Here is a 54,761-nt window from a genome sequence, read left to right as displayed (position 1 = left end):
TCAGGCCCGTCACGTCATAGTTGAAGGTGCCGCTATAGCTGCCCGCCGCAAGCCGGACATTGTCGTCCGCAACGGCTTCGTCCAGCGCCGCCTGGAGACCGGCAAAGGCGGTGGCCCCCACCAGCAGGTTGCGCTGGCCAGTGCCGTCGATGACGATCTCGGTGCGCTGGAGGAAATCGTTGCCCTCCGTGGACGTGATCACCCAGCCGAGGACCGTATCGGTGAACATGAGGTCCGGGTCGAGGTAGACGGCAGTATCGATGCCGGCCTCGCCGTCGATCAGGTCGTTGCCGGCATCGCCGCTGAGCAGGTCGTCGCCGCCGCCGGCCAGGATCGTGTCATTGCCGCCGAAGCCGCTGATGATATCAGCCGCACCCGTTCCCAACAGCGTCTCAGCGAAATCGCGGTAGTCGAAGCTGGCCACGCCCGGATCGTGATCCGACAGGCGCGGGCTGGCGTCAGGGCCCGTCCCCTGGGCATTATAGCCGGTATTGATGTGAACGACGTCATAGGTGGCGACGTTGCTCAGGAGGCCGTTGGCGATGACGTGATCGATCGCCTGGCTCCGGCCGTCGAACGTATAGGTGTAGCGTTCGGCCTCCGGCAGGGTCAGGGTGAGATTGTCGAAGCGGGTGCCGCCGACGCGTGCCGCGCCGTCCGCCAGCGTGTAACCGGTGACCGTCGTGAGAGGCCGGTAGAAGTAGAAATCATTGAAGTCGCCGCCGGCGACGATGCCGGCGCCGGTGCCGCTGCTCTCGATCAGGTTGAGCACGGCATAAATGTCCTGCGCGACCTGATTACGCTGCGCCCAGCCGCTATTGTCAGGGTCGCCGGTTTCAAGATTCTGGTTGACCTGCCAGAACTCGCCCGAGCCGCCCTTGGCCGGCAGGTGGTTGGCGGTGACGTAGACGGTGTTGCCGTTGAAGGTGAACTCGCCGAGCAGCGAGCGGCGGGTGCCCGCCCAGTCGCTCGGATTGATCTCGCCGCCGCCGACCATGTTATCGGAGAAGGCGATCAGATCGCCCGCGTCGCGGACGCCGTCACCGATCCGGTCGGTATAGGCGCGGCGCTCGGCCAGGGTCGCATTGGCGTCGAGGTCGCCGAGCTGGACCCGGTCGGTATTGTAGAGGAAGCCGACGCGGATGTTGCCGCCCGGCTCGCCGCCCTCGCTGCCATTCGGCTCCTCATCCACCCACTGATAATGCTTGCCGGTGGCGGCGTTCACCGCGTCGACCAGCATCTGCCAGGTCAGGGAAGCGTCCCTGCTGCCGGCCCCCGGGCCGTTATTGTCCTGAATTTCCTCGATACAGATGATGTCCGGGGACTTGAGGTTGTTGGCGATTGCGTCGGCGAGGCCCGTGAACTTGGCGGGATTGTCGAGGGCATCGAGATTCTCGACGTTGAAGGTGGCGACGGTCAGGCTGCGCGGATCGGCGCCGAGCGCCGTCGTCTCACGCTCCGGAATGCCGCCATTGACGAAGCCGCCCGGCTCCATGCCCGTGACGAACAGCTTGCGGTCGGTGAAGTCGAAATCGATGATCCCGGTGACGTCGCCGAGCAGGTCGCCCATCGTCGCATTCTGCAACAGGTCCGCCGGAGGCGCGGTCGCGAAATCGGTGAAATCGAGCTCGATGACGTCCGGATTGACGTCGCCGTCATGGAGGTGGCGACCGCCATGATTGGTATCGTCGCCCGTCTCCGGCGTGTCGGGCGGCCCGATCGGCGGATCGCCGGCGATCGTATAACCGCCGCGGCTGTTGATCTGGTCGGGGTTCGCGCTGTCCAGCGAATAGGCCTGCAGGATCGGACGGCCGCCCGAGGTAGAGACGAAGCCGTCGGCGACGACCATGTCGGGGATGGTGACGAGCATGCCCTCGACGGCCTCGAAATATGAGAGCGCGTAGACCGAGGCGTCGAACGTATCCCCGGCGCCGTCAGAGGAATCGAAATAATCGGGGGTGACGCCGGTCAAGACCTCATTCGGCATGTTGGTGAGCGTCAGCGTCAGCTGGGTCAGCGAATTGCCCTGGCTGATGACCGACAGCCCGGTCGGGTTGACGAGCACGGTGCGCGGCATCGAGCTGAACGCCTGATATTCCATGACATTGGCGCTGACCTGGACAAGGTCGCCGACCGTCACGCCCGAGACGACGTTGCCGACGCCTGCATCGTTGCGGGTCATCACGAAGATGCCTTCGGACGTGTAGGTGTTGCCGTCCCAGTCGGTGAATTCCTCGGTCAGGTAATAGCCCTGGCGCTGGCCGACATTGTCGACCGCGGTGACGACCGCGCGGACGATGACGGTCGCGCTCGAGGCCACGTTGAAGCTGTGAATGCCTTCCGCAGCGAGGATGGGGCTGAAATAGGACGTGCCCTGGATGTCATGGATGAAGATCGGATCGTCGCTGGCGATGGTGCCGATGCCGATGCCGTCGGTGATCAGCGCGTTGTTCGTGGCGTTGCTGAGCAGGACCTGGAGAGTCTCGCTGAGCTCGGACTCGGTGTCGCCGTTGACCGTGACCGAGACCGTGACGGTATCGCTCATCTGCCCCGCGGCAAAATTCACCGTCCCGCTGGCTGCAATATAATCGCTGCCCGCGGTCGCCGAGCCGTCAGCCGTCTGCCAGTCGACGGAGAAGGCATCCGTGCCTCCGGTCCGCGTGACGGTGAAGGTCATCAGAACCGTGCCTGCATCGCCCTCGACGACGGTGACGTCGTTGATCGTCACCAGCGGCGGCGGGCCGTCATCGTTGACGATGGTGCCGGTGGCGGTGCCGTCGGCGATGGTCCCGCCGCTGACGTTCGACAAGGTGACCGTGAAATTGTCGTCGCCCTCGGGGTTGAGGTCGCCCTGGACGTTCAGAGTGATGGTCTGACTGGTCTCGCCGTCGGCAAAGCTGACCTGGCCGGTGAACAGCTGGCCCGCGACGAAATCAGCGGCATTCGCATCGAACGGCCCGCTGCCGAAATTGACCGTATAATTGGCGGTGACCGGGCCGGCCGAGGAGCCGTTGCGGGTCACGGTGAAGGTGATCGGGGTGGTGCCGGCATCGCCCTCGAACACCGCGGCGTTGGCGATCGAGAGGCTCGGCTGGCTGACCTGGCTGCTGACGATAATGTCGTCGATGCCGACCCATTCGTCGTTGCCGGCCGCATTGACGGTCATGATTCGGATTTCGAGCGTCGACGCATTGTTGGCGCCGGGCGGCAGGATGACGTCGAGCGCGGTGACCTGGGTGGCGCTGCCGCCCGTCGTCACATCCGAGAAATTGCCGCCAGGGACGTTGGTCCAGCTGCCGTTCGGATCGGTCCGATACTGGACGTTGACCTGCTGAGCGGCATTGTCGGACGTGGTGTCGATGTCGCGCAAACTGGCCTGAAGGCGAATATCCGCCCGGCCGGTGGCGTCCATGTAGAGGACGATGCTGGGGGCATCGGCGGTGCCGGAGCCCTGAAGGCCGATCGTCGGATCGGCGAGCTCAAATTCGCCGACACCGCCGGATGTGCTGGTCGTGGCGCTCAGGTTGGCGATGACGTCGACGGCCCCCAAGGCCGGGCCCGTCAGCGTCCGCGGATCGACATTCGTCGGGCTGGCGGCGTCGATGTCGCCGAGATAGCCGATGATATAGGGAACGTCGCTCCAATTGTCGTTGAAGGCGATCCGGCTGGTGTCGGTCCAATGTTCCTCGAAAGTCCCGGAGGCGAGCGAGAAATATTGCGGGCCGTCGTCATTGGTGATCGTGCCGGTGGCGCTGCCGTCGCCGATCGCGGTGCCGACCGGATTGGATAGGGTGACGGTCAGCGTCTCGTTCGCTTCGGAGATGTCGTCGCCGATCACTGGGACGAGGATCGTCTTGCTGGTCTCGCCGGCGGCGAAGCTCAGCTGGCCGCTGAGCGCGAGATAGTCCTGGCCGGCGACCGCGCTGCCGTCGGCGGTGGCGAAATCCACGGTGGTCGTTCCCGCGGCAGGCAAGGTCAGGCTGACGGTGAAGGAAAGATAGGTGACGCCGTTGTCGCCCTCGACGATCGCCGCATCCGCGATCGAGACGGCCTGGGTGACGTCATTGTCGATGATCGTGCCTGTGGCCGTGCCGGTGCCGATCACGCCGCCGACGGGATTGGACAGGACGATGCTGAAGAATTCGTCCGGCTCGTCGTCGAGGTCGCCGCGCACGGGCACGCGGATTTCCTTCATGGTCTCGCCGACGCCGAAGACGACCTGGCCCGTGGTCGTGACATAGTCGTTGTCGAAGCCGGTGGTGGTCGCCAGGGCGGTGCCGTTCACCGTCGTGAAATTGACCGTCACGAAGCCGCTGGTCGGCGCCTGCGAGAGCGTGACGATGAACACCATGTCCTTGGTGTTGGGCGGATCGACCTCGGTGTCCTGGGCATTGGCGATCGAAATCACCGGGGTGTCGTCGTTGGTGATCGTGCCGGTGGCGTCGTCATTGGCGCCGATGTTGGTGGTGACGGTGCCGTCGGTGTTGCTCGCGGTGGTGAGGGTGAGGGTAAAGCTCTCATCGGCCTCGATGGTGACGTCGCCCTGGACGTTGACCGTCACCGTCGCGCTGGCCTGCCCGGCGGGGATGGAGCCGCTGAACACGGTCGGCACGGTACCGCCGACGAAATCGGTCCCGTCCGTGCTCCCTGCCGCGATCGTTCCGGAAAAATCGAGCTGGCCGGTGGTCCCGCCGGTGCGGGTGACGGTGAAGGTATAGGCGGTGGTGCCGCTATTGCCCTCGTTCTGGGTCACCGAGACCGGATTGAACTGGACCGTCTGGGTCTCGCCGGCCGGCGGGGCCGCGCTCGGTGTCAGGAAGAAATCGTCCACGGCAAGCCCGTCGTCGGCGCCGGTCGCGTCGACATCGACCCAGCGGATCCAGAAGGTCGCGCCGTTGGCGATGGTCAGGCTGGTGATGTTGAACGACAAAGCGGTTCGGTTCGCCGCGTCGTTGCCGACCAGCGAACGGGCAAGGCCGGTCGTGATTGGGGCGTTGAAATCGAGCTGGTCGACATTGATCCAGGTGCCGGTGGTGAGGCTGGTGGCATCGAAGCTGATCTGGAAGTCGAGCTTGTCGGCGACCGTGCTGTGGACGCCGCCGAACCGCCATTGCTCGCCGACATAGCTGATCAGCAATTCGGTGACGGTGGCCCCGGTATTGTTGGTGAAGGCCGCGCCGAAATTGGGGAAGAGCGTGCCGCTACGCAGCTCGCCCAGGGCCCGGTCGGTCTCGCCGACAACGCCGTAGCTAAAGGTGTCGCCGGTGGTGGAGCCGCCGGCGTCTACGGCATATTGATCATTGTCGCGGGCGCCGCCGCCGGCTTCATCCATGAACCATCCCGGCAAAGGCTGGGGATCGTTGTTCAGATTGTTGGTCGTGCTGCCGACCGTATTCGACAGCGCATCAAAATTCTGGCCGTATGTAGACCCCGAAATGGTCAGCGAAACCGGCGCGTTCTGCGGAAGCGGCCCGACGTCTTGCTGCGAGAGGGGGCGGGACGACGAGACAAGGTTGGCGAAGCCGTGCGCGGCGCCCGCGATCAGGCGGTCCGAGCGGAGTGAGTCGAGAAAGCCCGTCTCGTTCTGGTCGACAGGCCGCAAGGCCAGCAGCTTCGATTTCATTAGGGCATCCCCCTGTTCGATGACGGCGCGCCGGGAAGGCGCAACGCGACGGAGGAGCGAATCCCCCCTTTGATGGCAGGAGGATGCCGCCGCCTTGTGACGGCTACAAGACTCTAAATACGGGATTTACCGTAATGATCGCCCGCCTCGCGGAGTCAGCTCAGCGGCAGCTCGCGCTGCTCCGGATCGAACCGCCGCCAGCCGCCGGGGCCGAGCCGCTCCAGCGGGCGGAAGCGGGACTTGTAGGCCATGCGCTTGGCCTCCTCGACCCAATAGCCGAGATAGACATAGGGCAGGCCAGCGCGGCCGGCGCGGACGATATGATCAAGGATGATGTAGGTGCCGAGCCCGGCCCGGCCCGCATCGTCGGGCTCGAAGAAGCTGTAGATCATCGACAGGCCGTCGGCCTGCTGGTCGGTCAGGCAGGCACCGACCAGGCGGCCCGGCACGCCGTCGACCGAGGGCTCGCGATATTCGACGATATAGGTCTTGACCGGGCTCTGCTCGACCATGTCGCTGAAATCGTGCTCGTCCATCTCGACCATGCCGCCGTCGGGATGACGGGCGCGGAGGTAGCGGCGGAGCAATTCATATTGCTCCTCGGTCGCCCAGGGCTTGCAGGCGGTGACCTCGAGATCGCCGTTGCGCTTGATCAGCTTGCGCTGGGTGGCGTTGGGCTGGAAGTCGCTGGCGACGACGCGGACCGAGATGCAGGCCGAGCAATCGAGGCAGGAAGGGCGGTAGGCGACGTTCTGGCTGCGCCGGAAGCCGATCCGCCCGAGCGCGTCGTTCAGCTCCCCCGCATGCGGGCCGCTGAGCTCGGTGAACACCTTCCGCTCGGTCTTGCCCTTGATGTAGGGGCAAGGCGAGGGCGTGGTCACGAAGAACCGCGGAAAGCGGAAAGGTGCGCTCAATTCGACTCCACCGGACGGCCTGATTGCCGCTTTGCGGTTATGATCCGCGTGTGCGCGGTTGGGAAGCGCCATCGCCCCCGGCAAGGGCCCGATGCGACGGTCCGTGTCAGCTTGGGACGACCCGCTTCCGCACCTATGAATAGGAAAAGTTACCGCGGACCGGAAGGGGGCCGGACGACGAGCGGACCATCTGGCGCGGCGGCCAAACAGGCCTTATCGCCTGACGTCATGATCCGACTGATGCTTTTCCTCGCCGCGCTGCTCCTCGGCGCCGCCCCCGCCGCCGCCGACATCCTCGTCGACAATGTCAACGGCTACACCCTGCGCGAGGACGGCCGGCTGGTCCGCTTCCAGGCGATGTGGATCGGCGACGACGGCAAGGTCCGGCAATTGTTCGAGGCGGGCGACCGGCGGCCGTCGCGCACCGCCTTCCGGATCGACGGGCGCGGCCGGACCCTGATCCCCGGCCTGATCGACGCGCACGGCCACATCATGGGCCTCGGCATGGGCGCCCTGCTCATCGACCTCAGCGACACGAACAGCCTGCAGGAGGCGCAGGCGCGGATCCGCGCCTATGCCGCCGCCAATCCGACGCCGCGCTGGATCGTCGGCCGGGGCTGGAACCAGGAGCGCTGGCGGCTCGGCCGCTTCCCGACCGCCGCCGATCTCGACGCCGCGGTCGCCGACCGGCCGGTCTGGCTGGAGCGGGTGGACGGCCATGCCGGCTGGGCGAACACGCTGGCGATGCGCGAGGCGAACATCAGTGCGACGACGCAGGCCCCTTCGGGCGGCCGGATCGAGCGGACCGGGCGCAACCCGAGCGGCATCTTCGTCGACATGGCGATGAGCCTGATCGAGCGGGCCGTGCCGCCGCCCTTGCCGCTGCAGCGCGACCGGGCACTGGAGCGGGCGCAGGACATCCTGCTCTCCTTCGGCATCACCAGCGCCGCCGACATGGGGACGAGCGCGGCGGACTGGGCGGTGATGCGCCGCGCCGGCGATGCCGGCCAGCTGCGCATGCGGATCTTCGCCTACGCCTCGGGGATCGACAATCTGCTCGCCGTCGCGGGCACGCGGCCGACGCCCTGGCTCTATGACGGGCGCCTCAGGATGGTCGGCGTGAAGCTCTATCTGGACGGTGCGCTCGGCTCGCGCGGGGCCTGGCTGAAGGCCGATTATCGCGACGCGGCCGGCCAGCGCGGCCTGCCTCTGCTCAACGACACCGAGCTCAAGAACCAGATGAGCCGGGCGGCGATGGACAATTTCCAGGTCGCGGTGCACGCGATCGGCGACCAGGCCAATGCGACCCTGCTCGCCGCGATCGAGGAGCTTTCGGACACCTATAAAGGCGACCGGCGCTGGCGGATCGAGCATGCCCAGATCGTCGATCCCGCGGACCTGCCGCGCTTCGCCCGCAACTCGATCATCGCCTCGATGCAGCCCACCCACCAGACCTCCGACCGGCTGATGGCCGAAGCGCGGATGGGGGCGGAGCGGCTGGCCGGCGCCTATGCCTGGCGCTCGATGCTGGAGAATAGGGTGCCGCTGGCCTTCGGCTCGGACTTCCCGGTCGAGAGCCCGAACCCCTTTCCGGGCCTCGCCGCCGCGGTGAGCCGCGAGGATGCGGAGGGGCAGCCGCCCGGCGGCTGGTTCCCGCAGCAGCGCCTGTCGATGGAGCAGGCCTTTGCCGGCTTCACCCGCGGCGCCGCCTTCGCCAGCTTCGCCGAGGACCGGCTGGGCACGCTCGAGCCGGGCCGCTTCGCCGACTTCATCTTCATCGACCGCGACATCTTCGCCAATCTCGACCAGCGCGCGGTCCGCGAGACCCGGGTGCTGGAGACCTATGTCGGGGGACGGCGGGTGTGGGCGCGGGAGAGTGCTACAGCAAGGTGAGCTGAGCGGGAGGTGGTGTGATGGGTGTGACCGGTATCTTCCTTCCGCTCGCGGCCCTGGCGCTTGGGCAACCCGCAGCAGCGCAGGCCGACCCACCGCCGACTCAGGACGATGAAGGAGAGCAGAATGTGGAAATCCGGATCGGGTGGGATCCGCGCCCGCTTCCGTTCGGCCTGAACCTCGATTCACGCGCCCGCCCGCCCCGGTCGCTGACCGAGATGGTCGACCGGATTTATCGAGCTCTTCCGCAGGACCGTATCGATATGTTCGCGGCCTATCATGGCGATAGGGATTTCGAGCGGGTAAGGGCGCGCTTCGACAGCACGGTCGATTTTTTCCGGGACCTCTACACCCACGAAATCCTAATCGAAGCCTTCCGGATTTGGCGCTTTTCCGATCGTCATTTCTGGTTCGATCGCGCCAGACGATGTGTCGGCGACAACTTCGTTGCCCAGGTTGCGATCCAGTTCGGTATGAGGCGCTATCGGGAAGTGGGCGATGGCCCAGAGCCGTCGCCCGTTCGGGCACGGATCGGCGGCTATCTCATGGCCGATCTTGCTTCCCGGCGGCTATTTGCGCTCTGCGACCGACTTTACAGCCCCGGCCGCGTGAACTTTGAAATGGGGCGGCCTACAGCGCGGTGAGCTGGCCGGTGGTCAGGATTTGTGGCAGCACCTGCGGCTGCGGCGCGCCGGGGGCGTAATAGAGGTAGAGCGGCACGCCGGAGCGGCCCTGCGCCTCCAGGAAGCGGCCGATCGCGGCGTCGCCGAGCGTCCAGTCGCCGACCAGCACCTTGATGCCGCGGGCGCGGAAATGCGCGGCGACCTCGGCCGAGGCCATGGCGCCGCGCTCGTTGACCTTGCAGGTGAGGCACCAGTCGGCGGTGAAATAGAGGAAGACCGGCGTGTTCGCGGCGCGCAATTGGGCGAGGCGCGCCTCGCTGAACGGCTCGGCGGGGAGCGGGCCCTCGGCGGCGCGCGCCTCGGGCGGGAGCGGGCGGAGCAGCCAGGCCGGGCCCGCGACGGCGGCGAGGATCAGGGCCCAGGCGAGCAGGCGGCCGCCGCGGCCCAGCCACCACAGGGCGATGCCGAGGGTCAAGGCGGCGGCAAGGCCGAGGGTCATGCCGTCGACGCCGGTCTGCCGGCCGAGAATCCAGGCGAGACCGAGCGCGGTCAGGAACATCGGCACGGAGAGGATGCGCTGCAGCTTCATCATCCAGAGGGCGGGCTTCGGCAGCCGCCTCCTGAGCGCCGGCACGAAACCGAGCAGGAAGAAGGGCAGAGCAAGCCCGAGGCCGAGGCCGGCGAACAGGGCCAGCGCCTGCCAGGCGGGCAGGATCAGGGCCGCGCCGAGCGCCGCGCCCATGAACGGGCCGGTGCAGGGCGTGGCGATGAAGGCGGCGAGGGCGCCGGTGAAGAAGGCGCCGACCGCGCCTTCCTTGCCGGCCAGCCTGCCGCCGCCGGTGATCATCGGCAGGTTGAACAGGCCGGCGAGATTGAGCGCGATGGCGGTGACCAGGAGGAGCAGCAGCAGGATCACCTTCGGATCCTGCAGCTGGAAGGCCCAGCCGACCATCTCGCCGCTGGCCCTGAGGATCAGCAGCAGGCTCCCGAGCGCGAGACAGGTCGCGATCACGCCGGCGCTGTAGGCCAAGGCCTCGCGCCGCGCCGCCGCCTCCGTCTCGCCGGCGCGGGCGAGATTCAGCGCCTTCAGGCTGAGGATCGGGAAGACGCAGGGCATGATGTTGAGGATCAGGCCGCCGAGCAGGGCGCCGAGCAGGGCGGCGAGGAAGCCGGTGCCCTCGACGCCGCTAGCGCCGGGCGCCGCCATGCCGCGCTGGGCGACCGGGGTGCCGGCCGCGGGCACGTCGCCCGGGCGGGCGGTGAAGGCGAGGCCGTTGCCGGCGGCGAGCTGAAGCACGCCCTCGATGCTCTGCTGCTGGGCCGCGCGCAGGCCCGCGCTCGCCTCGACGATCAGCAGGTCGCCGCTGCGCGAGATCGCCTCCGGCGCGCCGTGCCGCATCGTGTCGGTGTTGGCGACATAGACATAGGGATCGGGCAGCGGCGTCCCCGCGCTGAGCGGGATAGCGAGGCGGAGCCGGCCACCCGCGACCGCGAAGCGGGCCGGCTCGGCGATCGGCCGGGGCAAGGCGGCGCGGTACCGGTCGAAGGCCGGGTTGCGCGCGCCCGGCCGGCCGGTGGTCACCTGCACGGTGACATTCGCGGTCTCGGGCACGCAGATTTCGGTCGTGCAGATCAGGTAATCGAGCCGTGCGTCGATCGGGAAGACGACGCCCGGCTCGGCCTCGGGCGGGACCTCGATGGCGACGAGCAGGGCATGGTCGCTCTCGTAGACATAGTTCATCAGGCCGAGCGCGATCAGCCGGTGCGGCACGGGATATTGCAGCGGCCCGGCGCGCCAGCCCTCGGGCAGCCGCCAGCGGACGCGCGGCTCCGCGCCGGCATCGCCGGGGTTGCGCCAATAGCCATGCCAGCCCTGCTGCGGCCGCATCACGAAGGCGAGGGTGAGCCTCGTCCCGGGCTGCACCGCCGCGGTCTCCGCGGCGAGGCTCACCTGCATGTGCGGCCCGCGGCCCTGCGGCTGCGCCTGGGCCGGAACGGCGAGCAGCAGCAGAAGGGGCAGGAGGAGCAGGGCCCAGAGGCGATTCATGCGGCGGCTATATTGGAGGAGTCATCCCGGCGGAAGCCGGGACCCATGCGCAAGGGGCTTTGCAGGGAGGCGACATCATTGCCGCCTCTCCCGTCCTGCCTGGTGTCCATGGGTCCCGGCCTTCGCCGCGATGACCCAGTGGAAGCTAACGCCGCTCGAGGCGGGTGATCTGGGGGTCGAGGCGGTTGTTCTCGATGGTCAGCGGCTGGCCGCTTTCGTCGGCGACGAAGGAGGTGCGGCGCTGCAGGCCCGGGACCAGCCCGGCCTCGTTCTGGGTGATGGCGAGGCCTTCCGAGCTGTGCTGCCGGCCCTCGGCCGCGACCATGATCAGGGCGCTGTAATTCTCCTTGTTCTCGCCCTGCACGAAGGTGTTGCGGGCGATCGTGCCGGTGGCCCCGTTGGAGAGGTCGATCATGTAGTTGGTGGCGCGGCCCTGGCTGTCGTCGAAGCTCGAATCGGTCACCTCGATCCGGGTGCCGCGGCTCTTCACATAGTGGCCGCCGGTGCCGCGCTCGAAGCGGCTGCGGGTAACGATCAAAGTACCGGTGCCGCTATTGTAGATGGAGTGGGAGCAGCCGAGATCTTCCGGGCAGCCGCCGAGCTCGGAGAAGGTCGACTGATCGACGCGGATCGTGCCGCTCGCGTCATTGGCGACGAGGATGCCGTTCTCGCCATCGCGGAACAGGCTTTCGCGGACCAGCAGATCGCCCGATTCGAGGCGGATGCCGGCTCCGTTCCGGTCTTCGACGCGGATGTTCTGGAAGGTGATGCCCTCGACCCGCGCGGCCTCGCCGTTGAGGACGAGCGCGCCCTTGCTCTCGCAGGCGACGCCGTCGAAGACCACGGTGCCGGGCGTGCGGGCAACATAGGCGACGCGGCCCGCATTCTGCACCGCGCACATCCGGTAGGTGCCCGGCGCGATCATGATCGTGCCGTTGCCGCCGCCGACCGCGGCGACCGCATCGGCGAGATTGTCGAAGGTCTCGCCGCTCTCCTGGATGGTGAAGGGCGCGCCGGCCGGTTGGGCGGGCAGCGGCGTCGCCGCGACGGCGATGCAGGCAAGCGCGAGCAAGGCGAGGTAAAGCCGGTTCATGCGTAGCGAAGTGACCCGCCGCGGCGTTCGTGTCGAGGCCGGAACGGGGTTAACAAAATGGTGACCCGGATCGGGACGAGCCGGCGCCCGGAATTACCGCCGTCATTCCAGCGGAAGCCGGAATCTCGTTGCCTTCATGTTGCCTTCAGGAAAGAAGTGGGATTCCAGTGGCCGCTGGAATGACGAGGTGGGCGTGATGAAGCGATCGGCCTTCTACCTGCTTGCCATGGCACCCCTCCTGGGGGGCGCCCAGGCCGCCACGCCGGCCGCACCGGAAACCAGCTGGTACGCGATCGCCGCCGAGAATGGCGAGCGGATCGGCTACGCCTCGCGCGAGATCGTCGACACGCCCGAGGGACGGCAGGTGATCGACTATAGCCAGGTGCGGGTGCGCGACCCGGGCGATCCGACGCGCCGGATCAGCGAGCGCAGCGTGACCAGACTGGACCGGTCGGGTCGGGTGGTCTCGATCAGCGACTCCTCGCGCATGGGCCTGATCGAATCGACGATCGAGGTCCGCATCGCCGGCGACGTCGCCGAGATCGTCCGCGTCGCGCACCGGGACCGGCGGACGCTCCGCGTGCCGCTGCCGCCGGGCATCCGCTTCGACGGCGGCGAGGGGCTGCTGCCCGGCTGGGACATGCGCGCCATACCGCGGCTCGAATTCTTCAACTTCAACATCGTCTCCATGGCGCCCGAGCGCGTGGTGATCGTGCCGCTGAACGGCGGCGCACCCGACGCGGAGGGGCACGTCCCGGTGCTCAGGACGCGCTATGACGGGACGGAGCTGAGGGCGGTAGCGCGGCTGCTGCTCGATCGCCAGGGGCGGATCGTGACGATCGCCCAGCCGATGTTCGGCAATTATGTCAGCACCCGGCTCACCGACCGCGCGACCGCCTTGCGGCCGCATCAGCCCTATCAGGTGATGACCAACGCGATGGTGCGCGCGCCCTATCGCGTGCCCGACGAGTCGATCTTCGGGCATTTGCGGTTCCGCTTCTCCTTCCGCGACAATCTGCAATTCCCGTTGCCCGAGACGGGCGAGCAACGGGTGCGGACCGAGGGCGACCAGGTGGTGGTCGACATCTGCCAGACCTGCGGCCCCGGGCTGGCGACCGATGCCGCGAGCCTCGCCGACGCCCGGCGGCCGACCGCCTGGCTGCAGAGCGACCATCCCCGCCTGCAGGCGTTCGCCATGCCGGTGGCGCGGCTGCAGGTCTCGGAGACGCGCAAGATGGAGATGCTGCGCTCCCGCGCGGTGCCGCTGATCCCGCGGGTCGATTATGCCGGCCATTTCTCGGCGCTCGAGGCGCTGAACCGCCGGGCCGGGGACTGCACCGAATCGGCGGTGCTGCTCGCGGCGCTCGGCCGGGCGGCGGGGATCCCGACGCGGGTGGTCAGCGGGCTGACCTATTCGCGCGTCCCGATCCTCGGCACGGCCAATAGCTTCATGCCCCACTCCTGGGTGGTCGCCTATGTGGACGGGCGCTGGAAGAGCTTCGACCTTGCGCTGGAGCGCTTCGATTCCTCGCATATCGCGCTCACCGTCGGCGACGGCGATGCGCGCTCGATCATGGCGGCGAGCCAGCTCGCCAGCCTGCTGGCCTGGGAGGCGATGGTCGAGGTGAGGCGGCGGCCCGCCGCGACGGGCAGCTGAGTCAGCCAGCAGCTACGTCATTGCGAGCGAAGCAACCCGGAACGGTCCCGGGGATCCGCTGGGTTGCTTCGTCGCTACGCTCCTCGCAATGACGGAGAGCGATCTTACCGGGTCGGAGCGGGCGCCGGGGCCGGAGTCCGCGCGGGAGCGGGCGCCGGGGCCGGAGCGGGCTCGTCCTCATAGACCACGGGGACGGTCTGCAGCCGTGTGTCGGCCTGCGACCGGCTGGCGGTGCGGCCGTCATTGGCGGCGCCGATGACGGTGACGCGCTGCTCGCGGTCCTGCGCGGCGCCGATGACGGTCACCCTTTGCTCACGATCCTGGGCAGCCCCGATGACGGTCACGCGCTGCTCGCGGTCCTGCGCGGCGCCGATGACGGTAACCCGCTGCTCGCGATCCTGGGCGGCGCCGACGACGGTGACGCGCTGCTCGCGGTCCTGCCCGGAAGCGATGGAAGGAACCGCCACAGCGGCGGCGGCAATCAGAACGAAAGTGCGCTTAGAGCCCATGACACGTCTCCCTTCCGAACCTTCCCCTGCTGTCGCTGCAGAAGGTGCCTTTTCAGATTAACCGCCGATGAAGGGGTCTTGTTTCGAAGCGTCAGGTGTTTCGTGCTCCGGCGAAGGCCGGAGCGTTGCGAGACCAGGCTCCTCTTGCGAACCGAATCGTGCTCACCCGGCGCTCCGGCCTTCGCCGGAGCACACAGGCGGGGTCAGTCCAGATTCGGCCGCAGCCAGCGCTCCGCCTGCGCGAGGTCGACGCCGCGGCGCGCGGCATAATCCTCGACCTGGTCCGGGCCGATCCGGGCGACTCCGAAATACTGGCTGTCGCGGTGGCCGAAATAGAAGCCGGAGACGGCGGAGGTCGGCAGCATCGCGAAATTGTCGGTGAGGGTGACGCCGGCGGGGTCGCCGCCGAGCATGTCGAACAGGATCGGCTTCAGGCTGTGGTCGGGGCAGGCCGGATAGCCGGGCGCGGGCCGGATGCCGGTATAATTCTCGCGGATCAGATCCTGATTGGTGAGGTGCTCGGTGCCGGCATAGCCCCAGACGGATTCGCGGACATGGCCGTGCAGGCGCTCGGCAAAGGCCTCGGCGAGCCGGTCGGCCAGCGCCTTCAGCAGGATGTCCGAATAATCGTCATGCTCGGCCTTGAAGCGGGCGAGGTGCGGGTCGATGCCGTGGACGGCGACGGCGAAGCCGCCCATCCAGTCCTCGCCGTCCGGATCGATGAAGTCGGCGAGGCACATATTGGAGCGGCCCTCGCGCTTCTTCACCTGCTGGCGGAGCATCGGCACGCGGGTCCAGTTATTGCCGGCGAGGACGAGGATATCGTCGCCCTCCCGCCGGCAGCGCCAGAGGCCGACGCGGCCGCTCACCTGCAGCCAATGCTCGGCGATGATCCTGTCGAACATCGCCTGCGCGTCCTGGAACAGGCCGCGCGCGCTCTCGCCGACGACGGGATCGTCGAGGATGGCAGGATAATTGCCGGCGAGCTCCCAGGCCCGAAAGAAGGGCGTCCAGTCGATATGGTCGCGAAGCTCGCGGATCGGCCAGTCGCTGAAGCTGTGGATGCCGGGGCGGGCGGGGGATGGCGCCTTGCCCGACGGATCCCAGGGAAAGTGGTTGGCGCGCGCTTCCTCGAGCGTCGCCAGCTCGTTCTGGCCCTTGTTGGCGCGGGTCTCTCGGATCTCGCGATAGTCGCTGCGCGTCTTCTCGACGAGCGGGTCGCGCTGGGTGTCGGAGACCAGGCTCGAGGCAACGCCGACGGCGCGGCTGGCGTCGAGCACGTGGATGACCGGGCCTTCATAGGCCGGGTCGATGCGGAGCGCGGTGTGGACCCGGCTGGTGGTGGCGCCGCCGATCAGCAGGGGCAGCGCCAGCTTCTCGCGCTGCATCTCGGTCGCCACCGTCACCATCTCGTCCAGCGAGGGGGTGATCAGGCCGGAAAGGCCGATCATGTCCGCCTCATTCTCGTTCGCTGCCTTGAGGATATCCTGCCAGGGCACCATCACGCCGAGGTCGATCACCTCATAGCCGTTGCACTGCAGGACCACGCCGACGATGTTCTTGCCGATATCGTGGACGTCGCCCTTCACGGTCGCCATCACGATTCGGCCCTTGGCGGAGGTCGCGCCCGATTTCTCCTTTTCCGCCTCGATAAAGGGGATGAGGTGGGCGACCGCCTTCTTCATCACGCGGGCGGATTTCACCACCTGCGGCAGGAACATCTTGCCCGAGCCGAACAGGTCGCCGACGACGTTCATCCCGTCCATCAGCGGCCCCTCGATCACCTCGATCGGACGCGGGAAGGCCTGGCGGGCCTCCTCCGTGTCGTCGACGATGTGGGCGTCGATGCCCTTGACCAGAGCGTGTTCGAGGCGCTTGGCGACGTCCCAGCCGCGCCATTCCGCCTCGGCCTTCTCGCGCGCGGGATCGCTGCCCAGATATTTCTCGGCAAGCGTGACCAGCCGCTCGGTGGCGTCGTCGCGCCGGTCGAGGATCACGTCCTCGCAGGCCTCGCGCAATTCGGCGTCGATCGTGTCGTAGACGTCGAGCTGGCCGGCGTTGACGATCGCCATGTCGAGCCCGGCGGGGATGGCATGATAGAGGAAGACGCTGTGCATCGCCCGGCGCACGGGCTCGTTGCCGCGGAAGGAGAAGCTCAGGTTGGAGAGGCCGCCCGAGAGGTGGACGTGCGGGCAGCGCTTCCTGATCTCGCGGCACGCCTCGATGAAGTCGATCGCGTAGCGGCGATGCTCCTCGATCCCCGTCGCAACCGCGAAGATGTTGGGATCGAAGATGATGTCCTCGGGCGGGAAGCCGTCGGCGACGAGCAATTTGTAGGCGCGCTCGCAAATCTCCACCTTGCGCTGGAGCGTGTCGGCCTGGCCGGTCTCGTCGAACGCCATGACGACGACGGCGGCGCCATAGTCGCGGACCAGCCGGGCATGGGCGAGGAACTCTTCCTCGCCTTCCTTCATGCTGATCGAATTCACGATCGGCTTGCCGGAGACGCATTTGAGGCCGGCCTCGATCACGCTCCACCTGGAGCTGTCGATCATGATCGGCACGCGGGCGATGTCCGGCTCGGCGGCGATCAGGTTCAGGAAGGTGACCATCGCCGCCTCGGCGTCGAGCAGGCCCTCGTCCATGTTGACGTCGATGACCTGCGCGCCATTCTCGACCTGCTGGCGCGCGACCTCCACGGCCTTCGCATAATCGTCGGCCATGATCAGCTTCTTGAAGGCGGCCGAGCCGGTGACATTGGTGCGCTCGCCGATATTGACGAAGCGGCTGCGCAGCAGCGCCTCGTCGGCAGCCTCGGGCTCGAAAGCGGACACGGGATTGGTCGCCACGATCAGGCCGCCAGGATCATCGGCTCGATGCCGGCGAGGCGGGTGCGGCGCTCGACGGACGGGATGGCGCGCGGCGCGTAGCCCGCCACCGTCTCGGCGATCGCCGCGATATGGGCGGGCGTGGTGCCGCAGCAGCCGCCGACGATGTTGACGATGCCCTGCTCGCACCATTCCCGCACCTGGCAGGCGGTGTCGGCCGCGGCCTCGTCATAGTCGCCGAGATCATTGGGCAGGCCGGCATTGGGGTAGGCCATGACCAGAGTGTCCGCGACCGGCGAGAGCGCGGCGATATGGGCGCGCAGCTGCGCCGCGCCGAACGAGCAGTTGAGCCCGATCGTCACCGGCTCGGCGTGCCGGACCGAGGCCCAGAAGCTCTCGATCGAATGGCCCGAGAGGTTTCGCCCGGAGAGGTCGGTGATCGTCATGGAGAGCATGAGCGGCACGGCGCGGTCGACGCGGCGGGCGGCGTGGATCGCGGCCTTGGCGTTCAGCGTGTCGAACACGGTCTCGATCAGGATGAAGTCGACGCCGCCCTCCAGCAAGGCCTCGATCTGCTCGACATAGACGTCGGAGACGAAGTCGAAATCGACCTCGCGATAGCCGGGATCGTTGACGTCGGGAGAAAGGGACAGGGTCTTGTTGGTCGGGCCGAGCGCGCCCGCGACCCAGCGCTTGCGGGCGGGATCGGCGTCGGCGACGCTGCGGATGATCTTCGCCGCCTCGAGGTTGATCTCTTTCACCAGATGCTCGGCGCCGTAATCGGCCTGGCTGATCCGGTTGGCGTTGAAGGTGTTGGTGGCGAGGATGTCGGCGCCGGCGTCGGCGAAGCTCTGCGCGATCGACCGGACCACGTCCGGCCGGCTGAGGTTCAGGAGGTCGTTATTGCCCTTCTGGTCGCGCACGAGCTCGATCGCGCCGCGATAATCCTCGGCCTCCAGCTTCCTTGCCTGGATCTGGGTCCCGTAGGCGCCATCCTTGACGAGGATGCGGCCGGCCGCGGCCGCCCTAAGCTGCGCAGCGGCGGTCATTGCGGTCCGATCCGGGTCTGAGGCCGAGCAGGTGACAGATGGCGTAGCTGAGCTCGGCGCGGTTCAAGGTGTAGAAGTGGAATTCGCGGATCCCGCCGGCATAGAGCTCGCCGCAGAGCTCCGCGGCGAGGGTGGCGGCGACCAGCTGGCGCGCCGCGGGCAGGTCGTCCAGCCCTTCGAACAGCCGGTCGAGCCAGGACGGGATGCTCGCCCCGCACATCGCCGCGAACTTGCGGGTCTGGGCGACGTTGGAGACGGGCAGGATGCCGGGGGTGATCTCCGCATCGATCCCGGCGGCCGCCACGGCGTCGCGGAAGCGCAAGAAGCAGTCGGCGGAGAAGAAGAACTGGCTGATGGCCCGGTCGGCGCCGGCGTCGATCTTGCGCTTGAGATTGTCGAGGTCGGCCGCGGGGCTGACCGCGTCCGGATGGCATTCCGGATGGCAGCCGACCGAAATCTCGAAGGGCGCCACCTGCTTCAGGCCGGCGACGAGCTCCGCGGCATTGGCATAGCCGTCCGGATGCGGCGCGAAGGCCTTGCCCTGCTCGGGCGGGTCGCCGCGCAAAGCGACGATATGGCGGATGCCCGCCTCCCAATAAGCGCGGGCGATGTCGTCGATCTCGCCGCGGCTCGCCTCGACGCAGGTGAGGTGGGCGGCCGCCTGCAGGCTGGTCTCGCGCTGGATTCGCGCCACCGTCGCGTGGGTGCGCTCGCGGGTCGAGCCGCCGGCGCCATAGGTGACGGAGACGAAGCGGGGCGCGAGCGGCTCCAGCATCTTCACGCTCTCCCAGAGCGTCTCCTCCATCTTCGCCGTCTTCGGCGGGAAGAATTCGAAGCTCACCGCGATATCGCCCGCCAGATCCTCGAACAAGTGTCGGCCGGGCTCGGCGGAGGAGGGGTTCGGGTTCATATTTGCGGATATAAAGATATCTTTATATCCGTCAAGTTAATGCGGGCGCTTGCAATGTTTTCTTCTAGCGGCACTTACCAGGTCCGGCAGCATTCAGGGTCGCCATTGTCAAGTTCAGAGCGGGGCGCGCTGGAGGGATATATGGGAGACTGGGAGCGTAGAGGAGCCCAAGGATCAGGCGCCAATAGTAGAGGGGCTCTCACTCGATCGAATATATGTCGCCGTCGCTAATGTTTCGCTCGTATTTCATAGCGAGCGCGGTGGCTCTGACGGGTTCGCTTGGCGGCTGCACGACGGTGACGCCGCCAGCCACCACCCACCAAGCGTGCGCCACAGCGAGATTTTGCACGCTTCAGGGAATCATGACCGCTGAACCGGCCGCCCATGCCGTCATGGGAAGTCTGCGTCTTCCGGACGGAAATTGCGTCAGCGTTTCTTTGCCGCCCACGATTATCGCACGCCTCCGAGACGGCGGGCCGGAGATGATGACGATAAGTGGCCGGGTTTATGATGAACCTCCACCCGATAGAGACGTGATATTGGAGATTAAAGGCAGGAGAATAGGCCTTGGATTGTGCGGGGATTTTTTTGTTTTCGTAGAATAGTGGTGATTGAGGCACCCGTTTTAATATAGCACAATGCTGACAGAGCCGGTGCGTGCAACTGGGCTCTTTCTTGTCTGTTCAGCACCCCTCCCCAGAATTCAGGCGACGACCTTGAGCCTCTGCTCAGGGCGCTCGCCGAGCCAGAGCGTCACGGTCAGCTCGCCGCCCTCGAGATGCTCGAGGACGCGGCCCGCAAGGCCGGCTTCCTCGAAATATTTGAGCATCGCCTCGTCGGCGAAGCCGAGCCGGACATGGGCGTCGGCGCTGCGCAATTCCTCGCGCTCGTGGGGGGCGAAGTCGACGATGACCAGCCGGCCGCCCGGGCTCAGCAGCCGCGCCGCCTCGGCCACCGCCGCGGCCGGGTTCTGCGCATAGTGGAGGACCTGGTGGATGAGCACGGTGTCGGCGGAATCGGCGCCGAGCGGCAAGGCGTACATGTCGCCCTGGCGCAGGTCCGCGTCGAGCTCGGCCTCGGCCAGCTTGGCGCGGGCGAGACGGAGCATTTCCGGGCTGCGGTCGATGCCGAGCGCCTTTTCCGCGCCGGGACCGAACAGCTCCAGCATCCGGCCGGTGCCGGTGCCGATGTCGACGAGGCGGCCGATCGGCCGGTCCTTCAGCGCCCGCGCGATCGCCGCCTCGACCTCGCTCTCGGCGACGTGGAGCGAACGCAGCGCATCCCAGTCCGCGGCATGGCCGGCAAAATAGCGCTCGGCGGCGGCGGCGCGGTCGGCGCGGACGGCAGTGAGGCGGGCGGCGTCGGCGGCGGTCCAGGGGTTCTCGCCGTCCAGCTCCGCCCAGCGGTCGACGAGCGAGAAGAGCGGCTCGATCCGCCGGCGCGGGCCGAGGCTCAGGAACACCCAGCTGCCCTCCTTGCGCCGCTCGGCGAGGCCGGCGTCGATCAGGATCTTTACATGGCGCGAGACGCGGGGCTGGCTCTGGCCCAACACCTGGGCGAGCTCGCCGACGCTGAGCTCCATGGCGCGCAGCAGCATCAGGATCCGCATCCGGGTCGGATCGGCAAGTGCGGCGAAGATACGTGAGGGCTGAGCCATGGTTCAGGACATAAAGATATCTTTATATCCGGGTCAAGGCAGGCGGGCCGCAGCCGTCGCCGCGCGGGGCGTGGAAACAGCCTTTCCCTGTTTCACAACCTCCTTGGTAGAGAAGGCTAGACTCGGGCGTTTCGATGCAATAATATCGCGTGCGCTGGTAGGCCATGAGGGGGCCTGCGGGCCGCTTGCGGTGCCTTCCAGCCTGAACCTTGGTTCCCTCGCAACCCGCTATTCAACTGAAGGAATTCCCAGTGAAGAAGATCGCTCTTTCCGTTGTCCTCGCCTCGACCTTCGCTCTCGCCGCTTGCGGCGGCGGCGCCGCCAACAATGCGGCCACCGAGCAGGCGAACGCGATGCAGAACGCCTCCGACACGATGAACCAGGCCGCCTCGGACGCGCAGAACGCTGCTGCGGCCGTCACCAACGAGGTGAGCGCGGCTGCCAACCAGGCGAGCGCCGCTGCCCAGGACGCCGCCAACTCGGCGATGTCGGCTGCGGACAACGCGACCAACAGCGCTGCTGGCCACTAAGAACCAGGGCGGTCCGCCGCCCCATTCGGGAACAGGGTCGCGCATCCACGTGATGCGCGGCCCTTTTTCTTTGCCGCGCGTTCGGGCAGATTGCCTTCGGTGGGTTTCCGGGGGCGGGAGAAAGACGCAATGAGGAAGGGCCTGACCACGATCTGGGCGCTGTTGCTGGTGGCGGGCCTCGCCGCCTGCAATCGCGGCGGCGACAATGCCAGCGACGACGCGCGGCTGAACGCGGCCGCGAACATGCTCGACAACGGTGTCTACGACACCTCGGCCGACGATGCGACGGTGAACCAGGCCGAGCTGCCCGCCGAGGAGGCCGCGCCGGCAAACGGCGCCCCCAACGCGGCCGCGCCGGGCAACAGCGCCGGCAACGCTCAATAGAAAAGGGCCGGAGCGTCGCCGCCCCGGCCCCTTCCATTTCGACTGAATGCCGGGCGGCGGACTAGAAGTCCATCCCGCCCATGCCGCCCATGCCGCCGCCCATGGCGGGGGCCGGCTTGTCCTCGGGCAGCTCGCTCACCGCCGCCTCGGTGGTGATGAGCAGGCCCGCGACGCTGGCGGCGTCCTGGAGCGCGGTGCGGACGACCTTGGTCGGGTCGATCACGCCGGCCGCGACCAGATTCTCGTAGACCTCGGTCTGGGCGTTGAAGCCCAGGGTCTGGTCCGAACCGTCGATCAGCTTGCCGGCGACGACGGCGCCGTCATGGCCCGCATTCTCGGCGATCTGGCGGATCGGCGACTGCAGCGCGCGGCGGACGATGTCGATGCCCCGGGTCTGGTCGTCATTCGCGCCGGTCATGCCCTCGAGCGCCTTGGTGGCGTAAAGGAGAGCGGTGCCACCACCGGGCACAATGCCCTCCTCGACGGCTGCGCGGGTGGCGTGGAGCGCGTCGTCGACGCGGTCCTTGCGCTCCTTCACCTCGATCTCGGACGAGCCGCCGACCTTGATCACGGCAACGCCGCCGGCGAGCTTGGCGAGGCGCTCCTGGAGCTTCTCGCGGTCATAGTCGCTGGTGGTCGTCTCGATCTGCGCGCGGATCGCCTCGACCCGGCCCTTGATGCCGTCGCCGTCGCCGGCGCCGTCAACGATCGTGGTGTTGTCCTTGTCGATGGTGACGCGCTTGGCCTGGCCGAGCATGCCAACGGTGACGTTCTCGAGCTTGATGCCGAGATCCTCGGAGATCATCTCGCCGCCGGTCAGGATGGCGATGTCCTCGAGCATCGCCTTGCGGCGATCGCCGAAGCCCGGCGCCTTGACGGCCGCGACCTTGAGGCCGCCGCGCAGCTTGTTGACGACGAGCGTGGCGAGCGCCTCGCCCTCGATGTCCTCGGCGATGATCAGCAGCGGACGGCCCGACTGCACCACCGCCTCGAGAATCGGAAGCATCGCCTGGAGGTTGGAGAGCTTCTTCTCGTGGATCAGGATGTAGGGGTCGCTGAGCTCGACCTGCATCTTCTCCGGGTTGGTGATGAAATAGGGGCTGAGATAGCCGCGGTCGAACTGCATGCCCTCGACCACGTCCAGCTCGAACTCGAGGCCCTTGGCCTCCTCGACGGTGATCACGCCTTCCTTGCCGACCTTCTCCATCGCCTCGGCGATCTTCTCGCCGACGACGGTGTCGCCATTGGCCGAGATGATGCCGACCTGGGCGATCTCGTTGGAGCCGGAGACCGGCTTGGAGCGGCCCTTGAGGTCCTCGACGACCCTGGTGACGGCGAGATCGATGCCGCGCTTCAGGTCCATCGGGTTCATGCCGGCCGCAACCGACTTCATGCCCTCACGGACGATCGACTGGGCGAGCACGGTGGCGGTGGTGGTGCCGTCGCCGGCGAGGTCGTTGGTCTTCGACGCGACCTCGCGCAGCATCTGCGCGCCCATATTCTCGAACTTGTCCTTCAGCTCGATCTCCTTGGCGACAGTGACGCCGTCCTTGGTGATCCGGGGAGCGCCGAAGCTCTTGTCGAGGACGACGTTGCGGCCCTTGGGGCCGAGCGTGACCTTCACCGCATCGGCGAGGATGTCGACGCCGCGCAGGATGCGCTCACGGGCATCGCGCGAAAAGCGTACGTCTTTGGCTGCCATGTTGGCTTACCTTTCAAATCTGGAAGTTGACGAAGTTGACGATACGTCGGGCGGGAACGGGCCTCAGCCGACGATGCCGAGGATGTCGCTCTCTTTCATGATGAGCAGGTCCTCGCCGTCGATCTTCACCTCGGTGCCCGACCATTTGCCGAACAGGATGCGATCGCCGGCCTTGACGTCGAGCGGCGTCACGGTGCCGTCCTCGGCCTTGATGCCGGTGCCGACGGAGACGACTTCGCCCTCCTGCGGCTTTTCCTTGGCGCTGTCGGGGATGATGATGCCGCCGGCCGTCTTCTCCTCGGCCTCTACGCGGCGGACGAGCACCCGGTCATGGAGCGGTCGAAAGTTCATGCCTTCACCTTTCTGATGTGCATTGCGAATAGCGTTGTTAGCACTCAGGCCCCCCGAGTGCCAATGCGCGCGATTTAGGGACTTGGCGTGACAGGTCAAGGACTCGAAAGCCGATTATTGCCGCTATGGCCCCGGCGGGGCCGGAAGCCACCAATATGCGGCCGGCCGACCGGGAAAAGGGACCGGGCCGGGGCGCCGGTCGCGTTTACAGCGCGCGGCCGCTAGGCTAGCCGGAACGGGATTACGGAGCCTTGGTAATGCGGTTCGTCGGTAAGGCGTGGAAGCTTCTGGTCGGAATCAAGGACGGGCTGGTCCTGATCCTGCTGCTGATCTTTTTCGGGGGGCTGTACAGCGCGCTCTCGGTCAGCCCCTACAAGGACAGCGCCCGCGAGGGCGCGCTCCGGCTCAACCTGTCCGGCGCGATCGTCGAGCAGCCGTCGCGCGCCGATCCCTTCGCCGCGGCGCTGGGCGGCGGCCAGGCGGTCCGCGAATATCGCGTCGCCCAATTGCTCCGCGCGCTCGACGCCGCGGCCAGGGACGACCGCATCCGGGCGGTGGCGCTCGACCTCGACATCTTCGTCGGCGGCGGCCAGACCGCGATCACCGACGTCGGCGCCGCGCTCGACCGCGTCCGCCGCTCGGGCAAGCGCGTGGTTGCCTACTCGACCGGCTATACGGACGACGGCTACCAGCTCGCTGCCCATGCCGACGAGATCTGGCTCGACCCGCTCGGCGCAGTCCTGCTGACCGGCCCCGGCCGCCCGAACCTCTATTATGCGGGCCTGCTCCAGCGGCTCGGCATCACCGCCCATGTCTACCGCGCCGGCGCATTCAAGTCGGCGGTCGAGCCCTATACGCGGAGCGACATGTCGCCCGAGGCGCGCACCGCCGCGCAGGCCCTGGCCAACACGCTCTGGGAGTTCTGGCAGGAGGATGTGAGCCGCGCCCGGCCGCGGGCGCGCGTGCGCGAATGGGCCGCCAATCCGCAGGCCTTCATCGACGCCGCCGGCGGCGACATGGCACGGGCAGCGCGCGATGCCGGCCTGGTCGACCAGCTTGGCGACCGCGCCGCCTTCGGCCGGCGCATGGCCGCTTTGGTCGGCAACGACAATGAGCGGCTGCCCGGCGGCTACAATGCCGTCCATTACGAGGCCTGGGCCGACGAGCATGACGTCACCGCCGAGGGCGGCCGGATCGGCATCCTCACCGTTGCCGGCACGATCGTCGACGGCCATGCCGGGCCGGGCACGGCGGGCGGCGACACGATCGCCGAGGCGCTGGAGCACGGGCTCGAGAGCGGCGACCTCAGGGCGCTGGTGGTGCGGGTGGATTCTCCGGGCGGCTCGGTGCTCGCTTCGGAGCGGATCAGGCGGGCGGTGCTGGCGGCCAGGGAACGGGGGCTGCCGGTGGTGATCTCGATGGGCTCGGTGGCGGCCTCGGGCGGCTATTGGGTGGCGACCGCGGGCGACGTCATCTTCGCCGAACCTTCGACGATCACCGGCTCGATCGGCGTGTTCGGCATCCTGCCGAGCTTCGAGGGCGCGCTCAGGAACCTCAATATCGGCGTGGACGGGGTGCGCACGACGCCGCTTTCGGGCGAGCCGGACATCTTCCGCGGGCCCTCGCCCGAGGCCAGCCGGCTGCTGCAGACCGGAATCGACGGCACCTACCGGCGCTTCATCCAGCTGGTCGCGCAGGCCCGGCGGCTGAGCCCGGAGCGGGTCAACGAGATCGCGCAGGGCCGGGTGTGGAGCGGCGGCGCGGCACGGCAGCTCGGCCTCGTCGACCGGTTCGGCGGGCTGGACGACGCGGTGCGCGAGGCCGCACGGCGCGCCGGGCTCGATCCGAACGAGGCACGGGCCACCTATCTCGAGCGCCGCCCCGGCTTCCTCGCGAGGCTGCTCGCCGGCTCGGAGGGCGACACGGCGGGCGCGCCGCGCGACGTCTTCAGCCGCCTGGCGCAGCGGCCGCAGGCGCTGCTCGAACGGGCCCTGTACGAGGCGCAGGGGCTGCTCGCCGGCCCGGCCATCCAGGCCCGCTGCCTCGAATGCCCGGCGGTGGCGCCGATCCCGCGCCTGCGCGCGGAGACGGGCGGCAGCTGGCCGCTCCGGCTGTTCGCCGCGCTGGCGCGGTGAAGGTCCGGGCCGCCACCGCGGACGACGCGGCGGCGATCGCCTCCATCTATGCGCCTTATGTGACCGGCAGCGTCGTCTCGTTCGAGACGGAGGCGCCGGATGCGGACGAGATCGCGCGGCGCATGGCGGAGGGCGGCGACTTTTATCCCTGGCTCGCCGCCTGCGATGATGGAGGAGCGCTCCTCGGCTATGCCTATGCCGCCGCCTTCCGGACGCGGCCCGCTTATCGGTTCGCGGTGGAGACGACGGTCTATGTCGCCGAGGGCGCGCACGGCCAGGGGATCGGTTCGGCCCTCTACCGCACTTTGCTGCCGTTGCTGGAGGCGCAGGGCTATGCCCAGGCGATCGCCGCGATCACCCTGCCGAACCCCGCCAGCGTGGTGCTGCACGAGCGGTTCGGCTTCCGGAAGGTCGGCGCCTATGAGGAGGTCGGCTTCAAGCAGGACGGCTGGCACAGCGTCGGGCTGTGGCAGCGAGCGCTGGCGCCGCTCTCCACCCCGCCGGACGAGCCGAAGCCGGTTAGTGCGATCTGGCGCCGAGATTCGGCTGCGCCGACCAGTCCCTCGGACCGCTGACGAAGCGCTGGCGCAGGCTTTCCAGCGAGACGCGGTTGCCGTCGCGGAAGAAGCCGAGGACCGTCCGGCCCGCCTCCGTGTCGGGATAGCCCGTCCCGGTGACTCGCACGCGCGTGCGGCGCTCGCCGAGCGGTTCCACTTCCATGAAGCCGGTCGTGCGCGCGAAGGTCTCGAAATGCGGGAAGCCCTCCGGCGCCTTGACCGTTCGGAAGACGATCAACCGGCCGGGGATCCTGGCGAGGATGCGTTGGCGGATCGTCGTCGGATCGCCGGGCTGCGCATTCGGAGAATAGCTGGTCTCGATCGTGTCCGGCTCGACCGGCGAATCCCAGGCGATCGGCACCGCCCAGGTGCGCCAGCCCGCGGCGCTGGAGACCGCGGCCCAGACCTCGGCCGCCGGCGCGTCGATGACGATCGCATGCGAGAGCGTCGTGGTCCCGTCCGCCTCGCGGCGTTCGTCCATGGTGACATCCTGCGCGGCGACCCCGGCAGGAGCGAGGAAGAGCAGGGCGGCAAGGGCGAGTCTCAGCATGGCCGCAGCTTTGATTGAACGTTCAATCAAGTCAAGTGGCCTTATCGCCGATAGCCGGGCAATGCCCAGCCGCGCAGGATGGCGAGGCCGCGAATCGCGAAGCCCGCGATGGCGGCGACCAAGGCTGCGAGACCGGGCTCGACGCCGGCTTGGGTTAGGCCCACGAACAGCGCGGCGGACAAGGCCGCGGCGGTGACGTAGAGTTCGGGGCGGAGCAGGATCGAGGGCTCGCCGGCGAGCACGTCGCGGACGATGCCGCCGACGCAGCCGGTGATCACGCCCATCGCGAAGGCCGGGAGAGGGGCAATGCCGAAGGCCAGCGCCTTGGCGGCGCCGAACGTGGCGTAGGCGGCGAGGCCGATGGCATCGAGCCAGTCCAGCGTCCTCCCCTTCCAGAGTTTGGCAGGGAGCCCCCAGACGGCGAAGGCCGCGCCGAGGCAGATCAGCAGGATCGCATTCTCCCGCACCCAGAAGACGGGTGCGCCGATCAGCAAGTCGCGCACCGTCCCGCCGCCGACACCCGTCACCACGGCGAAGAAGCAGAAGGTGACGATCGTCTGCTTCTTCATCGCCGCGAGCAGCGCGCCCGACAGCGCGAACACCGCGATCCCCGCCATGTCGAGGAAATCGAGGATCGGGCCGAGCGCGGCGGGCAGCGTGGCGGTGGGCATGGCGCTTCCTACGCCCTCCCGCGGCTCCCGTCAGCCTCGCCCTACCACCCCATATTGGCGCGGAGCTCCGCGGCGTCGGCCGGCGGCATCCGGTCGAGCAGAACGCGCTGGGTATAGGCACCCTGCGCGACGCCGTTGCGAAAGTAGATCCAGTCGATGACGTCGTCGTCCGCGATCGAAACGCGGTCGCCGGCCCGGTCCCGGGTGGCTTCCGGATGACTGACCAGCGTCCCGGTCATCGGACGGGTCGAGCGGTCGAGATTGCCTGCCCAGACATATTCGACGCCATCGCCGGGCAGGATGTCGAACTTGATCATGAACTGCTCCTCGCCAGCGCCGGGGCGGGCGAGGTGGCGATAAAAGTCCGGCAGCTCGGCGATGGCGCGCGCCTTGGCCGCATTCATCTCGGTGTCGCCGGCCTCGACGTCGACGATCCGCTCATGCTCGCCGCGCGGCGACTGGCGTTGCGCGGCGACGGCATTGCCGCTGCCGGCAAGCAGCAGCACCGTCGCGAGGGTCGCAAACCCGTGCATCCCGCCCCCTTTCCGACGCCGCTAGATGTGGATCGGCTTGCCGGTCACCGCCATCGCCGCTTCCTTCACCGCCTCCGAATGGGTCGGGTGGGCGTGGCAGGTGTAGGCGATGTCCTCGCTGGTCGCGCCGAACTCCATGGCGAGGGCACATTCGGCGATCATCGTGCCGGCGACCGAGGCGATGATCCAGGTGCCGAGCACCCGGTCCGACCTGGCGTCGGCGATCACCTTGACGAAACCTTCGCCTTCCTTGTTGGTCTTGGCGCGGCTGTTGCCCAGCATCGGGAACTTGCCGACCTTCACCTCATGGCCGGCGGCCTTGGCATCCTCCTCGGTGAGGCCGACGCCGGCAATCTCGGGCATGGTGTAGACGACCGAGGGGATGACGTCGTGGTTCACGATGCCGATCTGGCCGGCGAGGATCTCGGCGACGGCGATGCCCTCGTCCTCCGCCTTGTGGGCGAGCATCGGGCCCGGGACGACGTCGCCGATCGCGTAGATGCCGGGGACCGAGGTCCTGAAGTCATGGTCGACCTCGATCTGGCCGCGCTTGTTCGTGGCGAGGCCGGCCTTGTCGAGGTCCAGGCCGTCGGTGTTGGGCTTGCGGCCGATGGAGACGAGCACGGTGTCCGCCTCGATCGTCTCGGCCGCGCCGCCGGCGGCGGGCTCGAGGGTCAGGGTGACCCCGTTCTTGCCGGCCCTGGCGCCGGTGACCCTGGTCGAAGTGCGGAAGGCGAAGCCCTGCTTCTTCAGGATCTTCTGCGCCTCCTTGCGGACGTCGCCGTCCATGCCGGGGAGAATCTGGTCGAGGAATTCGACGACCGTGACCTCGGCGCCGAGCCGGCGCCAGACGCTGCCCAGCTCCAGCCCGATCACGCCGCCGCCGATCACGACCATCGTCTTCGGCACCCGCTTCAGCTCCAGCGCGCTGGTGGAATCGACGATCCTGTCATGGTCGACCTCGACGCCGGGGAGCGGCATCACGCTGGAGCCGGTGGCGATGACGAAATTCTTCGCCCTGTAGGCGGTGCCGGCGACGTCGATCGCGTCCTTGGCGGTGAATTTGGCATGGCCCTTGAGCCAGGTGACCTTGTTCTTCTTGAACAGGAACTCGACCCCCTTGGTGAGGCCGCCCACCGCCTCCAGCCGCGAGCCGTGCATGGCGTCGAGGTCGAGCTCCAGCCCGGACGTCTTCACGCCCCATTTGGCGAGCGCGCCGCTATGCGCCTCCTCGTACAGCTCGGAGGCGTGGAGCAGGGCCTTGGAGGGGATGCAGCCGACGTTGAGGCAGGTGCCGCCAAGGGTTTCCCGGCTCTCGACGCAGGCCGTCCTGAGCCCCAGCTGCGCGGCCCGGATCGCGGCCACATAGCCGCCCGGCCCGGCGCCGATCACGATCACGTCGAAATTGTTGTCGTCTGCCATCTTCTACCTCTTTCTCGTCATGCCAGCGAAGGCTGGCATCCATGCTGACTCTGCCTGGACCCCGGCCTCCGCCGGGGTGACGGTGGAAATCACAAATCAATCAGCAACCGCGTCGGATCCTCGAGCGCTTCCTTCATGCGGACGAGGAAGGTGACCGCCTCGCGGCCGTCGATCAGGCGGTGGTCGTAGCTGAGCGCGAGATACATCATGGGCCGGGCGACGATCTGGCCGTCGCGGACCACGGGGCGCTCCTCGATCCGGTGCATGCCAAGCACGGCGCTCTGCGGCGGGTTGATGATCGGCGTCGACAGGAGCGAGCCGAAGACGCCGCCGTTGGAGATGGTGAAGGTGCCGCCCTGCATCTCCTCCAGCTTCAGCGTGCCGTCCTTCGCGCGGCGGCCGAAATCGGCGATCGTCTTCTCGATCTCGGCGAAACCCAGGTCCTGCGCGTCGCGGATCACCGGGACGACGAGGCCGTTGGGCGCGGAGACCGCGACCGAGACGTCGACATAATGATGGTAGACGATCTCCTCGCCCTCGATCGAGGCGTTGACCGTCGGCACGTCGCGCGCGGCGAGCACGGCCGCCTTCACGAAGAAACCCATGAAGCCGAGGCGGATCTGGTGCTTCTTCTCGAACAGGTCCTTGTACCTGGAGCGGGCCTCCATCACCGCCGTCATGTCGACGTCGTTGAAGGTGGTGAGCAGCGCGGCGGTGTTCTGCGCCTCCTTCAGGCGGTGGGCGATGGTCTGGCGCAGGCGCGTCATGCGGACGCGCTCTTCCTTGCGTTCCCCGGTGCGGGCCGGCGGCGTGTAGGGCGTGGGCGCCGGCGCAGGCGCAGGGGCAGGCGCGGCGGGTGCGGCCGGCGCCTTCTGCGTCTCGGCGGCGGCGAGGACGTCGTCCTTGGTGATGCGGCCGTCCTTGCCGGTGCCCTTGATCCTCGACGGATCGAGATGATGCTCCAGCACCACCCGGCGGACGGCGGGAGAGAGGGTGAGGTTCGAGCCCTCGCCTTCCTCGGCGGCAGGCGCGGGCGCCTCGGCCGCCTCCGCTTTCGGCTCCGGCGTCTCGCCCGGGCCGGGCGGGTTGGCGGGCGTGGCGGCGGCGCCGGCATTCACGGTGGCGATCACCGCGCCGACGGCCACGGTGTCGCCGACGGCGGCCAGCTGGTCGCCCATCGTCCCGGCGACCGGCGAGGGCACCTCGACCGCGACCTTGTCGGTCTCCAGGCTGGCGATCGGCTCGTCCTGCCCGACCGCCTCGCCGGGCTGCTTCAGCCAGGAGCCCAGGGTCGCCTCGGTGATCGATTCGCCCAGCGTCGGCACTTTGACTTCGGTGGCCATGTCTCTCTTTCCGGTCTTAGCTGGCTTTGCGTTGCTCGGCGTTGTCGGCATGGCCGAGCGCCGCGGCGATCAGGGTGGCCTGCTCGGCCATATGGCGCCTGGCGAGGCCGGTGGCAGGGGAGGCGGAGGCCGGGCGGCCGGCATAGACCGGGCGCTTCGGCGTCAGCCCGGCCTCGCCGAGCCGCCGCTCGAGCCTCGGCTCGACATGGGTCCAATAGCCCTGGTTCTGCGGCTCCTCCTGCGCCCAGACCACCTGCTCGAGGTTCGTCATGCGCTGCAGGCGCGCGAGCAGGGCCTCGCCGGGGAAAGGATAGAGCTGCTCGATCCGGACGATCGAGGTGGTCCTGTCCCCCGCCTTGTCGCGCGCCTCGAGCAGCTCGTAGGCGAGCTTGCCGGTGCAGAGGACGAGGCGCCGCACGTCCTTGTCGGCCGGCGCGTTCGGGTCGGAGAGGATCCGCCGGAAGTGGCTGTCGCCGCTGAAGTCGGCGAGGCTGGACACGGCCTGCTTGTGCCGCAGCAGCGACTTCGGCGTCATCACGATCAAAGGCTTGCGGAAGTCGCGGTGCATCTGGCGGCGGAGCAGGTGGTAGTAATTGGCCGGGGTCGTGCAGTTCGCGACCTGCATGTTATCCTCGGCGCAGAGCTGCAGGAAGCGCTCGGGCCGCGCCGAGCTGTGCTCCGGCCCCTGGCCCTCATAGCCGTGCGGCAGCAGCAGGACGAGGCCGGAGGCGCGCAGCCACTTGGCCTCGCCGGCGGCGATGAACTGGTCGATCATCACCTGCGCGCCATTGGCGAAGTCGCCGAACTGCGCCTCCCAGAGCACGAGCGTCTGCGGGCTGGCCAGCGACCAGCCATATTCGAAGCCGAGCACGCCGAACTCGGAGAGCGGGCTGTCGCGCACCTCGAAGCGGGCCGGGCCGACCTGGGTCAGCGGGATATATTTGTGGCCGTCCTTCTGGCAGACCCAGACCGAGTGGCGCTGGCTGAACGTGCCGCGGCCGCTGTCCTGGCCGGACAGGCGGACCGGATGGTCCTCGCGCAGCAAGGTGCCGAAGGCGAGCGCCTCGGCGGTCGCCCAGTCGAAGCCCTCGCCGGTCTCAAACATCTCGCGCCGGCCGTCGATCACGCGCTGCAGCGTCTTGTGCGCGACCATGTCGCCGGGGATGGTGGTCAGGATCCGGCCGATCTCGCGCAAGGTCTCCTCGCCGACGCCGGTGCCGACGTTGCGCCGCTCGGTGATCGCCTCCTGCGGCCGGTGCAGGCCGGCCCATTTGCCTTCGAACCAGTCGGCCTTGTTGGGCAGATAGGATTTGGCGGCCTCGAACTCGGATTCGAGCTGGGTGGTGAAGGCGGCGATCTCGCCGTCCACCCAGCCGGCCTCGATCACCCCTTCCTTCTCCAGCCGCGCCGCATAGAGCTCGGAGACGAGCGCGTGCTGGCGGATCTCCTGGTACATGAGCGGCTGGGTGAAGCTCGGCTCGTCGCCCTCGTTATGGCCGAAGCGGCGGTAGCACCACATGTCGATGACGATGTCGCGCTTGAACTTCTGGCGGAACTCGATGGCGAGCTTGCAGGCGAAGGTGACCGCTTCGGGATCGTCGCCGTTGACGTGCATGATCGGCGCCTGGACGGCCTTGGCGACGTCGGACGGGTAAGGCGAGGAGCGGGCGAATTGCGGACTGGTGGTGAAGCCCACCTGGTTGTTGATCACGAAGTGGATGCAGCCGCCCGTATTGTAGCCCGGAATGCCGGAGAAGCCGAAGCATTCGGAGACGATGCCCTGGCCGGCAAAGGCGGCATCGCCGTGCAGCAGCACCGGCAGCACCTCGGAGCCGTCGGGATCGTTCCGCGCGATCTGCTCGGCGCGGGTCTTGCCGAGCACGACCGGGTCGACCGCCTCCAGATGGCTCGGATTGGGGACGAGGCTGAGATGGACCCTGATGCCGTCGAACTCGCGGTCCGACGAGGTGCCGAGATGATATTTGACGTCGCCCGAGCCGCCGACATCCTCGGGATTGGCCGAGCCGCCGGCAAATTCGGAGAAGATCACGCGCCAGGGCTTGCCCATCACGTTGGAGAGGACGTTGAGCCGGCCCCGGTGCGACATGCCGAGCACGATCTGGCAGACGCCGAACTGGCCGCCATATTTGATCACCGCCTCGAGCGCGGGCACCATGGACTCGCCGCCGTCGAGGCCGAAGCGCTTGGTACCGACATATTTGCGGGCGAGGAACTTTTCCCACTGCTCGGCCTGCACGACCTTGGTCAGGATCGACTGCTTGCCCTCGGGCGTGAAGCGGATCTCCGCCTCGCGGCCCTCCATCCTTTCCTGCAGGAAGCGCCGCTCCTCCAGGTCGTTGATGTGCATATATTCGAGGCCGAGCTTCCCGCAGTAATTGCGGCGGAGGATCTCGACGATCTCGCGCACCGTCGCCTTCTGGATGCCGAGCGCGCCGCCGATCCAGACCTCGCGGTCGAGCGCGGCGCCGGTAAAGCCGTGAAATTCGGGAGTCAGCTCGGCGGGCAGCTCGCGCTGGACGAGCCCGAGCGGATCGAGGTCGGCGGCGAGATGGCCGCGCACGCGGTAGGTGCGGATCAGCATCATCGCGCAGATGCTGTCGTTGGCGGCCTGCTCGATCTCCGCCTCGGATGCGCCCGTGGCGGCGGCAGCAGCCCTGGCCTTCGAGGCCACCGCCTCGATCGACATCAAGGTAGGGTCGAGCCCCGCATTGTTCGCGTCCAGCTCGGTCACCGGCCAATTGGCGCGGGCCCAGCTTGGGCCCTGCTCCCGCTCGCCGTCGTACATGTTCAAGTCGTTTCGCCTTCCATGGGCAATGCGTTGGCCGCGCCTCTAGACGAGTTCTTTCCCGTTCAAAAGCGCAGCGAGCGTGCTTCCCAGCTCAGATGGGCTCGGAGACACCTTAATTCCAGCCGCCTCCATCGCCGCGATCTTGTCCTCGGCGCCGCCCTGGCCGCCCGAGACGATCGCGCCGGCATGGCCCATGCGCCGGCCCGGCGGCGCGGTGCGGCCCGCGATGAAGCCGACGACCGGCTTGCGGCGGCCGCGCGCGGCCTCGTCCTTCAGAAATTGCGCCGCTTCCTCCTCGGCCGAGCCCCCGATCTCGCCGATCATAATGATCGACTCGGTGGCGTCGTCGGCGAGAAACAGCTCGAGCACGTCGATGAAGTTGGTGCCGTTGACCGGATCGCCGCCGATGCCGACCGCCGTGGTCTGGCCGAGCCCGGCATTGGAGGTCTGGAACACCGCCTCGTAGGTGAGCGTACCCGAGCGGCTGACGATGCCGACGCTGCCCTTGCGGAAAATGTTGCCCGGCATGATCCCGATCTTGCATTCGCCGGGGGTCAGCACGCCCGGGCAGTTGGGCCCGATCAGCCGCGACTTCGAGCCGGAGAGCGCGCGCTTCACCTTGACCATGTCGAGCACCGGAATGCCCTCGGTGATCGCGACGATCAGCGGCACCTCGGCGTCGATCGCCTCGAGGATCGAATCCGCAGCGAAGGGCGGCGGCACGTAGATCACGCTGGCGTCGGCGCCGGTCGCCTGCACCGCCTCGGCGACCGTGTCGAAGACGGGGAGGCCGATATGGGTGGAGCCGCCCTTCCCGGGGGTGACGCCGCCGACCATCTTCGTCCCGTAGGCCAGTGCCTGCTGGGTGTGGAAGGTGCCGGTGTCGCCGGTCATGCCCTGGGTGATGACCTTGGTGGACGCGTTGACGAGGATGGACATTGATCTTCCTTAATGACTTCGTTGTGACGCTGGCGCCCTGCGCTGAACCCAAAGCGTCGCCAGGTTGCGGCCGGTTTCGTTGGATACCTTCAGCGAGAGCACCTGCTCCTCGTCGCGGTTGCCGGCGATCAGCCAGTAGCGGGAATTCGCGTCGAGCGGCTGGCCCTCATCGGTTCCGACCGCCGCCGTCAGGGCCGAAAGGAACGATGCGAGCGTGACCGTGGGCTCCATCTCGCCGGTAAGCGTGCATGCTTGGAGAGCCTCGCCGATGCCCAGCCGGGTCGATCCGGACCGGTAGGGCACCAGGCCGTTGTCCAGCGGGGCGCCGTCCGTCACGAAGGTCCAGGGCGCGGCCGCCGCCGTCACCCTCTGCGCCGCCGCATCGCCCATATGCTCCAGGCAGATGGTCGTGAAGGCCGCGATCAGGCGCGACTCAGCGGGTGTGGGCTGCGCGCCGGCCGCGGCCGGGCACAGAATTGCGGCGGCGCCGAGAAGGAGGAGCCTGCTCCGCATTAGCGATCAGGCGAGCGATCCGTCGATCGCCTTGCAGGCCACGAGCAGCTCCTTCACCGCGTCGACCGAGACCTGGAGATTGGCTTTCGCCTCGTCGTCCAGCGCGATCTCGACGATCTGCTCGACGCCGCCGGCGCCGATGATGCAGGGGACGCCGACATAGAGGCCGTCCAGACCGTATTTGCCTTCGACATAGGCCGCGCAGGGCAGCAGGCGCTTCTGGTCGCCCAGATAGGCTTCCGCCATGGCGATGCCGCTGGTCGCCGGCGCGTAATAGGCCGAGCCGGTGCCGAGCAGGGCGACGATCTCGCCGCCGCCGCCCCGGGTGCGCTTCACGATCGCATCGATCCGCTCCTGCGTGGAGCGGCCCTGCTTGATCAGGTCGGGGACCGGGATGCCGGCGACGGTGGAATATTGGACGATCGGGACCATCGTGTCGCCATGGCCGCCCAGCACGAAGGTGGTGACGTCGCGCGCCGAAACATTGAACTCCTCGGCGAGGAAGTGGCTGAAGCGGGCGCTGTCCAGCACGCCCGCCATGCCGACCACGCGCTCGTGCGGCAGGCCGGAAAATTCGCGGAGCGCCCAGACCATCGCATCCAGGGGATTGGTGATGCAGATCACGAAGGCGTCGGGGGCGTTGTTCCTGATGCCCTCGCCGACCGCCTTCATCACCTTCAAATTGATGCCGAGCAGATCGTCGCGGCTCATCCCCGGCTTGCGGGCGACGCCGGCGGTGACGATGATCACGTCGGCGCCCTGGATGTCCTTATAGTCGTTCGAGCCGATGATCTTCGCGTCGAAGCCCTCGATCGGGCCGCACTGGGAAAGGTCCAGCGCCTTGCCCTGCGGCACGCCCTCGATCACGTCGAACAGGACGATGTCGCCAAGCTCCTTCGACGCCGCGAGATGGGCCAGGGTTCCGCCGATATTGCCGGCACCGATAAGCGCGATTTTCTTGCGAGCCATGTGGGCCCTCCCCGGTCTGATCAGGACTAAAGCGAAGGGGCCGCGGACGCAGCCCGTCTATGCCGGGCCGCTTAGACCCCTCGCGCGCGGGGGGCAACCGCCGATGGGGATGGCGCGGGAATTTACTCGCGGGTCAGGACATGGCTCGCGAAATCGCGGCCGCCGGCATTGTCGGTGACCTGCAGACGGCCGTCGGGGAGCAGGCGGTAGACGGTGCGGCCCTGCTCGGTCTCGGCGCTGCCCCAGTCGGCGGTGAAGCTGCGGCCGGTCGCTACGGCCGCGATCGGGAAGCTGATGCCGCGGTTGTCGAACCAGGCCGCCGTCCAATGGCCCTCGCCGACGGGGCGGTAGAAAGCGCGGCCTTCGAACGAACCGGCGCGCCAGCTGAGCTCGAGGAAGCGGCCGCCCAAGGCCGGACGGACCTCCAGCCGCGCCTCGCTCGGCCGGCCGAACATCGTCCCGGCGCCGCGCCAGCTGCCTTGCAGCCAGGCCAGCTCCGCAAGGTTCGGCGCGGGCGCCTGCGCCGCGGCGAGGACGAGGGCGGCGTGGAGCGGACTAGCCATGGGTCTCCATCAGGTCCTGGTAGAACATCAGGGCATTGTCGTCGGGATCGAAGAAGGTGAGCAGCCGGACCATGCCGGGGATGTCGCGGATCGGGCCGTCCTGGCGGACTCCGTGCCGGTCCAGCTCGGCTTTGGCCGCCTCGATGTCGGTGACGCCGAAGGTGAGCGTGGCGCCGCCGGCGCCGCCGGCCGTCTCGCGCACGCCGAGGCCGATATTGACCCGCTCGACGCCGGTCTTCAGCTCGCACCAGGCAATGTCCTCCATCCGGTAGAGCAGTTCGAAGCCGAGCACGTCGCGATACCAGGCGATCGCCCGGTCCATGTCGGTGACCCCACAGGAACAGGTCAGCCCGCCGTCATAGGTGATCCCCATCTCGCCCTCCCGAATCGTGCTTAGGTTCTATTTTTATATCGCATATACTTTTCGGCGATGGTAGCAAGAGGGGATGATCGGCGATGAGAATCTGAGAAGGCTGACCGCGGGGCGCTGGCTGGTGCCCCTGCTCGGGCATCTGGCCGACGAGCAGGGCTCGCGCTTCGCGGTGATGCTCGCGCGGCTCGGCCTCTCCCGCTCGGTGCTGGCGGCGAGCCTCGCCGCGCTGCAGGAGGCGGGCTGGCTGATCCGCAATCCGGGCCATGGCCATCCGCTCCGCCCGGAATATGTGCTGACCCGCGCGGGCGAACCGGTCGCCGCCTTCTGCCAGGGGGTGATGGCACAGCGGGAGCGGCTGGGGCTGGCGCCGGACCAATTGCCGCGCTGGTCGCTGCCGCTGATCGCCCGGCTCGACGCGGACCGGGCGCGCTTCTCGACCCTGCGGGGCGCGCTCCGCCCGATCACGCCGCGTGCGCTCTCGCTGACGCTCAAGCAGATGCTGCAGGTCGAGCTCGTCGACCGCGCGCTGGAGGACGAATTCCCGCCGGTCGCAATCTACGGCCTCACGCGCCGCGGGCGCGAACTGGCGGCGGCCATGCGCTGAAACTCCTCCCCGGCACGGGGATGAGCTATCGGTCAGGCATCTTCGACGATGTTGAGAATGTTGCCGTCCGGGTCCTTGAACCAGGCGATCCTCATGCCCTCGCCGACATGGACGTCGCCGTCCAGTTCCAGGCCTTCCATGTCATAATGTTCGAAGGTCACGCCCTTCGCCTTCAGCGCGGCGACCTCGGCATCGATATCGTCCACCTCCCAGGTCACCGCGGTGGCCTTGTTGGTGCCGGCAAATTCGGAGCGGTAGACGTTGAGGTTGCTGTCGCCGCTGGCGAAGGTGATCAGCTCGTCGCCTTCCCGGCTGACCTCCTTCAGGCCGAGCGTGTCGGTGAAAAACAGGCGCGATTTCTCCAGGTCCCTGGTCGCGAGATTGGCGACGGCCTTGCTGGTGCCAAGCATGATGATCCTCCTGCGATTGCCGCAGGGCTAATGCAGGTTAGACGAACAGGTTCCCCCCCGGCGCGGGGGGACGCCGGGCGGGGCTGTCCCCGGGACAAGGGGGTGCTCCCGGGGATCGGGGCGGACAGTTTCGTCAGACCAGCTCGAGCCGGCCGTTCATCCGGATCGCGCGGGCGATATTGTCGTAATTGGGCGAGGTCGCCATCACGCCGGCATGGATCTCCTCGAACTGCTCGGGGGTGCCGTTGCCGGCGATGCGGACGATATAGTCGATCACCGGATAGCCGGGCGCGACCGCGTCGGAGAGATCGAGGAAGCCGCGCAGGTCGAGCTCGCCCGAGGCCTCGATCTCGAGATGGGTGAGCGTAATCCCGCGCACCGCGGCGCCGGCGACATAGCCCACGGTCATGCAGGCGTTCAGCGCGGAGAGCAGCAGCTCCTGCGGGTTGGGGGCGCTGTTGGCGCCGAGCAGCTCCTCGGGCTCGTCCGCGACGATCCTGAAGCTGCGGTCGATCTTCTCGCCGCCGACCTGGATCGTGTGGCAGGTGCTCTCCGAGCGGGTCTGGCCGGTCCAGCGCGTGGTGACGCCGAAGCGGGCCGGAGCCTTGCTCGGATCGGCGGCGATCTCGCCGACCATCCGGGTCAGCGCGTCGACGTCGAGATCGTTGACGATGTTGCGGGTCATGGTGTCGGTCATTGGATTGTTCCCTGGGTTGCGAAGTGGCTGTTCAGGCGAAGGCAGGGGCGGCCTCGTCGATGCGGGCGAGGCCCTCGGGCGAGATCGCACCGAGCGTTGCCCGGAACTTCGGATGGACCAGACCGGAGCCGAGATAGGTCCAGCGCAGCGCCTGGTGCTGCTGCCCGACCAGTGCCTCGCGCTCCTCGTCGGCGAGCGTGCGGCCGACCGCCCGCTCGAACGCGGCGAGGTTCAGCTCGGCCTGCTTGCGGATGCCGGCGTCGAGATAGAGGCCGATCGCGAAAAAGCCGTCGATCGCCGAGGCCAGCTCCTGCGCGCTCCGCCCCTCGGCCAGCGCTTCGACCATCAGGGTGTCGAGCTTGGCGTGCTGCGCCTCCTCGATCCAGTGATGGCGGAGCAGGCTCTTGAACAGCGGGTCGAGGTCCTGGTCGTCCCTGACGCTGTCCACATAATGGCTCTGCGTCATCCACTCGATCATCAGGATGACCAGGGCGACGCTGAGCGGATCGTGGCGCAGCACCTCGGCCGCGACCGCCTCGGCCGGGCCGATCACCTTGCACTCATGGCCGAAGTCGGCGGTGAAGGCGGCGTGGAAGCGCTTGAACAGGTGGATGTGCTTGGCCTCCTCCGACGCGAAGTTCAGCAGGGCGCGGACGCGGGCGTCGTCGCCGTTCAGCTGCGGCCGGGCATGGTCGAGGATGAAGGGCAGGATGAACTCCTCCACCAGCCCGAAGATGCTCAGATAATCATGGCCGCGGATCTGGTTGAGGATGCGCTTCTCCTCGTCGCTCAGCCCCTCAAGGCCGGCGGTGCGGGCCAGCGCCTCGGGCATGAACGGCCGGGTGAAATCGAGCCGGGCGCCGTTCGGAATGACGTCCTCGATCTCCCAGGCGCCCCGCGAGGAGGCGGCAAGGATCGACGGATAGTTGAAGTCGTGGAACATGAATTCTCTCCCTGGATTCTTAAATCTGGTTGGGGCGATGCCGCCGTCACGCGATGGGCGGGACGGCAGCACCGAAGGACAGGCCGGCGAACATCACCGCCGCGAAAGCGCTGAGAAACTGCGCCCAGCCCGACTGATTGCGGAACATTGTCTTTCTCCTCCTCTGTGCGGCCGACCGGGCCGCGATGGGCGGGCAATGGCGGGCGACTGTGGGAAGGAGCGTGGTAACGAGCGTGTGAATTGCGCCGTCGTTGCGGCCCTGTTACTTTCCACGCTCGCTGTTACAGGGGGCGACATGGAGCTTCGGCTGCTCGGACCGATGGCGCTGCTCCGCGACGGCCGGCCGCTGCCGCTCCCCGCCTCGCGCAAGACGCGCGCCTTGCTCGCCTACCTGGCGGTGAGCGGCAAGCCGGAGCGGCGCGAGCGGCTCTGCCAGCTCTTCTGGGAAATGCCGGACGATCCGAAGGGCGCCCTGCGCTGGAGCCTCTCCAAACTGCGCGGGCTGCTCGGCGACGCCGTGGTCGCGGACCGGGAGACGGCGCGGCTAGATCTCGCCGCGCTGACGGTCGACTGGCACGAGCTTCGCGAGGCGCAACGCGGCCTGGGCCGGGCGGGACCGGCCGCGCTGGACAGGCTGGCGCGCAGGCGCGGCGAATTCCTCGAGGGGCTGGAGCTGGCCAATTGCGACAGCTTCTCCGCCTGGTGCATCGCCCAGCGCGGGGACGTGCGCAGCTGGCAGGCGGCGGTCTGCGCGGAGCTCACCGCGCGCGACCTGCCGCCCGACGATCTTCTCCCCCACGCGCGCGCCTGGGCCGAGCTCGATCCCGCCTCGGCCGACGCCGCGGCGACGCTCGTGCGCCTGCTCGACGCCGCCGGGCGGGGCACCGAGGCCGAGCAGCAGCGCGACCTCTCCGTCCGCCGGATGCAGGACGGCGGTGCCCATGTCCCGGCCGAGCTGCGCAGCGTCGCGGCGGCGCGCGAGGCGGGGGAAGCGGAGCCGCTCGCCCAGCATATCCGCTTCTGCAGCGCCAGCGACGGCGCGCGCCTTGCTTATTCGATCGTCGGCGAGGGGCCGCCGCTGGTGAAGGCGGCCAACTGGCTCAACCATCTCGAGTTCGATTTCGACAGTCCGGTCTGGCGGCACTGGATCGCCGGTTTCTCCGAGGACCGCAGCCTGCTGCGCTACGACGAGCGCGGCAACGGCCTCTCTGACTGGCACGCCTTGCTGAGCTTCGACGCCTTCGTCGACGACCTGGCGAGCGTGGTGGATGCGGCCGGGCTGGACCGGTTCGACATGCTCGGCATCTCGCAGGGAGCGAGCGTCGCCATCGCCTATGCGGTGCGCCACCCGCACCGCGTGCGCCGGCTGATCGTCTACGGCGGCTATGCGGCGGGCTGGCGGACCCGCGCGACGCCGGCGGAGGTCGCGCGGCGGCAGGCGATGCTGGATCTCACCCGCGAGGGCTGGGGCCTCGACAATCCCGCCTTCCGGCAGATGTTCACCTCGCTCTTCCTGCCCCATTCGAGCCAAGAGCAGCAGGCCTGGTTCAACGAGCTGCAGCGGATCACGACCTCGCCGGAAAATGCGGAGATGCTGCAGCGCGTGCTCTCGCGGATCGACGTGCGATCATTGCTCGGCCAGGTAACGGCGCCGACTCTGGTGGCGCACACGACCCTGGACGCGGTCGTCCCGTTCGAGGCCGGCCGCGGCATCGCCGCCCGCATCCCGGGCGCGCGCTTCATGGCGATCGACAGCCCCAATCACCTGCTGATGGAGGAGGAGCCGGGCTGGGCGAAATTCCTGGCGGCGGCGAAGGAGTTCCTGGCCTAGGCCATGCGCTGGAAGGCGAGGCGGCGGGTTTCGGGATCGGCGGCGGTCAGCCGCACGCGGATCGTCTCGCCCGGCTCGACACGGTGCGCGCTGACCCGGGCGACGACGGGCAGGTCCCTGAGCTGGATGCGGGCGCCGCGCTCGTCCTGATCGGTGACGACCGCCTCGAAATCCTCGCCGATCCGCTCCTGCAACATCACCGTCTCGGCGAGGTCTATCACGGCCCGCTCGATCTGGCCGCTGCGGGCGTCGGCCCGGCCCATGACCTGCGGCAGGCGGGTGAAGGCGTCGCCGACGGTGTCCGGCACCGGTCGGCCATTGGCGATCGCAAGCGCGGCTTGCACCACATAGCGGTCGGCAAGGCGGCGGAGCGGCGCCGTGGCATGGGCGTAGGTGGCGGCGAGCGCCGCGTGCCACGGCGTCACGCCCTCCTGCCAGGGCAGATAGGAGGCGCCCGTGCCGGCGCGGCGGATCGCGGTCATGAAGGCGGCCTGCTTCGGGTCCGCGGGGTCGAGGCCGCGCTCCACATCTCCCAGGGACTGGTCCGCCGGCCAGGCGATGCCGAGCGCGCGGGCGGTGAAGCGCAGCCGGCGGACCGCGCGCTCGCCCGGCCCGGCCATCACCCGGAACAGGCCCGTCCGCCGGGCGAGCAGCGCCTCGGCAATGGCGAGGTTGGCGGCGAGCGACAGCGCGGCGTTGCGGTCCTCGGAGGGATGGCGGGTGCGGAAGACGAGCCGGTAATGGCCGTCTTCCCGGGCGACCTCCTGCTCCGGCGGATCGACGCGGGCGGCGCCGCGCCTCTGTTCCGCGGCCTGCACGCGCGTGGCGAGCTCGGCGAAGCCGGCGGGCAGGTCGGCGTCGGTCACCGTCCGATAGGCTAGTTTTGCGCGGCTGCGGATGATGGCCCGCTCGGCGCCGTCGAGGCTGGCCCTGCCGTCGGGGTCGACCCGGACGGCGAAGATGATGGCGGCGCGCGGTCCGTCCGGCAGCAGGCTGACGGCCTGCTCGCTCAGCACCGCCGGATAGAGCCGCGCCTTGCCGTCGGGCAGATAGAGCGTGGCGCCGCGGCGCCAGGCCTCGGCGTCGACCGCATCGCTGTCGCGCACGAACCAGGCGACGTCGGCAATGGCATAGCGCAGCAGCAGGTCATTGCCCGCCGGCTCGATGGTGAAGGCCTGGTCGAGATCGGTCGCGCTGGCCGGGTCGAGCGTGACGAAGGGGAGGGCCGTGCGGTCGGCATGCTCGTCCAGCGGCCTCTGGGCCGCCGCGGCGGCCGCCGCCTCGACCGCGGGCGGGAAACCCCCCGGCACCTGATACTGGTCGCGGATCGCCGCGAGGCCGCCGGCGAGGACCGCATCGGGATCGCGGAGCGTCTTCAGGGCCACGCCGGCTCAGTCCTCGCCATGGCCCCTGGCCAGATAATCCTCGCTCTGCATCTCGATCAGACGCGAGGCGGTGCGCTCGAACTCGAAAGCGCCGTCGCCGGCGAGATACAGGTCCTGCGGCTCGGCGTCGGCGGCGGCGAGCAGCTTCACCTTATGCTCGTAGAGCGCGTCGATCAGGGTGACGAAGCGCGCCGCCTCGTTGCGGTTGGCCGGCCCCATCTTCGGGATGCCGACGAGGATCACCGTATGATAATGGCGCGCGACGGCGAGATAGTCGCTCGCGCCCCGTGCCTCGCCGCACAGCCGCTTGAACGAGAAGACGGCGACCCCCTTGAGGCTCTTCGGCACGTGCAGGGTACGGCCCCCAGGCAGCTTCAGCTCCCCGGTCGGCACCTTCGCCCGGTCCTCGACCGGATAGTCGGTGAGCCGGAAGAAGGCCTCGCTCAGCGCCCTCGTCGCCTCCGGCCCGTTCGGCACGTACCAGGTCGGCATGCCGCCGAGCCGGTCCAGCCGGTAGTCGGTCGGTCCGTTCAGCGGCACCACCTTCAGCTCGCGCTCGATCAGCGCGATGAAGGGGAGGAACAGCTCGCGGTTGAGCCCGCCGAGATAGAGATCGGATGGCGGCCGGTTCGAGGTGGTGATGACAGTGACGCCCGCCTCCAGCAGCTGCGAGAAGAGCCGGGAGAGGATCATCGCGTCGGCGCTGTTGTTGATCACCATCTCGTCGAAGCAGAGCAATTTCGCCTCGTCGGCGATCGCCTTGGCGACGGGCGGGATCGGGTCGCCTTCCTCCTTCGCCCGCTCGGCACGGAGCCGCTCGTGCACCTCCAGCATGAATTCGTGGAAATGGACGCGGCGCTTCGGCGCATAGGGGATGGACTGATAGGCGAGGTCCATCAGCATGGATTTGCCGCGGCCGACGCCGCCCCACATGTAGACGCCGGCCGGCGGGTCCTGCATCCGGCCGGCGAGGCGCCAGAGCAGCGAGCCGCGGCTCTTCGTCTCGCCGAGCTCTTCGGCCAACTCGTCGAGGATGCGGACGGCGGCCTCCTGGTCCGGATCGGGGCGAAGCTCCCCCGCCGCGACCAGCGCCGCATAGCGGTCGGCGACCTCCGTCACGGCCGGCGGGCGGCCTTGCGCAGCGCGCCGGTGAAGGAAGCGATGAGCTCGCCGTCCTGCGTCACCCGCCCGTCCAGGAAGATCAGCCGCCCCGTCTCGCGGAGCAATTCCACCTCGGCGTCGAGCGGCACCCCGATCCTTCCCGGCGAAAGGAAGCGCGTGGAAAGGTCCAGCGTCACCGCCCGGGTCACGTCCGCGCCTGCCATCCGTCCGCCCGCGAACAAGGCCATGTCGATGAAGGTCAGGATCGCCCCGCCATGCACCATGTCGCCGAGATTGGAATGGCCGGCCTCCGGGAACATCCGGCATTGTCCCCGCCCGGGCCCCGCCTCGCGGACCAGCAATCTGCCGATCACCTCGTTGAACCGACCCTCGGTCTTCACCGCCCAGCTCCACCAGCCGGGATGGTCAGCGTCGGGCCGGTGATCGATCAGCGGGTGGACGTCCATATCTCCCGATGGCGGGGATTGCAGCCGGGATCAAGCGACCGCCGGCATCAGTCGTCGTCACCATCATCATCCGGTGGCGCGGCGAGGTCCGCGTCGGAGCGGCGGTAGCCCAGCACGTCGCCGGGTTCGCATTCGAGATAGCGGCAGATGGCGGCCAGCGTCCTGAAGCGCACGCCCTTCACCTTGCCCGACTTGAGCAGGGACAGGTTGGACTCGGTGATGCCGATGGCGCGGGCGAGCTCGTTCGAACGCACCTTGCGGCGCGCCATGACGACATCGAGGTCGACGACGACCGGCATCAGACGATCTCTTCGAGCCGGCGCCGCGCCGCCAGTGCCTGTTCGAGGATCCAGACCGCGACCCAGGCGCTGCCGGCGACCATCAGGCCCCAGAGGAATTGCGGGAAATCGAAGAAGATGATGAGCTGCTGGCTGCCGGCGCTCAGCGGCGACAGCGCGGTGGCGATCATCGTCGAGGCGACCGGCCCCAGCAGCACCGCCAGCAGCGCGAACAAGGCCGCGCGCCGCAGCCAGCGCGCGGCCAGCACGAAGCCGGAGCCGGCACGCATGTTGCGGAAGGCGAAGCCAAGCGCGAGGAACATCAGCGCCGACGGGATGGCGACAATCACCCCCGCGCCGGCAATGAGCGACCGCGCCTGCGGCGTGGAGACGACCTGCTCGATGCGATGCGGATCGGCGTTGAACGCCGGCCCACCGGCCCGCGCGAGCAATCGCCGCGGATCATAGTCGATCACGCAGCTCAAGGAGGCGCAATTGATCTCCCCCGTGGTCAGCGCGGGCTCGATCGCGGGCGCGAAGCCGGCGAGCAGGCGCCCGACGCTGATGACGAAGCAGAGCCTCATCATCCAGGAGGCGACCAGGCGGAAGCGGCGGTTCTTGATCTTCTGGGTCATATTATTGCCGTTTTACAGAAAGATTTTGCTATCATATAAGAAGAATCGCCGTAGGAAAAGGACCGGGCCATGGCAGTGAAGGTGATCGGGACCGGGGCTGCAGCGGCCTTTCTCGTCATGCTCCTCCTGCCATTCCCGGCATCCGCCACCACCGCGGGCGCCGGCCTGATCCGCGTGGATTTCACCCTCAGACCCGGCGTCGAGCCGGCACCGGCGTCCGGCTTCGGCCTGCCCGCGCGCTGCGCCGAAGCCCTTGCCGACGACATCGTCGTGTGCGGCCGGCCCGCGCGCGGGGCGTCGCTGAGGGTCAGGCCGCAGCCGCGCCGGGCGGGCGACCGGGTGCGCGGCGAGGCGATGGCGGCGAGCGACGTGATCGACATCGGCGGCATCGGCTGCTCAACCGTGGGCACGCCCTATGGCTGCGGCCGGGTCAATCTGCTGGCGATCGTGTTGCGGGCGGCGGAACTGGTCTATCGCAAGCTCGCCGGGGAGACCGACGACCAGCCGGACTGGGCCCGAATGGCCGCCGACATGATTCCCCTGGACGACAGGTGACGATGATCGCGCCGGGGCGGCAGCCCCGGCGTGTCAGACCGCGCGCTCGAGCAGCAGCTTCTTGGTTTCGGCGATCGCCTTGGCCGGGTTCAGGCCCTTGGGGCAGACGTTCGCGCAATTCATGATCGTGTGGCAGCGATAGAGGCGGAACGGGTCCTCCAGCTCGTCGAGCCGCTCGCCCGCATATTCGTCGCGGCTGTCGGCGAGCCAGCGATAGGCCTGGAGCAGGATGGCCGGGCCAAGGAACTTGTCGCTGTTCCACCAGTAGGACGGGCAGGAGGTCGAGCAGCAGGCGCAGAGGATGCATTCGTAGAGGCCGTCCAGCCTGGCGCGGTCGTCCGGCGACTGCAGGCGCTCCTTGCCAGACGGCGTCGGCGTCTTCGTCTTCAGCCAGGGCTCGATCGAGGCATATTGCGCGTAGAAATGGGTGAAGTCGGGGACGAGGTCCTTGATCACGTCCATGTGCGGCAGCGGCGTGATGCGGACCTCGCCCTTCAGATCCTCGATCGCGGTGGTGCAGGCGAGCCCGTTCTTGCCGGCCATGTTCATCGAGCAGGAGCCGCAAATGCCCTCGCGACAGGAGCGGCGGAAGGTGAGGCCCGGATCCTGCTCCGACTTGATCTTGATGAGCGCGTCGAGGACCATCGGGCCGCAGCTGTCGAGGTCCACCTCAAACGTGTCGTAGCGCGGATTGTCGCCGCTGTCGGGATCGTAGCGGTAGATCTTGAACTTCTTGGTGCGCGTGGCGCCGGCGGGTGCGGAAACCTGCTTGCCCTTCCGGATCCTGCTGTTCTTCGGAAGCGTGAATTCGGCCATTCGCTCTCTACCTCGCGCAGAGGGCGATAGCGCTACGCCGCGCGCCTGTCGAGAAGCTCGGCGGCGATCTCGTAGGTGCGCTTGTTGTCGACGTCGATCGCATGGGCGCCGTCGGCCAGCACCACCGCGGTGGCGCGGACCCCGAAGCGCCTGCCGATGCGCTGCATCGCGCCGGCCAGGCTGACCCAGGCGAAGCGCAGCAGCAGCAGGTTGAAGAAGCCGAAGGCGCGGGCGATGCGCATCGGGTTCTTCTTGAACTGGCCGCCCTCGCGGAAGGTTTCGGCCAGCTTCAGGCCGCGCTGCGACAGGCCGTAGAGATTGCAGTTCGAGAATTCGCCGTCCTTGAACCGGTAGAAGCGGCGCTGCCCCTGCGGATGGGCGGCGAGCACGTCCTCCTTGCGGGCGAGCGCGAGCACCGCATCCTCGCCGTCCGCCAGCGAGGCCATCACCTGGCGGACCGCGGCGGCGGTCAGCAGCACATTGTCGGCGGTGGTCACGACGACCGGGCCGGCCGCCCCCTCGGCGGCGCGGTAGACGCTGTCGGCGATATTGTCGGCCGCGGTCACGAAGGCGACCGGCAGACCCGACAAGGCGGCGATCGGCTTCAATTTGTCCGCCGCGCCGTCCTCGACCGCGATGCGGATCGAGTCGATGTCGCCCACCTCGCCGAGCGCGGAGAGGACGTGGGCGAGCAAGGGCAGGCCCCCGATCGGCACCAGGCATTTGTGGGTGACGCCCGCCTCGGCGGCCAGCGGGTCCAGCCGGCCGCCGCGTTGCGCGGCGAGGATGATGATCGTGACGCGCTCAGCCATTGGGGGCCTCCAGCAGGCCATGGCGGCGCAGGCCCTCGTAAAGGATGGTCTCGATCAGTTGCGACTGGGTCAGGCCGGCGCGGACGGCCGAGCGGCCGAAGACCTTCTGCGACCAGAGATTGGCCTGCAGGTTGACCTCGAGGAAGTTGAGCGTGCCGGTCGAGGCGTCGTAGCGGAACTCGAAACGGCCATAATCGAACGGCCGATATTCCTCGGCCATCTCCAGCGTGAGCTCGGCGATGCGGGGCATGACCGATTCATCCTCGAACGGCACCAGCTCATATTTGCTCGCCCGCTCGACCAGGTCGCGCTTCTCGTAATAGGTCCTTAGATGGGTCGGGTCGGCCTGTTCGAACAGCATCATCGGCATCACCACCGGCGCGCCGTCGACGGTGATCACGGGGACCTCGACGTCGCTGCCGTTGAGGAAGGGCTCGACGATCGCGTCATGGCCCTGGCTGTGAATGTCGGCGACGGCGGCCTCGACGCCGGCCCAGTCGTGCGCATCCTGCACGCCCCAGCTCGCCGACGAGGCGTTGGGCTTGATCACCATGCGCCCGCCCGCCGGGCAGCGCGCCTGCTCGACCGGGGCGCCGCGCCGGTAGATCGTCCAGGGCGCGGTGGGGACGCCGCGCGCGACGCAGGCCATCTTGGTGAGATGCTTGTCGTCGGCCAGGCCTCTCAGGATCGGGGTCGCGCCGAGATAGGGGAGGCCGAGCCGCGTGCAGAGCAAGGGCAGCATCATCTCGCTGTTGAGGAAGCCGCCCCGGTTCAGCAACGGGAAGACGAAGTCGACCTCGGGCCGGTGGAACAGCGCCTCGTAATTGTCCTCGAGCGCCAGCTTCAGCCCGAGCCCCTCGAGCACCTCGCGCGTCTCGACATGGTAGAGCGCGTGATTGCCGTCGTCGGGATGGAGGCCGCCGCCCCATTTGGCGTGCTTGGCGATGAACATGATCCGCAGCCTTTCCCTGGCTTCGGCCGGGATCACGCGCGGTTCGATCGGGGAGGCGGAGACGGGCGGCATGCGACTTTCTGATACAAAAAATGCCGGGCGGCCCCTGTTCCCTTGCCGCTCCAGCCGATATTGACCGCCGTTAGTCGCCCGGGGAGGCGCGTGCAAGGTAGCAGCAGGATTGATGACAGTTTGCGTTGACAAGCCGGACGCGGCCCAGCTCATGACCGGGGGCTGCGACTCCCGCATCGTCCTGGACCCCGAAACCGGCCTCAATCGCTATTACAGCGCGCCGCGGCCGCGCGACCTCGTCGCCTATGCCTCCTCTACGGCCAACGACATCAGCGCCGCCGCCTACCGGCGGGCAGAAGCGGTGCTGGCCGAGGTCGGCGCGGCGCCCCCGGCCCAGGTCTATGCCGAGCGGCTGGAGGCGATGCGCGGGCGGATCCGCGCCGCTTATGGCGTGCCGGACGAGGTCCGCATCGTTTTCGCGCCTTCGGGCACCGATCTGGAATTCGTTGCGCTCGCCTGCGTGGCCGGACGCGCGCCCGCCGGCACCCATGCCGTGCTGCTCGGCGCCGACGAGGTCGGCTCGGGCTGCATCCACAGCGCGCACGGCCTCTACCATGCGAAGGAGACGGCGCTCGGCGTCGCGACCGCGCCCGGCGAGCCGGTGCCGGGACTTGGCGGCGTCCATGTCGAACTGGTCGACATCCCGGTTCGCGACCGGATGGGGCGGGTGCGGCCCTCGCATTACATCACCGAGCGGATGCTCTCCTCGATCGCGGCGGCGCGCGCGGCGAGCCGGCACAGCCTGCTCCATATCGTCCACGGCTCGAAAACCGGCCTGATCCTGCCCTCGCTCGCCGACGTCGACCGGCTGACCGGCGATGCGACGCTGGTCGTCGACGCCTGCCAGGCGCGGATCACCCGCGAGGCGGTGGCCGACTATCTGGCGCGGGACGCGATCGTCTTCATCACCGGCTCCAAATTCATGGGCGGCCCGCCGTTCAGCGGCTTCGCCCTGGTCCCGCCTGCGTTCGCCGCCCAGGCGCCGGCTTTGCCCGAAGGCCTCGCCACCCTGTTCCGCCGTGCCGAATGGCCGGCCGACTGGCCGGGCAGCGAGATCCTGCCGGACAACGTCAATATCGGCCTGCTGCTCCGGCTGGAGGCGAGCCTGTTCGAGCTGGAGCGCTTCCAGGCGCTGCCCGCCGAAACGGTGGAACGCGTCATCCTCGCCTTCCATGCCGCGGTGCGCAGCCAGATCGTGGAGCAGACGGCGGCGCGCCGCGTCGCGCCCTATCCGCCCGGCCACGTCGAGGATGCCGACACCCATCCGGTCGAGATGCGCACGCTCTCCACGCTGGATCTCTCGGCCTTCAGGGCCGGCGGGGCGAGCTTCGAGGATGCCCAGGCCTGGCACAAGACGATGGCGCTGGCCGGAGTGCGCGTGGGCCAGCCGGTGAAATGCGTGCGCCTGGCCGACGGCCGCTGGGGCGCGACACTGCGCATCGGCCTGGCTATGGGGCAGGTCGCGGACGCGGCGGCGCTCGACGATTCCGCGCTCGCCGCGCGCTTCGAGGCCGACATGGCGGCGATCCGCGAGGCGTTGCTCGCGGTCGTCTAATGCTGGCAGTAGCGCTGGCGCTCCCCGGGCGAGGAGCGCAGCCGGCTGTCGATATAATAGCCCGCCAATCGCTCCACGACGCCCTCGCTGCCCGCCGGGATGAAGCGCGCGGCGTCCCGCCGCCAGCCGGCGATGCACTCCGCGCGGGGCCGCTGGGACTGGCCGCAGTCGACGAGGGCGCCATAGGCGGCGCGCCAGGCGAGGAAGGCGGCGCGGTCCATCGGCGCGCCATGGCCGGGGATGAGCGTGGTGAAGGGCGTCGCCGCAATCCGGTCGAGCGCCGCCCGCCAGCCTTCGGCGCAGGCCGTGTCCATGAACGGCACCGGCCCGACGACGAGATCGCCGACGATTGCCAGCCGCGCCGCGGGATCGTAGAGCCAGACGTCGCCCTCGGTCGCGGCGTAGGCAGCGAGGTTCACCTGCAGGCGGCGCCCGGCAATATTCTGCAGGGCGGAGCGTGTGACCGGCCGGGTCGGGCGAAGCCGCTCGGGATGGTCCATCACCTCGAAGGCGCGCCTGACCTCGGCGCGGGCGCTCTCCGGAATCTGTCCGGCCGCAAGCGCCTCCTCGGTGCGCCGCCGGCTCTCGACGAAAAAGCCGGTCAGCGCGCCCTCGATCGCGTTGCTCGCATAGAGCGGCGCGTTGGGGAAAGCGGCGCGGATCTCGGTGTTGCCGGTGCTGTGATCGAGATGCCAGTGGGTGTTGACGATCGCCGCGATCGGCCGGCCGCGCTGGCGGGCATAAGCGAGCAAGGCGGCGCTGTGCTCGGGATGGCGGCCCGTATCGACGAGGATCAGCCCCTGTGGCGCGTCGAGGAAGACGCTGTTCCCGTCCGGCCCCTTGCGGCCCTCGGGATCGACCTGGCCGGGGATCAGGTGCCAGCCGGTCGGCGCCGGCGCGGCCGAGGCGCCGGCTCCGAGGCAGAGCAGAGCGGCGAGGATGATGGCGACAGGACGCATGGCACACTCCCCCAGTCTGTCCCCGCATCCGGCATAGGCGGCCCGGCTTCAAGCCGAACGGCGCTTTCGGCCAAATGCGTCGGCGCTTCGACGAGCGGCGGGCCGCGCCCGATCCGAACATTGTGGAAAAGTCCGCTTTCGCCTTCGACTTCGCCTCGCGCGGGCCCTAGGCTCTCCCGGAATGACCGAATCCGACGACGAATTCGAGCTTGAGGCAGGCGCCGCCGTCGCGGAGTCCGAGCGGCTGACGCTCGATCTGGACGGCTGGGAGGGACCGCTCGACCTGCTGCTGACGCTGGCGCGCAGCCAGAAGGTCGACCTCGCCAGGATCTCCATCCTCGCTTTGGTCGAGCAATATCTCGCCTTTATCGCCGACGCGAAGAAGCTCCGGCTGGAGATTGCGGCCGACTATCTCGTGATGGCGGCCTGGCTCGCCTATCTGAAGTCGTGCCTGCTGCTGCCCAAGGATCCGACCGTCGATCCCTCGCCCGAGGAGCTGGCGATGCGGCTGCAGCTGCGGCTGCAGCGCCTGCAGGCGATGCGCGAGGCCGGCGCAAGGCTGATGGGCCGCGACCGGATCGGCCGCGACGTCTTCCTCCGCGCCGCGCCGGAAGGGCTCAGGGTGGTGCGCAAGTCCGCCTGGCAGGCCGATCTCTACGACCTCATCTCCGCCTATGGCATCGTTCGCGCGCGTACCCAGCCGAGCGTGCATGTGATCGCGCGGCGGCCGGTGATGACTCTGGACGAGGCGATCCACCGGCTCGGGGCGATGATCGGCACGAAACTCGAATGGACGCGGCTGGAGGCCTTCCTGCCGGCCACGCAGGACCCCGAATATCGCAAATCGGCGCTGGCCTCGAGCTTCGTCGCCACGCTGGAGCTGGCCCGGCTCGGCAAGGTCTCGCTGCAGCAGGAGGGCGTGTTCGAGCCGCTCTACGTGAGGGCCGCATGATCGAGCTTGCCGACGATCTGCGCGCCGTGGAGGCGACCCTGTTCGCGGCGGCCGAGCCGATGAGCGCCGCCGACATCGCGCTCTATGTCGGCGAGGGCGTCGATGTGAAGGCGGCGCTCGCCGAATTGCAGGGCCATTATGCGGGGCGCGGCGTCGAGCTGGTCGAGCGCGGCGGGCGCTGGCATTTCCAGACCGCCGCGGACCTCGCCCATATCCTCCGCCGCGAGCGGGAGGAGAGCCGCAAGCTCAGCCGCGCCGCGATCGAGACGCTGGCGATCATCGCCTATCACGAGCCGGTCAGCCGGGCCGAGATCGAGGCGATCCGGGGCGTGCAGATCTCCAGGGGTACGCTCGACGTGCTGATGGAGGCGGGCTGGGTCCGCCCCGCCGGGCGGCGCGAGGTGCCGGGCCGGCCGCTCACTTATGCGACGACGCAGGAGTTTCTTTCCCATTTCGGGCTCAAGAGCCGCCGTGACCTGCCGGGAATCGACGATCTCAGGGCGGCGGGGCTGCTCGATCCGGTCGACACGGCGCTTGAACGGCTCGGTCTGGACGCCGCCGATGACGAGGTCGACGAGGTGGAACTGGAAACTGACGCCGAACAGGCCTAGGTTCAGCGCCGCATTGGGAGAATCTGAATGTTCAGCGGTGGTTTCAGCATCTGGCATTGGCTGATCGTCGGCCTTGTCGTCCTGCTCCTCTTCGGCAAGGGGCGGTTCAGCGACATGATGGGCGACGTCGCCAAGGGCTTGAAGAACTTCAAGAAGGGCATGAGCGAGGACGAGCAGGCCGAGCAGCGCCGGCTGAGCGCCGAGCCCGCGCCGCCCGCCGCGCCGGCGCCCCCGGCTGCCGCCGCCCCCGAGGCCACGCCGTCGCCGGCCCCCGAGGCGGACCGCCGGCAGGCTTGATCCACCGCTCTCGCGGGGAAGGGCGCAATGTTCGGAATCGATTCCGGCGAACTGCTGATCATCGCGGTCGTCGCCCTGGTGGTGATCGGCCCGAAGGACCTGCCGCGCGTGATGCGCGGGATCGGCAATTTCGTCGGCAAGGCGCGCGGCATGGCACGCCATTTCCGCTCCGGCGTCGACAATATGATCCGCGAGTCCGAACTCGCCGACATGGAAAAGAAGTGGCAGGCGGACAACGAGCGGATCATGCGCGAGCATCCGCTGCTGCCGGGCTCGGCCGAGCCGGAGGGCAAGGAGGACTGGCCGGCCAAGGAGGGCGCCGCCGACCTCGCGGCCTGGGCCGAGCCGGCGGACGCCCCGGCCAGGAAGGCGCCCCGGTCCGCCGCCCGCGTCGACGACAACAGGCCAAAGCCGCCGCCCCGCCGCAGCCGCGCCGGCCTCGCCAGCGGCTCCGCGCCGCCCATCCCGAAAGCCGCGCCCGCAACGCCCGCCGCCAAGGATGAGGGCGCATGACCGACACTGACGGCCGGACCGCCGAGGAGGCCGAGCTCGACAAGAGCAAGGCGCCCTTGCTCGACCATCTCATCGAGCTCAGGAAGCGCCTGCTCTGGTGCGTGGTCGTGCTCGCCGTCGCCTTCGGCTTTTGCCTCTGGCAGGCGCGGCCGATCTTCGGCTTCCTCGCCCAGCCGCTGCTCGCGGCAGGGCAGGGCAGGCTTGTCTATACCGGCATTTTCGAGGCCTTCTTCGCCGAGCTGAAGGTCGCTTTCTTTGCCGCGCTGATGGTCTCCTTCCCCTTCATCGCCAACCAGATCTGGCGCTTCGTCGCGCCGGGCCTCTATGCGAAGGAGAAGAAGGCCTTCGCGCCCTTCCTGATCCTGACGCCCTTCCTGTTCCTGGGCGGCGCGGCGCTGGCCTATTATTTCTGCATGCCTTTGGCGCTGCATTTCCTGATGAGCTATCAGGGCAATATCGGCGGCGTGCAGGCCGAGGCATTGCCGGGCATCGGCAATTACCTCTCCTTCGCCACGCGCTTCCTGTTCGGCTTCGGCATCGCCTTCCTGCTGCCCGTGCTGCTGATGCTGCTGGAGGCGGCCGGGCTGGTGACGCGGGCGCAGCTCAAGAAGGGACGGCGCTATGCGATCGTCGTCGCCTTCGTGATCGCGGCGGTGCTGACGCCGCCCGACGTCGTCTCGCAGCTGCTGCTCGCCGGGCCGTTGATCCTGCTCTACGAAATCTCGCTGATCGCGATCTGGTTCACCGAGAAGAAACGGGCGAAGGCGGCGCCGAAGGACGCCGGATAAAAATGAGGCGCCGCAGAGCGGCGCCTCAGTCCTCTGACCCTTTGGGGGAAAGATCAGGTTCCTTCATCGACCGCGTTGGCCGCGGACTCCAGATCCTGGCCGGCACCGCGCACCGTATTGCAGGCCGCGGTGGCGAACAGGCAGGTCGACAAGGCCAGAATTGCGAACAGCTTTTTCATCTGAACCTCCTGAACCGGAGCCTGACGCTCGGTCGCGCCGGGCCCGTTGATCCATGTAAATGTTCACCCCCGGCTTCAGTTCCGCCCACCTGCGCCAGGCCCAAAGATTCCCGCGCCGGAACGATCCGCGCCGAAAAGGTTCAAAGGGGAAGGCCCAAAAAATGTTGAGCCCGGACGCGCTACCGGGGGGGGGGGGGGGGGG

51 protein-coding genes are annotated in these 54,761 nt (G+C 68.4%); 16 read left to right on the top strand and 35 right to left on the bottom strand.

All coding sequences use genetic code 11. The annotated features are described in order from the left end of the window. On the bottom strand, positions 1–5,623 hold a 5,623-nt coding region (locus tag VEC11_RS11945; protein ID WP_464131524.1), incomplete at its 3' end, for a Calx-beta domain-containing protein. Positions 5,624–5,778: 155 nt separating this feature from the next. Beyond that, a complete protein-coding gene (locus VEC11_RS11940; RefSeq protein ID WP_464131522.1) occupies positions 5,779–6,537 on the bottom strand; it encodes an arginyltransferase in 759 nt (252 codons plus the stop codon). A gap of 228 nt (positions 6,538–6,765) precedes the next feature. Here VEC11_RS11940 and VEC11_RS11935 point away from each other — a divergent pair, with 228 nt between their 5' ends. Together VEC11_RS11935 and VEC11_RS11930 are read left to right on the top strand one after the other, a co-directional pair. After that, complete coding sequence (locus VEC11_RS11935) at positions 6,766–8,430, top strand: amidohydrolase (RefSeq protein ID WP_464131520.1); 1,665 nt, start codon at positions 6,766–6,768, stop codon at positions 8,428–8,430. Between the two features lie 20 nt (positions 8,431–8,450). Beyond that, entirely contained in the window at positions 8,451–9,074 is a 624-nt protein-coding gene (locus tag VEC11_RS11930) for a hypothetical protein (protein WP_464131518.1), read from the top strand. Here VEC11_RS11930 and VEC11_RS11925 read toward each other — a convergent pair. After that, on the bottom strand, positions 9,061–11,100 hold the full coding sequence (locus VEC11_RS11925) for a protein-disulfide reductase DsbD family protein (RefSeq protein ID WP_464131516.1): 2,040 nt from the start codon (positions 11,098–11,100) through the stop codon (positions 9,061–9,063). The two genes, VEC11_RS11930 and VEC11_RS11925, sit on opposite strands and share 14 nt — an antisense overlap. 145 nt (positions 11,101–11,245) lie before the next feature. Continuing rightward, positions 11,246–12,193: a right-handed parallel beta-helix repeat-containing protein gene (locus VEC11_RS11920; RefSeq protein ID WP_464131513.1), complete on the bottom strand. Its 948-nt coding sequence runs from the start codon at positions 12,191–12,193 to the stop codon at positions 11,246–11,248. A 196-nt stretch (positions 12,194–12,389) separates the two neighbouring features. On the opposite strand from VEC11_RS11920, the gene VEC11_RS11915 reads away from it, so the two are divergent. After that, positions 12,390–13,850, top strand: a complete 1,461-nt coding sequence (locus tag VEC11_RS11915) for a transglutaminase-like domain-containing protein (RefSeq protein WP_464131511.1) — start codon at positions 12,390–12,392, stop codon at positions 13,848–13,850. A 104-nt stretch (positions 13,851–13,954) separates the two neighbouring features. On the opposite strand, the gene VEC11_RS11910 is transcribed toward VEC11_RS11915, so the two are convergent. The 5 genes from VEC11_RS11910 to VEC11_RS11890 all read right to left on the bottom strand — a co-directional run bounded on the left by VEC11_RS11910 (position 13,955) and on the right by VEC11_RS11890 (position 20,803). Beyond that, positions 13,955–14,359, bottom strand: a complete 405-nt coding sequence (locus VEC11_RS11910) for a hypothetical protein (protein ID WP_464131509.1) — start codon at positions 14,357–14,359, stop codon at positions 13,955–13,957. A 203-nt stretch (positions 14,360–14,562) separates the two neighbouring features. Beyond that, a complete protein-coding gene (gene metH, locus VEC11_RS11905; protein ID WP_464131528.1) occupies positions 14,563–17,157 on the bottom strand; it encodes a methionine synthase in 2,595 nt (864 codons plus the stop codon). A 53-nt stretch (positions 17,158–17,210) separates the two neighbouring features. Next, positions 17,211–18,236: a homocysteine S-methyltransferase family protein gene (locus VEC11_RS11900; RefSeq protein ID WP_464131507.1), complete on the bottom strand. Its 1,026-nt coding sequence runs from the start codon at positions 18,234–18,236 to the stop codon at positions 17,211–17,213. Continuing rightward, entirely contained in the window at positions 18,214–19,146 is a 933-nt protein-coding gene (gene metF, locus VEC11_RS11895; RefSeq protein ID WP_464131505.1) for a methylenetetrahydrofolate reductase [NAD(P)H], read from the bottom strand. The genes VEC11_RS11900 and metF overlap by 23 nt, the downstream gene beginning before the upstream one ends. 703 nt (positions 19,147–19,849) lie before the next feature. After that, the gene (locus VEC11_RS11890) at positions 19,850–20,803 is read right to left on the bottom strand and encodes an ArsR/SmtB family transcription factor (RefSeq protein WP_464131503.1); all 954 of its coding nucleotides are present in this window, start codon (positions 20,801–20,803) and stop codon (positions 19,850–19,852) included. Between the two features lie 251 nt (positions 20,804–21,054). Between VEC11_RS11890 and VEC11_RS11885 the strand changes: the two genes are divergently transcribed. Together VEC11_RS11885 and VEC11_RS11880 are read left to right on the top strand one after the other, a co-directional pair. Beyond that, a complete protein-coding gene (locus VEC11_RS11885; protein ID WP_464131501.1) occupies positions 21,055–21,333 on the top strand; it encodes a circumsporozoite protein in 279 nt (92 codons plus the stop codon). Between the two features lie 129 nt (positions 21,334–21,462). After that, positions 21,463–21,717, top strand: coding sequence for a hypothetical protein (locus tag VEC11_RS11880; protein WP_464131499.1), 255 nt, complete (start codon positions 21,463–21,465; stop codon positions 21,715–21,717). Positions 21,718–21,778: 61 nt separating this feature from the next. Here the strand turns inward: VEC11_RS11880 and groL are convergent, their stop codons facing one another. Both groL and groES read right to left on the bottom strand, forming a co-directional pair. Then, entirely contained in the window at positions 21,779–23,419 is a 1,641-nt protein-coding gene (groL, locus tag VEC11_RS11875; RefSeq protein WP_464131497.1) for a chaperonin GroEL, read from the bottom strand. 63 nt (positions 23,420–23,482) lie between these two features. Further along, a complete protein-coding gene (gene groES / locus VEC11_RS11870) occupies positions 23,483–23,770 on the bottom strand; it encodes a co-chaperone GroES (RefSeq protein ID WP_464131495.1) in 288 nt (95 codons plus the stop codon). A 257-nt stretch (positions 23,771–24,027) separates the two neighbouring features. Between groES and sppA the strand changes: the two genes are divergently transcribed. Together sppA and VEC11_RS11860 are read left to right on the top strand one after the other, a co-directional pair. Continuing rightward, positions 24,028–25,905, top strand: coding sequence for a signal peptide peptidase SppA (gene sppA, locus VEC11_RS11865; protein WP_464131493.1), 1,878 nt, complete (start codon positions 24,028–24,030; stop codon positions 25,903–25,905). Then, on the top strand, positions 25,902–26,480 hold the full coding sequence (locus VEC11_RS11860; RefSeq protein WP_464131491.1) for an N-acetyltransferase family protein: 579 nt from the start codon (positions 25,902–25,904) through the stop codon (positions 26,478–26,480). Before sppA ends, VEC11_RS11860 begins: the two co-directional genes overlap by 4 nt. Here VEC11_RS11860 and VEC11_RS11855 read toward each other — a convergent pair. The 11 genes from VEC11_RS11855 to VEC11_RS11805 all read right to left on the bottom strand — a co-directional run bounded on the left by VEC11_RS11855 (position 26,425) and on the right by VEC11_RS11805 (position 37,147). Continuing rightward, positions 26,425–27,012 (bottom strand): SRPBCC family protein, encoded by a 588-nt coding sequence (locus tag VEC11_RS11855; protein WP_464131489.1) that lies wholly within the window; start codon positions 27,010–27,012, stop codon positions 26,425–26,427. The two genes, VEC11_RS11860 and VEC11_RS11855, sit on opposite strands and share 56 nt — an antisense overlap. A 41-nt stretch (positions 27,013–27,053) precedes the next feature. After that, the gene (locus tag VEC11_RS11850; protein WP_464131487.1) at positions 27,054–27,683 is read right to left on the bottom strand and encodes a trimeric intracellular cation channel family protein; all 630 of its coding nucleotides are present in this window, start codon (positions 27,681–27,683) and stop codon (positions 27,054–27,056) included. A 41-nt stretch (positions 27,684–27,724) separates the two neighbouring features. Further along, on the bottom strand, positions 27,725–28,216 hold the full coding sequence (locus VEC11_RS11845) for a DUF2314 domain-containing protein (RefSeq protein ID WP_464131485.1): 492 nt from the start codon (positions 28,214–28,216) through the stop codon (positions 27,725–27,727). Between the two features lie 21 nt (positions 28,217–28,237). Continuing rightward, on the bottom strand, positions 28,238–29,638 hold the full coding sequence (gene lpdA, locus VEC11_RS11840) for a dihydrolipoyl dehydrogenase (RefSeq protein WP_464131483.1): 1,401 nt from the start codon (positions 29,636–29,638) through the stop codon (positions 28,238–28,240). A gap of 89 nt (positions 29,639–29,727) precedes the next feature. After that, a complete protein-coding gene (gene odhB / locus VEC11_RS11835) occupies positions 29,728–30,981 on the bottom strand; it encodes a 2-oxoglutarate dehydrogenase complex dihydrolipoyllysine-residue succinyltransferase (protein ID WP_464131481.1) in 1,254 nt (417 codons plus the stop codon). Positions 30,982–30,997: 16 nt separating this feature from the next. Further along, complete coding sequence (locus VEC11_RS11830) at positions 30,998–33,787, bottom strand: 2-oxoglutarate dehydrogenase E1 component (protein WP_464131526.1); 2,790 nt, start codon at positions 33,785–33,787, stop codon at positions 30,998–31,000. A 45-nt stretch (positions 33,788–33,832) separates the two neighbouring features. Then, positions 33,833–34,729, bottom strand: a complete 897-nt coding sequence (gene sucD, locus VEC11_RS11825; protein ID WP_464131479.1) for a succinate--CoA ligase subunit alpha — start codon at positions 34,727–34,729, stop codon at positions 33,833–33,835. Positions 34,730–34,738: 9 nt separating this feature from the next. Further along, on the bottom strand, positions 34,739–35,242 hold the full coding sequence (locus tag VEC11_RS11820; protein WP_464131477.1) for a hypothetical protein: 504 nt from the start codon (positions 35,240–35,242) through the stop codon (positions 34,739–34,741). A 6-nt stretch (positions 35,243–35,248) separates the two neighbouring features. Next, complete coding sequence (gene mdh, locus VEC11_RS11815) at positions 35,249–36,211, bottom strand: malate dehydrogenase (RefSeq protein WP_464131475.1); 963 nt, start codon at positions 36,209–36,211, stop codon at positions 35,249–35,251. Positions 36,212–36,333: 122 nt separating this feature from the next. Beyond that, the gene (locus VEC11_RS11810) at positions 36,334–36,774 is read right to left on the bottom strand and encodes a hypothetical protein (protein WP_464131473.1); all 441 of its coding nucleotides are present in this window, start codon (positions 36,772–36,774) and stop codon (positions 36,334–36,336) included. Continuing rightward, entirely contained in the window at positions 36,767–37,147 is a 381-nt protein-coding gene (locus VEC11_RS11805) for a VOC family protein (RefSeq protein WP_464131471.1), read from the bottom strand. The genes VEC11_RS11810 and VEC11_RS11805 overlap by 8 nt, the downstream gene beginning before the upstream one ends. Before the next feature lie 73 nt (positions 37,148–37,220). Between VEC11_RS11805 and VEC11_RS11800 the strand changes: the two genes are divergently transcribed. After that, entirely contained in the window at positions 37,221–37,751 is a 531-nt protein-coding gene (locus VEC11_RS11800) for a winged helix-turn-helix transcriptional regulator (protein ID WP_464131469.1), read from the top strand. A gap of 32 nt (positions 37,752–37,783) precedes the next feature. Here VEC11_RS11800 and VEC11_RS11795 read toward each other — a convergent pair whose 3' ends face one another. From VEC11_RS11795 to VEC11_RS11785, 3 genes are all read right to left on the bottom strand, one after another. Continuing rightward, the gene (locus VEC11_RS11795; protein WP_464131467.1) at positions 37,784–38,161 is read right to left on the bottom strand and encodes a VOC family protein; all 378 of its coding nucleotides are present in this window, start codon (positions 38,159–38,161) and stop codon (positions 37,784–37,786) included. Between the two features lie 133 nt (positions 38,162–38,294). Continuing rightward, positions 38,295–38,858, bottom strand: coding sequence for an OsmC family protein (locus VEC11_RS11790; protein WP_464131465.1), 564 nt, complete (start codon positions 38,856–38,858; stop codon positions 38,295–38,297). A 31-nt stretch (positions 38,859–38,889) separates the two neighbouring features. Beyond that, complete coding sequence (locus VEC11_RS11785) at positions 38,890–39,801, bottom strand: diiron oxygenase (protein WP_464131463.1); 912 nt, start codon at positions 39,799–39,801, stop codon at positions 38,890–38,892. Between the two features lie 295 nt (positions 39,802–40,096). Here VEC11_RS11785 and VEC11_RS11780 point away from each other — a divergent pair, with 295 nt between their 5' ends. Further along, positions 40,097–41,632, top strand: coding sequence for a bifunctional AfsR/SARP family transcriptional regulator/alpha/beta hydrolase (locus VEC11_RS11780; RefSeq protein WP_464131461.1), 1,536 nt, complete (start codon positions 40,097–40,099; stop codon positions 41,630–41,632). Here the strand turns inward: VEC11_RS11780 and VEC11_RS11775 are convergent. From VEC11_RS11775 to VEC11_RS11755, 5 genes are read right to left on the bottom strand one after another with little or no spacing between them, the layout of a single operon-like run. Further along, the gene (locus VEC11_RS11775) at positions 41,629–43,017 is read right to left on the bottom strand and encodes an RNB domain-containing ribonuclease (protein WP_464131459.1); all 1,389 of its coding nucleotides are present in this window, start codon (positions 43,015–43,017) and stop codon (positions 41,629–41,631) included. The genes VEC11_RS11780 and VEC11_RS11775 overlap by 4 nt on opposite strands. A gap of 6 nt (positions 43,018–43,023) precedes the next feature. Beyond that, positions 43,024–44,136, bottom strand: a complete 1,113-nt coding sequence (gene zapE / locus VEC11_RS11770; RefSeq protein ID WP_464131457.1) for a cell division protein ZapE — start codon at positions 44,134–44,136, stop codon at positions 43,024–43,026. Beyond that, the gene (locus tag VEC11_RS11765) at positions 44,133–44,585 is read right to left on the bottom strand and encodes a PaaI family thioesterase (RefSeq protein WP_464131455.1); all 453 of its coding nucleotides are present in this window, start codon (positions 44,583–44,585) and stop codon (positions 44,133–44,135) included. Before VEC11_RS11765 ends, zapE begins: the two co-directional genes overlap by 4 nt. Before the next feature lie 47 nt (positions 44,586–44,632). Next, a complete protein-coding gene (locus tag VEC11_RS11760) occupies positions 44,633–44,884 on the bottom strand; it encodes a helix-turn-helix domain-containing protein (RefSeq protein WP_464131450.1) in 252 nt (83 codons plus the stop codon). Next, positions 44,884–45,498, bottom strand: coding sequence for a hypothetical protein (locus VEC11_RS11755; protein WP_464131448.1), 615 nt, complete (start codon positions 45,496–45,498; stop codon positions 44,884–44,886). The genes VEC11_RS11760 and VEC11_RS11755 overlap by 1 nt, the downstream gene beginning before the upstream one ends. A gap of 69 nt (positions 45,499–45,567) precedes the next feature. On the opposite strand from VEC11_RS11755, the gene VEC11_RS11750 reads away from it, so the two are divergent. Next, entirely contained in the window at positions 45,568–46,053 is a 486-nt protein-coding gene (locus tag VEC11_RS11750) for a hypothetical protein (protein ID WP_464131446.1), read from the top strand. Between the two features lie 33 nt (positions 46,054–46,086). On the opposite strand, the gene VEC11_RS11745 is transcribed toward VEC11_RS11750, so the two are convergent. Genes VEC11_RS11745 through VEC11_RS11735 form a run of 3 tightly spaced genes read right to left on the bottom strand, consistent with a single transcriptional unit; the run spans position 46,087 to position 48,669 of the window. Next, on the bottom strand, positions 46,087–46,869 hold the full coding sequence (locus tag VEC11_RS11745) for a succinate dehydrogenase iron-sulfur subunit (protein WP_464131444.1): 783 nt from the start codon (positions 46,867–46,869) through the stop codon (positions 46,087–46,089). 32 nt (positions 46,870–46,901) lie between these two features. Continuing rightward, positions 46,902–47,681, bottom strand: coding sequence for an NTP transferase domain-containing protein (locus VEC11_RS11740; RefSeq protein WP_464131442.1), 780 nt, complete (start codon positions 47,679–47,681; stop codon positions 46,902–46,904). Further along, a complete protein-coding gene (locus tag VEC11_RS11735; RefSeq protein WP_464131439.1) occupies positions 47,674–48,669 on the bottom strand; it encodes a D-alanine--D-alanine ligase family protein in 996 nt (331 codons plus the stop codon). The genes VEC11_RS11740 and VEC11_RS11735 overlap by 8 nt, the downstream gene beginning before the upstream one ends. 148 nt (positions 48,670–48,817) lie before the next feature. Here VEC11_RS11735 and VEC11_RS11730 point away from each other — a divergent pair, with 148 nt between their 5' ends. Then, complete coding sequence (locus VEC11_RS11730) at positions 48,818–50,260, top strand: hypothetical protein (RefSeq protein WP_464131437.1); 1,443 nt, start codon at positions 48,818–48,820, stop codon at positions 50,258–50,260. Here the strand turns inward: VEC11_RS11730 and VEC11_RS11725 are convergent. After that, positions 50,257–51,219, bottom strand: a complete 963-nt coding sequence (locus tag VEC11_RS11725; protein WP_464131435.1) for an MBL fold metallo-hydrolase — start codon at positions 51,217–51,219, stop codon at positions 50,257–50,259. The genes VEC11_RS11730 and VEC11_RS11725 overlap by 4 nt on opposite strands. Before the next feature lie 181 nt (positions 51,220–51,400). On the opposite strand from VEC11_RS11725, the gene VEC11_RS11720 reads away from it, so the two are divergent. The 5 genes from VEC11_RS11720 to tatC are packed head-to-tail and all read left to right on the top strand — an operon-like array spanning position 51,401 to position 54,380. Beyond that, positions 51,401–52,171, top strand: coding sequence for a segregation and condensation protein A (locus tag VEC11_RS11720; RefSeq protein ID WP_464131433.1), 771 nt, complete (start codon positions 51,401–51,403; stop codon positions 52,169–52,171). Continuing rightward, positions 52,168–52,782 carry an SMC-Scp complex subunit ScpB gene (gene scpB / locus VEC11_RS11715; protein WP_464131430.1) on the top strand — a complete coding sequence of 205 codons (615 nt, stop codon included), beginning with the start codon at positions 52,168–52,170 and terminating at the stop codon, positions 52,780–52,782. The genes VEC11_RS11720 and scpB overlap by 4 nt, the downstream gene beginning before the upstream one ends. 27 nt (positions 52,783–52,809) lie before the next feature. After that, positions 52,810–53,079, top strand: coding sequence for a twin-arginine translocase TatA/TatE family subunit (locus VEC11_RS11710; protein ID WP_464131428.1), 270 nt, complete (start codon positions 52,810–52,812; stop codon positions 53,077–53,079). 27 nt (positions 53,080–53,106) lie between these two features. After that, positions 53,107–53,592, top strand: coding sequence for a Sec-independent protein translocase protein TatB (gene tatB, locus VEC11_RS11705; RefSeq protein ID WP_464131426.1), 486 nt, complete (start codon positions 53,107–53,109; stop codon positions 53,590–53,592). After that, the gene (gene tatC / locus VEC11_RS11700) at positions 53,589–54,380 is read left to right on the top strand and encodes a twin-arginine translocase subunit TatC (protein ID WP_464131424.1); all 792 of its coding nucleotides are present in this window, start codon (positions 53,589–53,591) and stop codon (positions 54,378–54,380) included. Before tatB ends, tatC begins: the two co-directional genes overlap by 4 nt. Positions 54,381–54,433: 53 nt before the next feature. Here the strand turns inward: tatC and VEC11_RS11695 are convergent, their stop codons facing one another. Next, a complete protein-coding gene (locus VEC11_RS11695; protein WP_464131422.1) occupies positions 54,434–54,559 on the bottom strand; it encodes a hypothetical protein in 126 nt (41 codons plus the stop codon). Positions 54,560–54,761: the final 202 nt, after the last annotated feature.

The sequence above is a fragment of the Allosphingosinicella sp. genome (assembly GCF_035626655.1).
GTDB lineage: Bacteria > Pseudomonadota > Alphaproteobacteria > Sphingomonadales > Sphingomonadaceae > Allosphingosinicella.
This window is presented reverse-complemented; position numbering and strand designations above follow the sequence as displayed.

Bases quoted from the DNA above. Each gene is read 5' to 3' on its own strand.
- VEC11_RS11935 (WP_464131520.1), top strand. From the start codon at position 6,766: ATGATCCGACTGATGCTTTTCCTCGCCGCGCTGCTCCTCGGCGCCGCC.
- VEC11_RS11930 (WP_464131518.1), top strand. From the start codon at position 8,451: ATGGGTGTGACCGGTATCTTCCTTCCGCTCGCGGCCCTGGCGCTTGGG.
- VEC11_RS11925 (WP_464131516.1), bottom strand. From the start codon at position 11,100: ATGAATCGCCTCTGGGCCCTGCTCCTCCTGCCCCTTCTGCTGCTGCTC.
- VEC11_RS11920 (WP_464131513.1), bottom strand. From the start codon at position 12,193: ATGAACCGGCTTTACCTCGCCTTGCTCGCGCTTGCCTGCATCGCCGTC.
- VEC11_RS11915 (WP_464131511.1), top strand. From the start codon at position 12,390: ATGAAGCGATCGGCCTTCTACCTGCTTGCCATGGCACCCCTCCTGGGG.
- VEC11_RS11910 (WP_464131509.1), bottom strand. From the start codon at position 14,359: ATGGGCTCTAAGCGCACTTTCGTTCTGATTGCCGCCGCCGCTGTGGCG.
- VEC11_RS11900 (WP_464131507.1), bottom strand. From the start codon at position 18,236: ATGACCGCCGCTGCGCAGCTTAGGGCGGCCGCGGCCGGCCGCATCCTC.
- metF (WP_464131505.1), bottom strand. From the start codon at position 19,146: ATGAACCCGAACCCCTCCTCCGCCGAGCCCGGCCGACACTTGTTCGAG.
- VEC11_RS11890 (WP_464131503.1), bottom strand. From the start codon at position 20,803: ATGGCTCAGCCCTCACGTATCTTCGCCGCACTTGCCGATCCGACCCGG.
- VEC11_RS11880 (WP_464131499.1), top strand. From the start codon at position 21,463: ATGAGGAAGGGCCTGACCACGATCTGGGCGCTGTTGCTGGTGGCGGGC.
- groL (WP_464131497.1), bottom strand. From the start codon at position 23,419: ATGGCAGCCAAAGACGTACGCTTTTCGCGCGATGCCCGTGAGCGCATC.
- groES (WP_464131495.1), bottom strand. From the start codon at position 23,770: ATGAACTTTCGACCGCTCCATGACCGGGTGCTCGTCCGCCGCGTAGAG.
- sppA (WP_464131493.1), top strand. From the start codon at position 24,028: ATGCGGTTCGTCGGTAAGGCGTGGAAGCTTCTGGTCGGAATCAAGGAC.
- VEC11_RS11855 (WP_464131489.1), bottom strand. From the start codon at position 27,012: ATGCTGAGACTCGCCCTTGCCGCCCTGCTCTTCCTCGCTCCTGCCGGG.
- VEC11_RS11850 (WP_464131487.1), bottom strand. From the start codon at position 27,683: ATGCCCACCGCCACGCTGCCCGCCGCGCTCGGCCCGATCCTCGATTTC.
- VEC11_RS11845 (WP_464131485.1), bottom strand. From the start codon at position 28,216: ATGCACGGGTTTGCGACCCTCGCGACGGTGCTGCTGCTTGCCGGCAGC.
- lpdA (WP_464131483.1), bottom strand. From the start codon at position 29,638: ATGGCAGACGACAACAATTTCGACGTGATCGTGATCGGCGCCGGGCCG.
- odhB (WP_464131481.1), bottom strand. From the start codon at position 30,981: ATGGCCACCGAAGTCAAAGTGCCGACGCTGGGCGAATCGATCACCGAG.
- VEC11_RS11830 (WP_464131526.1), bottom strand. From the start codon at position 33,787: ATGTACGACGGCGAGCGGGAGCAGGGCCCAAGCTGGGCCCGCGCCAAT.
- sucD (WP_464131479.1), bottom strand. From the start codon at position 34,729: ATGTCCATCCTCGTCAACGCGTCCACCAAGGTCATCACCCAGGGCATG.
- VEC11_RS11820 (WP_464131477.1), bottom strand. From the start codon at position 35,242: ATGCGGAGCAGGCTCCTCCTTCTCGGCGCCGCCGCAATTCTGTGCCCG.
- mdh (WP_464131475.1), bottom strand. From the start codon at position 36,211: ATGGCTCGCAAGAAAATCGCGCTTATCGGTGCCGGCAATATCGGCGGA.
- VEC11_RS11810 (WP_464131473.1), bottom strand. From the start codon at position 36,774: ATGGCTAGTCCGCTCCACGCCGCCCTCGTCCTCGCCGCGGCGCAGGCG.
- VEC11_RS11805 (WP_464131471.1), bottom strand. From the start codon at position 37,147: ATGGGGATCACCTATGACGGCGGGCTGACCTGTTCCTGTGGGGTCACC.
- VEC11_RS11800 (WP_464131469.1), top strand. From the start codon at position 37,221: ATGATCGGCGATGAGAATCTGAGAAGGCTGACCGCGGGGCGCTGGCTG.
- VEC11_RS11795 (WP_464131467.1), bottom strand. From the start codon at position 38,161: ATGCTTGGCACCAGCAAGGCCGTCGCCAATCTCGCGACCAGGGACCTG.
- VEC11_RS11790 (WP_464131465.1), bottom strand. From the start codon at position 38,858: ATGACCGACACCATGACCCGCAACATCGTCAACGATCTCGACGTCGAC.
- VEC11_RS11785 (WP_464131463.1), bottom strand. From the start codon at position 39,801: ATGTTCCACGACTTCAACTATCCGTCGATCCTTGCCGCCTCCTCGCGG.
- VEC11_RS11780 (WP_464131461.1), top strand. From the start codon at position 40,097: ATGGAGCTTCGGCTGCTCGGACCGATGGCGCTGCTCCGCGACGGCCGG.
- VEC11_RS11765 (WP_464131455.1), bottom strand. From the start codon at position 44,585: ATGGACGTCCACCCGCTGATCGATCACCGGCCCGACGCTGACCATCCC.
- VEC11_RS11760 (WP_464131450.1), bottom strand. From the start codon at position 44,884: ATGCCGGTCGTCGTCGACCTCGATGTCGTCATGGCGCGCCGCAAGGTG.
- VEC11_RS11755 (WP_464131448.1), bottom strand. From the start codon at position 45,498: ATGACCCAGAAGATCAAGAACCGCCGCTTCCGCCTGGTCGCCTCCTGG.
- VEC11_RS11750 (WP_464131446.1), top strand. From the start codon at position 45,568: ATGGCAGTGAAGGTGATCGGGACCGGGGCTGCAGCGGCCTTTCTCGTC.
- VEC11_RS11745 (WP_464131444.1), bottom strand. From the start codon at position 46,869: ATGGCCGAATTCACGCTTCCGAAGAACAGCAGGATCCGGAAGGGCAAG.
- VEC11_RS11740 (WP_464131442.1), bottom strand. From the start codon at position 47,681: ATGGCTGAGCGCGTCACGATCATCATCCTCGCCGCGCAACGCGGCGGC.
- VEC11_RS11730 (WP_464131437.1), top strand. From the start codon at position 48,818: ATGACAGTTTGCGTTGACAAGCCGGACGCGGCCCAGCTCATGACCGGG.
- VEC11_RS11725 (WP_464131435.1), bottom strand. From the start codon at position 51,219: ATGCGTCCTGTCGCCATCATCCTCGCCGCTCTGCTCTGCCTCGGAGCC.
- VEC11_RS11720 (WP_464131433.1), top strand. From the start codon at position 51,401: ATGACCGAATCCGACGACGAATTCGAGCTTGAGGCAGGCGCCGCCGTC.
- scpB (WP_464131430.1), top strand. From the start codon at position 52,168: ATGATCGAGCTTGCCGACGATCTGCGCGCCGTGGAGGCGACCCTGTTC.
- VEC11_RS11710 (WP_464131428.1), top strand. From the start codon at position 52,810: ATGTTCAGCGGTGGTTTCAGCATCTGGCATTGGCTGATCGTCGGCCTT.
- tatB (WP_464131426.1), top strand. From the start codon at position 53,107: ATGTTCGGAATCGATTCCGGCGAACTGCTGATCATCGCGGTCGTCGCC.
- tatC (WP_464131424.1), top strand. From the start codon at position 53,589: ATGACCGACACTGACGGCCGGACCGCCGAGGAGGCCGAGCTCGACAAG.
- VEC11_RS11695 (WP_464131422.1), bottom strand. From the start codon at position 54,559: ATGAAAAAGCTGTTCGCAATTCTGGCCTTGTCGACCTGCCTGTTCGCC.